Genomic DNA, 55045 nt, shown 5'->3' on the forward strand with positions numbered 1-55045 from the left:
GGACAGCAGCGCGAAGACACCGCTGTCGCCCTGGAGGGAGAGGGCGCGCTCGATGGAGTACTTCACGTCCTGCGCGGTGACAGGGTCACCGTCGGAGAACTTCAGGCCCTCGCGCAGGGTGCAGGTGTACCGCTCGTTGCCGGCGTCGGTGAAGCCGCACGACTCGGCGGCCTCGGGAACCGGCTCGCCGTCGCCGCGGGGCTGGACCATGAGGGTCTGGACGGTCTGCCGCAGGATGTTCCAGGTGCCGACGTCGTAGGCCCAGGCGGGGTCGAGGGGAGCGAGTCCCTCTTCCTCGGACGCGGTGAACCGGTCGGTGGTGCCCACGACGATCGCATCGCCGCCGCCGCTCCCGCCCTCGCTGTCACCACAGGCGGCGAGCACCGGCGCGAGCAGGCCCATTGCGGCCGCCAGCACCAAAGTCTTGCGGTTCATGCTCGAGTTTCTCCAGGACGTTGTCGGCTCCGTGTCATCCGCGGGCAGGGGTCACCACGGCGGAGGGCAAGGAGGGGTGTGGTTCTCGCGACGACATTAGTCCGCGTCCGCGGGAGCGTTCGCGGCGCCCGGAGCCGGGGCCTCATCACGCAGTGGAACCAGGTGTGAACGGACCGACAGAGATGACCGGGGAAGGATTGGTGCAGCTTCTCACCAACCGGGACACATGGGCGCGCCGGTGATCTCCTGAATCGGGCGGGATGCACGCCCGGACATCGTTGTCGATGAGTGAATTCGTGATCAAGATCACATGTGAAAAGGGGTCCGGCGGCTCTGCGGGATCGGCCGCCGGCGGCCGGAACGCGGGCGCGCGGCTCGGACGGAACGGCCCCTGGACGGAGCGCCGCGCACGCCCGGTTCCGGCGGCGGTGCACACCGCGTGAGCGGCTAGCGCAGGTCCGTCATCAGACCGCGCAGGAACGGCAGGTCCACCACGTCGAGCGAGGGGACGATCGTGCGCCGGGCGGCCGGGGTGATCGGGCCCACGGACGGCACCGCGACGACCTGGCAGCCGGCGGCCTCGGCGGCGGTGACGCCGGTGACCGTGTCCTCGACGACCGCGCAGCGCACGGGGTCGGCGCCGAGCCCGGCGGCCGCCGCGAGGTAGGGGTCGGGGTGCGGCTTGGTGCGCGGCACCTCGTCGCCGGCGACGGACAGGGCGAAGTGCTCGGGGCCCAGGACGGGCAGCACCCGGTCGATGATGCGCCGGTGGGAGGCGGAGACGAGCGCCGTCGGGATCTCGTGCTCGGCCAGCTCGGCGAGCAGGCGCGCGGCCCCCGGCATCAACGGCAGGTTGTGGTCGATGCGGCTCTCGAAGGCGTCGTTGAGCAGCACCGTGAGTTCGTCGAGGCCGATGTCGGCCCCGGTCGCCTCGATGAGGAACCCCGCGCTGCGGGTCATGGGGCCGCCGACCACGATGTGGCGCCAGGCGTCGTCGAGGGTGTGTCCGAGGGAGGCGAAGACCTCCGTCTCGACGTCCCACCAGAAGCCCTCGGTGTCCACCAGGGTGCCGTCCATGTCGAGGAGCACGGCCTGGAGGGCCGAGCCTTCGGCCGTAAGGGTTCCGAGCGCGGGGACCGTACTGGTCATCCACATACCTCCTGTAGGGACGATCAGGCCGGTTCCCACAAGGGAACCGGCCTGCAGTGGACCGACCAGTGTACGTCGTGCGCGCCGGAAGTGCCTGGTGCGGCCGCCGGGGCCGGCGGCCGGACCGGCTCAGCGGGCGTTGAAGTACTTCGCCTCCGGGTGGTGGATCACGATGGCGTCCGTGGACTGCTCGGGGTGGAGCTGGAACTCCTCGGAGAGCTGGACGCCGATGCGTTCCGGCTGGAGCAGGTCCGCGATCTTGGCGCGGTCCTCCAGGTCGGGGCAGGCGCCGTAGCCGAGGGAGAAGCGGGCGCCCCGGTACTTCAGGGCGAACATGTCCTCCATGGCGGCCGGGTCCTCGCCGGCGAAGCCGAGCTCGGAGCGGACGCGGGCGTGCCAGTACTCGGCCAGGGCTTCGGCGAGCTGGACGGACAGGCCGTGGAGTTCGAGGTAGTCGCGGTAGGCGTTGGCCTCGAACAGCCGGGCGGTCTCCTCGCCGATCCGGGAGCCGACGGTGACGACCTGGAAGCCGACGACGTCCTTCTCCCCGGACTCCTCCGGGCGGAAGAAGTCCGCCAGGCACAGCCGGCGGCCGCGGCGCTGGCGGGGGAAGGTGAAGCGGGTGCGCTCGTTGCCCTCCTCGTCCAGGACGATCAGGTCGTCGTCCTTGGAGACACAGGGGAAGTAGCCGTAGACCACGGCCGCCTCCAGCAGGTTCTCCGTCTGGAGCCGGTCCAGCAGACCGCGCAGCCGCGGCCGGCCCTCGGTCTCCACCAGCTCCTCGTAGGTGGGGCCCTCACCGGTGCGGGCCTGCTTCAGACCCCACTGGCCCTTGAACAGCGCGCCCTCGTCGAGCCAGGACGCGTACTCCTTGAGCTGGATGCCCTTGATGACACGGGTGCCCCAGAACGGCGGCTCCGGGACCGGGTTGTCGGTGGCCACGTCGGAGCGCACGCTGCCCTCTTCGGGCCGCTCGTCGATCTCGACGGTGGCCGCGCGGACCCGGCGCTGCCTCAGCTCGGGCAGCTTCGCGCCGGGCACGCCGCGCTTGATGCCGATGAGGGCGTCCATCAGGCGCAGGCCCTCGAAGGCGTCGCGGGCGTAGCGGACCTCGCCCTGGTAGATCTCGTGGAGGTCCTGCTCGACGTAGGCGCGGGTGAGGGCGGCGCCGCCCAGGATGACCGGGTAGTCGGCGGCCAGGCCGCGCTGGTTGAGCTCCTCCAGGTTCTCCTTCATGATCACCGTGGACTTCACCAGCAGACCCGACATGCCGATCACGTCGGCCTTGTGCTCGTCGGCGGCCTCCAGGATCGCGGAGACGGGCTGCTTGATGCCGAGGTTGACGACGTTGTAGCCGTTGTTCGACAGGATGATGTCGACGAGGTTCTTGCCGATGTCGTGGACGTCGCCGCGGACCGTGGCCAGCACGATCGTGCCCTTGCCGGCCTCGTCGGTCTTCTCCATGTGCGGCTCGAGGTGGGCGACCGCGTTCTTCATGACCTCGGCGGACTGCAGCACGAACGGCAGCTGCATCTGGCCGGAGCCGAACAGCTCGCCGACCACCTTCATGCCGTCCAGCAGGGTGTCGTTGACGATGTCGAGGGCCTTGCGCGTCCGCAGCGCCTCGTCCAGGTCCTGTTCGAGGCCGTTGCGTTCGCCGTCGATGATGCGGCGCTTGAGGCGCTCCTCCAGCGGCAGCGCGGCCAGTTCCTCGGCCTTGCCCGCCTTCAGCGACTTCGCCGTCGCGCCCTCGAAGAGCTGCATGAGCTTCTGCAGCGGGTCGTAGCCCTCACGGCGGCGGTCGTAGATCAGGTCCAGCGCGGTGGTCACCTCCTCCTCGCTGAACCGGGCGATGGGGAGGATCTTGCTCGCGTGCACGATCGCCGAGTCCAGGCCCGCCTTCACGCACTCGTCGAGGAAGACGGAGTTCAGCAGGATGCGGGCGGCCGGGTTCAGACCGAAGGAGATGTTCGACAGACCGAGGGTGGTCTGCACGTCCGGGTGGCGGCGCTTCAGCTCGCGGATGCCCTCGATCGTGGCCACGCCGTCCTTGCGGGACTCCTCCTGGCCCGTGCAGATCGTGAACGTCAGACAGTCGACGAGGATGTCCTCCTCACGGATGCCCCAGTTCCCGGTCAGGTCCGCGATCAGGCGTTCGGCGATCTCGACCTTCTTCTCCGCCGTGCGCGCCTGCCCCTCCTCGTCGATGGTCAGCGCGATCAGCGCCGCACCGTGCTCGCGCGCCAGCGCGGTGACGCGGGCGAAGCGGGACTCGGGGCCGTCGCCGTCCTCGTAGTTCACCGAGTTGATCACCGCGCGGCCGCCGAGCTTCTCCAGCCCGGCCCGGATCACGTCCACCTCGGTGGAGTCCAGCACGACCGGCAGCGTGGAGGCGGTCGCGAACCGGCCCGCCAGCTCCTCCATGTCGGCCACGCCGTCCCGGCCCACGTAGTCCACGCACAGGTCGAGCATGTGCGCGCCCTCGCGGATCTGGTCCCGGGCCATCTCCACGCAGTCGTCCCAGCGGCCCTCCAGCATGGCCTCGCGGAACTTCTTCGACCCGTTGGCGTTCGTCCGCTCGCCGATCGCCAGGTAGGAGGTGTCCTGACGGAACGGCACCGACTGGTACAGCGAGGCCGCACCCGGCTCGGGACGGGGATCGCGCTGCGCGGGGGCCAGGTCCCGCACGCGCTCCACCAACTGCCGCAGGTGCTCGGGGGTGGTGCCGCAGCAGCCGCCCACCAGCGACAGTCCGTACTCCTGCACGAACGTCTCCTGCGCGTCCGCCAGCTCGGGCGCCGTCAGCGGGTAGTGGGCACCGTCCTTGGTCAGCTCGGGCAGGCCCGCGTTCGGCATGCACGACAGCGGGACGCGGGAGTGACGGGCGAGGTAGCGCAGGTGCTCGCTCATCTCGGCGGGGCCGGTCGCGCAGTTCAGGCCGACCATGTCGATGCCGAGGGGCTCCAGCGCGGTCAGGGCCGCGCCGATCTCGGAGCCGAGCAGCATCGTGCCGGTGGTCTCCACCGTGACCGACACGATCAGCGGGACCTCGAGGCCGACGGCCTCCATGGCGCGGCGGGCGGCGATGACGGACGCCTTGGTCTGCAGCAGGTCCTGCGTCGTCTCCACCAGCAGCGCGTCGGCGCCGCCGGCGAGCAGGCCCTCGGCGTTCTGCTGGTAGGCGTCGCGGATGGCGCCGAAGGTGGTGTGGCCGAGGGTGGGCAGCTTGGTGCCCGGGCCCATGGAGCCCAGCACCCAGCGCGGCCGGCCGTCGCGGCCGGTGAACTCGTCCGCCGTCTCGCGGGCGATGCGGGCGCCCGCCTCGGACAGCTCGAGGACGCGCTCGGGGATGTCGTACTCGCCCAAAGCGGTGAGGTTGGCGCCGAACGTGTTGGTCTCCACGCAGTCCACGCCCGCGCCGAAGTACTCGGAATGGACCGAACGGACGATGTCGGGGCGGGTCAGGTTCAGGATCTCGTTGCAGCCCTCGAGGTTCTGGAAGTCCTCGAGAGTCGGGTCCTGGGCCTGGAGCATGGTGCCCATCGCTCCGTCGGCGACCACCACACGGGTGGCCAGCGCCTCACGGAGTGCGGACACGCGGGTCCGGCTGTCGGCGGAAGGGGTCAGCGGCAACGAGGCCATGAAAAGGGCTCCCTCAGGTGCGACGGCTGTCGGCTTTGCGGCTGCCCGGAAAAGTCACCTGTTCGAGCTTCCCCGGCAGGGCGCACGCCGTCAGGGTATCCGGGACCGCCCCCTGGCGTCGGGGGCGTCCACGGGCCGGACGAAGATGGCCGGAGAGCGACGGCCGGGGCGGGGAGAACCCGGCCGATCATGACCGACCATTAGCGAGAGGTCGGCATCGACCGGTAGTGTTCGGCATTGCCGAACAGCGGCAGCGACGTCGCGAGTCGGCGCTCGTAGGGGACGGAGGCAGTACGGCGATGGCACGGAACATCCAGTCGCTCGAACGGGCGGCAGCGATGCTGCGCCTGCTCGCGGGCGGCGAGCGACGGCTCGGCCTCTCGGACATCGCCTCCTCGCTGGGCCTGGCCAAGGGCACCGCCCACGGCATCCTGCGCACCCTCCAGCAGGAGGGATTCGTCGAGCAGGACGAGGCGTCCGGCCGCTACCAGCTGGGCGCCGAGCTGCTGCGCCTGGGCACCACCTACCTGGACGTCCACGAACTGCGGGCCCGCGCCCTGGTGTGGACGGACGACCTGGCCCGCTCCAGCGGCGAGAGCGTCTACCTCGGGGTGCTGCACCAGCAGGGCGTGCTCATCGTGCACCACGTCTTCCGGCCCGACGACAGCCGGCAGGTGCTGGAGATCGGCGCGATGCAGCCGCTGCACTCCACGGCCCTCGGCAAGGTCCTGTCCGCCTACGACCCGGTGGCGCGCAGCGAGGTCCTGGAGGCCGACCGCAAGGCGTTCACCGACCGCACGGTGTGCGACGTCGGAGCCTTCGAGCAGGCCCTCGACCTGATCCGCGCGCGGGGTTACGCCGCGGACGTGGAGGAGACCTGGGAGGGCGTGGCCTCGCTCGCCGCGCCCATCCACGACCGGCGGCGCATGCCGGTCGGGGCGGTCGGCATCACGGGGGCGGTGGAGCGGCTGCGCAAGGACGGCGAGCTGCGGCCCGAGCTGATCGCGGCGGTGCGCGACTGCGCCCGCGCGGTGTCGCGGGACCTGGGCGCCGGACGCTTCTGAGCGGGCGGGCGCGCACCGGACACGGAACCGCACAGCACCCGGACGCCCTGCGGGCGGGCCGGGGCACAGGCATGCGCGCGGACAGGAACACACAGCCGCCGGTCCACCCCGGCCGCCCCGGCGATCAGTAACGATCGCATTTTCGGCAACCGAGACTCTTGACGCATCTCCGGTGCCGGGCAAGACTCCCGTCCATCGGTCGGCATTGTCGAACACCTACCGGCAATACGCGCTAGAGTGGGACAACGCCAAGGGCCGGCAACGCTCTCACCCCTGAGGGCGCCCATCCCCGGAGGGACCCGGGGGTCGGCACCCTGGACGAAGGACAAAGGAGTCGCGGGTGTCCAGCTCCGACATCTTCATCGGCGAGACCATCGGTACCGCCATACTCATCCTGCTCGGCGGCGGTGTGTGCGCCGCCGTGACGCTCAAGGCCTCCAAGGCCCGTAACGCCGGCTGGCTCGCCATCGCCTTCGGCTGGGGCTTCGCCGTCATGACGGCGGTCTACATATCGAGTCCGCTCTCCGGCGCCCACCTGAATCCGGCCGTCACCCTGGCGCTCGCCATCAAGGACGGCACGTGGGCGGACGTCCCGAACTACTTCGCCGCGCAGGTGCTCGGCGCGATGATCGGCGCCACGCTGGTGTGGCTCGCCTACTACGGCCAGTTCCAGGCCCACCTCACCGACAAGGAGATCGTCGGCGGGCCGGGCGCCCAGACGACCGCCGCCAAGGCCGTCCAGGCCCAGGAGAAGGGCGCGGGCCCGGTGCTCGGCGTCTTCTCCACCGGCCCGGAGATCCGTCACACGGTGCAGAACCTCGCCACGGAGATCATCGGCACCTTCGTGCTGCTGCTCGCCATCCTCACCCAGGGCCTGAACGACGCGGGCAACGGCCTCGGCGTGCTCGGCGGTCTGATCACGGCGCTCGTGGTGGTCTCGATCGGCCTGTCGCTGGGCGGCCCGACCGGTTACGCCATCAACCCCGCCCGCGACCTCGGCCCCCGCATCGTCCACGCCCTGCTGCCGCTGCCCAACAAGGGCGGCTCCGACTGGTCGTACGCCTGGGTCCCGGTGGCCGGTCCGCTGATCGGCGGTGCCCTCGCGGCCGGCGTCTACAACATCGCCTTCGCATAGATGACCGATTCGCCTTCCTCCGCGATCGTTGTAGAAGCGCCGTACCCCTTGCCCCGTAACCAAGGAACTCCCAGGAGCACACCGTGACCGACGCCCACACCGCCGGCCCGTTCATCGCCGCCATCGACCAGGGCACCACGTCCTCCCGCTGCATCGTCTTCGACCGCGACGGGCGCATCGTCTCCGTCGACCAGAAGGAGCACGAGCAGATCTTCCCCAAGCCCGGCTGGGTGGAGCACGACGCCACCGAGATCTGGGCCAACGTCCAGGAGGTGGTCGCCGGCGCCGTCGCCAAGGCCGGCATCACCCGGGACGACATCAAGGCCATCGGCATCACCAACCAGCGCGAGACCACCGTGCTGTGGGACAGGAACACCGGTGAGCCCGTCCACAACGCCATCGTCTGGCAGGACACCCGCACCGACGCCCTGTGCAAGGAGCTCGGCCGCAACGTCGGCCAGGACCGCTTCCGCCGTGAGACCGGCCTTCCCCTGGCCTCCTACTTCGCCGGTCCGAAGGCGCGCTGGCTGCTCGACAACGTCGAAGGGCTGAAGGAGCGCGCGGAGGCGGGCGACATTCTTTTCGGCACCATGGACACATGGGTCATCTGGAACCTCACGGGCGGAGTGGACGGCGGCCGGCACGTCACCGACGTGACCAATGCCTCCCGCACCATGCTGATGAACCTGCACACCATGCAGTGGGACGAGCGGATCGCCGAGTCGATCGGCGTCCCGACCCCGATGCTGCCGGAGATCCGCTCCTCCGCCGAGGTGTACGGCGAGATCAAGGGCGGCAAGCTGGGCGAGCTGCTCGGCGGCATCCCGGTGGCCTCCGCCCTGGGCGACCAGCAGGCGGCGCTGTTCGGCCAGACCTGTTTCGCCGAGGGCGAGACCAAGTCGACGTACGGCACCGGCACCTTCATGGTGATGAACACCGGCGACAAGCTCATCAACTCCTACAGCGGCCTGCTGACCACGGTCGGCTACCAGATCGGCGACCAGAAGCCGGTCTACGCGCTGGAGGGCTCGATCGCCGTCACCGGTTCGCTGGTGCAGTGGATGCGCGACCAGATGGGCCTGATCTCCACCGCCGCCGAGATCGAGACCCTGGCGCTGTCCGTCGAGGACAACGGCGGCGCCTACTTCGTGCCGGCCTTCTCCGGCCTGTTCGCCCCGTACTGGCGCTCCGACGCCCGCGGTGTGATCGCCGGCCTCACCCGGTACGTGACCAAGGCGCACCTCGCGCGCGCCGTCCTGGAGGCCACCGCCTGGCAGACGCGGGAGATCGCCGACGCCATGACGAAGGACTCCGGCGTGGAGCTCACCGCCCTCAAGGTCGACGGCGGCATGACCTCCAACAACCTGCTGATGCAGACCCTCGCCGACTTCGTGGACGCCCCCGTGGTGCGCCCGATGGTCGCCGAGACCACCTGCCTCGGCGCCGCCTACGCCGCCGGCCTGGCCGTCGGCTTCTGGAACAGCACCGACGACCTGCGCGCCAACTGGCGGCGGGCCGCCGAGTGGACCCCCCGCATGGACGCGGACATCCGCGACCGTGAGTACAAGAGCTGGCTCAAGGCCGTCGAGCGGACCATGGGCTGGCTCGAGGACGAGGAGTAGAACCGCCATGACCACCCAAGCCACCCTGCAGTCCGTGCCTGCCCTGGGGACGCACCCGGCGTCCGGCCCGAACCCGAGCCGCGCCGAGACCCGGGAGCAGCTCTCCAAGGCGTCGTACGACCTCCTCGTCATCGGCGGCGGCATCCTGGGCATCTCCACCGCCTGGCACGCCGCGCAGTCCGGTCTCAGGGTGGCTCTGGTGGACGCCGGTGACTTCGCCGGGGCCACCTCCTCCGCCTCGTCCAAGCTGCTCCACGGCGGTCTGCGCTACCTGCAGACCGGCGCGGTGAAGCTGGTGGCGGAGAACCACTTCGAGCGCCGTGCGGTCTCCCGCCAGGTGGCCCCCCACCTGGCGAACCCGCTCACGTTCTACCTCCCCGTGTACAAGGGCGGGCCGCACGGCGCGGCGAAGCTCGGGGCCGGCGTGTTCGCCTACTCGGCGCTGTCGGCCTTCGGCGACGGCGTCGGCCACCTGCTGTCGCCGGCGAAGGCCGCGCAGGACGTGCCGGAGCTGCGCACCGAGAACCTGAAGGCCGTGGCCGTGTACGGCGACGACCAGATGAACGACGCGCGCATGGCGCTGATGACGGTCCGCGCGGCGGCCGACTCGGGCGCGGTCGTCCTCAACCACGCCGAGGTGACGGGCCTGCGCTTCACCAAGGGCCGGGTCACCGGCGCCGAGCTGCGCGACCGGCTCTCCGGCGAGGAGTTCGGCGTCAACGCCCGGCTGGTGCTGAACGCCACCGGCCCGTGGGTGGACCACCTGCGGCGCATGGAGGACCCGGACGCCGCCCCGTCGATCCGGCTGTCGAAGGGCGCGCACCTGGTCCTGAAGCGGACCTCCCCGTGGAAGGCGGCGCTGGCCACGCCGATCGACAAGTACCGGATCACCTTCGCCCTCCCCTGGGAGGACATGCTGCTGCTCGGCACCACCGACGAGGAGTACGAGGGCGACCCGGGGGACGTCGCGGTCAGCGAGAAGGACGTCGCGCAGATACTCGACGAGGCCGCGTTCTCCATCCGCGACCAGCAGCTCGACCGTGACCTGATCACGTACTCCTTCGCCGGTCTGCGGGTGCTGCCGGGCGGCCCCGGCGACACGGCCAAGGCCAAGCGGGAGACGGTGGTCACCGAGGGCCGGGGCGGGATGCTGTCCGTCGCGGGCGGCAAGTGGACGACGTTCCGCCACATCGGCCGCACGGTGATGCGCAAGCTGCAGGAGCTGCCCGGCCACCCGCTGGGCGAGGACTTCGAGCCGGTCGGCGCGCTGCCGAAGAAGGTGCCGCTGCCGGGCGTGGCCAACCCGCGTGCCGTCGCCCACCGCCTGCTGGTGGACGGTCCGGCGCCCGGCCCGCGCATGGCCGCGGACACCGCCCGGCACCTGGCCACCCACTACGGGTCGCTGGCGTTCGACATCGCCCGGCTGGCGAACGAGGATCCGGCGCTGGCCCGCCGGATCCACCCGGACGCCCCGGAGATCTGGGCGCAGGTCGTGTGGGCCCGGGACCACGAGTGGGCCGAGACGACGGACGACGTGCTGCGCCGCCGGACCACGCTGACGATCCGCGGCCTGGCCACGGACGAGGTCCGGGCGGACGTGCAGGAGCTGCTCGGCAGGAAGTGACCGCGCCCGCGCCGGCTTCCCCGCACGGAGGCCGACGCGCGGCGAGGGGCGGTCCCGCCTGCGGGGCCGCCCCTCGCCGCGTTCCGCGGTCCGCCGTACGGGTGTTTCCCGGCGCGGTGCGGGGCAGTGATGGGGCACTCCCCCTTGTACGGGGAGCTGCGGGCGCTCCCGTGGACACGCCGTAAGGTTGGTGCGTACATGAGGGCACGTCGGAAGGAGGCGCTGGGTGATCGAGCTCGAGGGGGTTCCCGAGCTGATCGACCCGGTCATGGTGGCCGCGTTCGAGGGCTGGAACGACGCCGGTGACGCCGCCTCCACCGCGGTCGCGCATCTGGACAGGGAGTGGAAGGGCGAGGTGTTCGCGGCGCTCGACGCCGAGGACTACTACGACTTCCAGGTCAACCGCCCCACGGTGTTCATGGAGAACGGCGTGCGGAAGATCACCTGGCCGACGACGCGGCTGTCGGTGGTGCGGGTGGGCGGTGAGAAACCGCGCGACCTGGTGCTGGTGCGCGGCATCGAACCGTCCATGCGCTGGCGCTCGTTCTGCAACGAGATCCTCGGCTTCGCGCACGAACTGGGCGTGGAGCTGGTGGTGGTGCTGGGCGCGCTGCTCGGTGACACCCCGCACACCCGTCCGGTCCCGATCAGCGGGACCACGTCCGACCCGGACCTGGCCCGCCGCATGGATCTCGAGGAGACCAAGTACGAGGGGCCCACGGGCATCGTCGGCATCCTCCAGGAGGCGTGCACGCACGCGGGCGTCCCCGCGGTGTCGCTGTGGGCGGCGGTCCCGCACTACGTGTCGCAGCCGCCCAACCCGAAGGCCACGCTGGCCCTGCTGAACCGGCTCGAGGACCTGATCGACGTGCGGATCCCGCTGGGCGAGCTGCCCGAGGACGCGCGTGCCTGGCAGGTGGGCGTGGACCAGCTGGCCGCGGAGGACAGCGAGGTCGCCGAGTACGTGCAGACGCTGGAGGAGGCGCGGGACACCGCCGAGCTGCCGGAGGCGTCCGGAGAGGCCATCGCCCGCGAGTTCGAGCGGTATCTGCGGCGGCGTGACGGTGCGTCGGGTCCGCCCGGCGGGCACGCCACCGCCGAGGGTCCGGACGGGCCGTCCTACCGGCGCGACGGGCCGGGCGGCCGGTCCCGTCCGCCGAAGCCGCCCCGGCAGGAGACCGACACCGATCAGGACGGCGACGAGTCGCCGGAGGACTGACGGACGGCGTGAAGGGGGCCCCGGACGGGGCCCCCTTCACGCCGTCCCGTGCCGGCCCGGACCTAGAGCGCGACGCCGAGCAGGGCGTCCACGGCGCGGGAGACCACGCCGGGCGCACCCGTGTCGGTGCCGCCGCTCCGCTCCTGGAGGACGGTCCAGCGGTCGACGGCGGCGAGCGCGGACGGTGCGTTCAGGTCGTCCGCGAGGGCGTCGCGGATCTCCTCGACGAGCGCCTCGGCGGGCGGGCCGTCGGGGCGGGAGACCGCGGCGCGCCAGTGGGCGAGGCGGGTCACGGCGTCCTGGAGGACCTGGTCGGTCCACTCCCAGTCGGAGCGGTAGTGGTGGGCGAGCAGCGCCAGCCGGATCGCCGCCGGGTCCACGCCGTCGCGCCGCAGCCGGGACACGAAGACCAGGTTGCCCTTGGACTTGGACATCTTCTCGCCGTCCAGGGCGACCATGCCGGCGTGCACGTAGGCCTTGGCCATCGGGTGCTCGCCGGTGAGCACCTGGGCGTGCGAGGCGCCCATCTCGTGGTGCGGGAAGACCAGGTCGGAGCCGCCGCCCTGGATGTCGAAGGTCATGCCCAGGTGGTCGAGGGCGATGGCCACGCACTCGATGTGCCAGCCGGGGCGGCCCCGGCCGAGCGATCCGCCGTCCCAGCTCGGTTCGCCCTCGCGGGCGGCCATCCAGAGCATCGGGTCGACGGGGTTCTTCTTGCCCGGGCGGTCCGGGTCGCCGCCGCGTTCGGCGGACAGCAGCCGCATGGCGGCGGCGTCCAGGTGCGAGACCTGGCCGAAGCGCGGGTCGGACTCGACGGAGAAGTAGATGTCGCCGTCGATCTCGTAGGTGGCGCCGAGTTCACGCAGCCGCTCGACGATCGGGACGATGCCGGGTATGGCCTCGACCGCGCCTATGTACTGCCGGGGCGGCAGCATCCGCAGGGCCGTCATGTCCTCGCGGAACAGGGCGGTCTCGCGCTCGGCGAGCGCGGTCCAGTCGACGCCGTCGCGTTCGGCCCGCTCCAGCAGCGGGTCGTCGACGTCGGTGACGTTCTGGACGTAGTGGACCTGCCGCTTGTTGTCGAGCCACACGCGCTGCACCAGGTCGAACGCGTTGTAGGTCGCCGCGTGTCCGATGTGGGTGGCGTCGTAGGGCGTGATGCCGCAGACGTAGAGACGGGCGACGGGACCGGGGTCGAGGGTGACGGGACCGCCGGTCGCGGTGTCGTGGATCCTCAGGTCGCGGCCCTGACCGGGCAGGGCGGGGACTTCGGAAGCGGGCCAGGCATGCATGCCACGAGCCTAACCGGACCCGAGTTCCGGATACGAACCGGAACGGACCGTATGGCCGGGAGGGCGTTCTTGCGCGTGGCCGCGCCGTGTGCCGCGCCGGCCACGCGCCCGGGTCAGACGGGGGGCCAGGGGATGGCCGGCCAGTCGGTGCCCGGTTCCGGGTGGGTGCCGGCGGTGAGCAGGGACTGCACGCGGGCGCGGGTCGCGTCGATCTCCGCGGGCGTGATCAGCGGGGTCAGGGCCGCGGTGAGGGGGCCGGAGGCGGCCAGGGCGTCCCGGAGGGTCTCGAGGACGTCCAGGGCCTCCTCGGGCAGCGGCTCCCCCGCCCAGCCCCACAGCAGCGTGCGCAGCTTGTTCTCGGTGTGGAAGGTGACCCCGTGGTCGATGCCGTGGAGCCGGCCGTCCGCGGTGGGCAGCAGGTGCCCGCCCTTGCGGTCGGCGTTGTTGATCACCGCGTCCAGCACGGAGAGGCGGCGCAGGCGGTCGTCGTCGGCGTGCACCAGCAGCGCGGTGCGGCCCTCGCCGGTCTCGGCGAACCCGATCGCCCTCCAGCCCGGCCCGGGCTCCTCGCCGTCCACCAGGGCGAGCAGCTCGGCGCCGGGCGCGGCCTCGATCCACAGCTGGCACATGCCCTCGCCGTAGGGGCCGTCGCGCAGCACGGTGGGCGGCACCAGGTCCCAGCCGGTCGCCCGGGACACCTCGTACGCGGCCGCCTCGCGGCCGGCCAGGGTGCCGTCGGGGAAGTCCCACAGCGGCCGCTCCCCCGCGACCGGTTTGTAGACGCAGGCGGCCTCCCGGCCCTCGTACGCGACGGTGCAGTACAGGGCGGCGTTCGACGCCTCACGGATGCGTCCGCGCACGGTCAGCTCGCCGCGGGCGAGCAGTTCGGCCGCGGCCGGGTCGGTGGCGGTCACGCTCCGCGGCGGTATCCGTTCTGGCGCGGACATACGTGTCCTTCCGGGTCGAGCGGGAGACTGCACAGCGGGCACGGCGGCCGGCCCGCGTTGACGACGTCCAGGGCGCGCTTGGCGAAGGCCCGCGCCTGTGCCCCGGTGAGCCGGACGCGCAGCATCGGGGGGCCGTTCTCCTCGTCCTGGAGCAGCCGCTCCTCCGCCTCGGCGAGGTCCTCGTCGGAGTCGGCGTCCAGTTCGACGAGCGCCTGCGCCTCCACGATCATGCGCTGCTCCTCGCCGTCCCAGGCGAGCGCCATGGTGCCGACGCGGAACTCCTCCTCCACGGGGGTGTCCAGCGGGGCCGTGTCGGTGATCTCGGCCGGCGCCATCGCGGGCACCGCCGCGCTGCCGCCGCTGCGGCGCACCACTTCGTCGAGCAGTTCGTCCATCCGCTCGGCGAGCGCCGCGACCTGGGTCTTCTCCAGGGCCACGCTGGTCACCCGGGAGCCGGCGGAGGCCTGGAGGAAGAACGTACGGCGCCCTGGCAGCCCGACCGTGCCGGCCACGAAACGTTCCGGTGGGTCGTAGAGGAACACCTGACGGGACACGTCCTGTCTCCATGGGAAGTCGGGGAACGGGCGGTGGGTGGATCGGCACGCGACGGTGCGGTCGCTTCACCCTACTGCGGGGAACGATCACGGTGCGCCCGCGTCGCCCCCCACCGTGGCGTCGCCGGCGGGCGGCTCCTCGCGCGGCGCCAGGGACGCGAAGTCGCCGGTGTCGCCGAGCCGGAGCAGAAAGGGGCGCAGCCGGGTGTAACGGATCGCGGTGATGGAACACGGTTCCACGGAGATCCGCTGGAAGAGGTCGAGATGAAGTCCGAGGGCGTCCGCCACCAGGGACTTGATGATGTCGCCGTGCGAGCACATCAGGTACACGGCGTCGGGTCCGTGGTCGCGCTCCACGCGCGCGTTCCATTCGCGCACCGCTTCGGCGGCGCGCGTCTGCATGGCGCGCATGGACTCCCCGCCGGGGAAGGCCGCGGCCGACGGGTGCGCCTGTACGACCTCCATGAGCGGCTCGTCCTTGAGTTCGGCGAGCTTGCGTCCGGTCCAGTCGCCGTAGTGGCACTCTCCTATGCGCTCGTCGGTGTGGTGGGTGAGGCCGGGGCGGGTCCGGAGCAGCGGTGCGACGGTCTCCCGGCAGCGGTCGAGCGGGCTGGTGACGACCTCGGCCAGCGGCAGCGGGGCGAGCCGTCCGGGCAGGGCGGCGGCCTGCGCGGTCCCGCGGTCGTCGAGGTGCACGCCGGGCGTCCGGCCGGCGAGCAGTCCCTCGGTGTTGGCGGTGGAGCGTCCGTGCCGGACCAGGAGCAACGTGGGCATGCCGCCCAGGGTAGGCGTACGGCAGTCCGGGGGAACCGGGACAGGAACACGACGGCGGGACGGGAACGGGACGGCGGACCGGCTGCCGGGACGGGAGGACATGCTTCGTGATCGTCGACTGTGGCGTCTACCGGGAGGGGCACCGGTCGGAGGGCCCCCAGGACTTCTCCGACGCACTGGACGAGGCGCGGTCGGCGGGAGGCTTCGTCTGGATCGGGCTGCACGAGCCGACGGCCGAGGAGTTCGACCTGGTCACGCGGGAGTTCGGACTGCACCCGCTGGCGGTGGAGGACGCCCTCAAGGCCCATCAGCGGCCCAAGCTGGAGGTGTACGACGACTCGGTCTTCGTGGTCCTCAAGCCGGTGGTGTACGAGCCGGACAGCGACACCGTCTCCTCCGGCGAGATCATGATCTTCCTCGGCGACTCGTTCGCGGTGAGCGTACGGCACGGCGGGGGCGCCCCGCTGGCCGCGGTGCGGGACCGGCTGGAGCGGGAGCCGGAGCTGCAGCGGGAAGGGGCGACGTCGGTGCTGTACGCGGTCGCCGACGCCGTGGTCGACCACTACCTGGAGGTGGCGACCGAGCTGCAGACGGACCTGGAGGAGCTGGAGACGCAGGTCTTCACCCCCGACGCGGGCGACTCGCGGCACACCGCGTCCCGGATCTACGGGTTCAAGCGGCAGATCCTGGAGTTCCGCCGGGCGACGGTGCCGTTGACCGCGCCCATGGCCCGGCTCGCCGGGACCGGCACGTCGGGGTCGGCGGTGCCGTTCGTGGAGGAGGGGGTGCGGCCGTACTTCCGCGACGTCCACGACCACCTCACGCGCGTCAACGAGTCGGTGGAGGGTCTGGACCGGCTGGTGTCGGACGTGCTGTCGGCGCACCTGGCGCAGGTCGGCGTGCAGCAGAACGACGACATGCGCAAGATCTCCGCGTGGGCGGCGATGGCCGTGGTCCCCACGATGATCGCGGGGATCTACGGCATGAACTTCGAGCACATGCCCGAGCTGCGGTGGACGTGGTCGTACCCGGTGGTGATCGCGATGATGGCCGCGCTGGAGGCGGTGCTGTTCGGCACGTTCAAACGCCGGGGCTGGCTGTAGCCGGCGGGGCGGTCAGGCCGCCTCGGGTTCCGGGGCCGCGGGGCCGCCCAGCGCGTCGCGCCGCTCGGGCATCCGCAGCGAGACCATCCGGCGCCAGCCGCCGAGGCGTTCGTACAGATGGACGGCGTGGATGCCGGCCGCGAGGAGCGCCGCCTTGGGCCTCGGCCAGCCGAGGATGCGGCCCATGTGGGCCATCACGGCGAGGCTGACGTCGCGGTGGACGCGGATCTCGGCGAGCGCGCACGCGCGCAGGGCGCGCTGGATGGCGCGGCCGTGTCCGGCGTGGGCGAGGCGCAGCAGTTCCTCGTGGCAGTAGGCGAGGTGGTTGTTCTCGTCCTCGGAGATCATCTTCACCGCGCGGCCCAGGTCGGGGTGGTCGGCGAAGTGCTTGCGCAGCAGCTCCATCTGCTCGGAGGCGCGCTGCTCGGTGACCCGGCTGTGGGCGAGGTAGGTGACGATGTCCTGGACGGTGAGCGGCTCGTCGCGCCTGAGCCTGTCGTGGGCCAGGCCGATGCCGTTGCGCTCCAGCAGCATCGTGTAGTCGGTCTCCGGGGGCACCGGGACGGGCTCCAGGCCGCGCTTCCTCAGCAGGGCGTCGAAGATCCGGCCGTGCTTGTCCTCGTCGGCGCCGTGGCGGGTGATCCTGGGGGCGAGGTCGCGCTGGGCGCCGGGCACGAGCGCCGCGATGCGGGCGTTCTCCCAGCCGCCCTGGGACTCCCCGCTCGCGGCGATCGAGCAGAACAGCGCGAAGGACTCGTCGTGGTCGAGGATCTCCTGGAACAGGCTCTTCGCCGACAGCATGGGGTCCACCTCTCCGCGGCGTCCGCCGTAGCGCGGTCCGCATGTCGACAGTTCGCAGAGAAGGAGTCAAGTGCGGCGGTGGGGGCGCGGCAACAGGTGGGGCGGACGACTCCGCCGATCGGCGTACGCGCCGGGCGGCGGGAGGGCGGGGGCGGACGCGCGGCGAGGCGGGCGGTCCGGGGCACGAGGACGCGTAACCCCCGGGAGCCGGGGGGCGTTGTCGTGGGTGACGGCCGCGGCGGGGTCGGCCCCCGAGCCCCCACCACGGCCGCGAGCCCCCACCACGGCCCCGAGCCCCCACCACGGCCGCGGGCCCCGGCCGCCGCCGCGGGGGACGCGGCGGCGGCCGGACGGGTCAGGCCAGGCCCGCGCGCTCCAGGGCCTCGACGCCGGCGCGCAGCGAGGCCAGCCGCTCGTCGAGGGTGAAGCCGGCCGGGGCGAGGGTGAGGGTGGTGACCCCGGCGGCCGCGTAGGCCTTCATGCGGTCGGCGATGCGGTCGACCGAGCCGAGCAGGGTGGTGCTGTCGATCAGGTCGTGCGGGACGGCGGCGGCCGCGCCCTGCTTGTCGCCGGACAGGTACAGGTCCTGGATCTCGGCGGCCTCCCGCTCGTAGCCCATCCGCCGGGCGAGCTGGTTGTAGAAGTTCTGCTTGCGGCTGCCCATGCCGCCGACGTACAGCGCCGTGTAGGGGCGGAAGGTGTCGGCGAGGGCGGCGACGTCCTTGTCGTCGCCCACGGCGAGCGGGACGGTCGGGCAGATGTCGAAGCCCTCGAGGGTCTTGCCGGCCTTCTCGCGGCCCGCGCGCAGATGGCGGACGGCGGTCTCCTCCAGGTGGTCGGCGGAGGGGAAGATCAGCAGGGCGCCGTCGGCGATCTCACCGGTCTGCTCGAGGTTCTTCGGGCCGATCGCGGCGATGTACAGCGGGATGTGCTCGCGCTGCGGGTGCACGGTGAGCTTGAGGGGCTTGCCCGGGCCGCCGGGGAGGGGCAGGGTCCAGTGCTCGCCCTCGAAGGACAGGCGCTCGCGGGTCATCGCCTTGCGGATGATCCCGACGTACTCGCGGGTGCGGGCGAGCGGCTTGTCGAACTTGACGCCGTACCAGCCCTCGGAGACCTGGGGGCCGGAGACGCCCAGGCCCAGGCGGAAGCGGCCCTCGGACAGCGAGTCGAGGGTGGCCGCGGTCATCGCGGTCATGGCCGGCTGGCGGGCCGGGATCTGGAAGATGGCGGATCCGACGTCGATGCGCTCGGTGCGGGCGGCGACATAGGCGAGGACGGTGGCGGCGTCGGAGCCGTAGGCCTCGGCGGCCCAGCAGACCGCGTATCCGAGGCGGTCCGCCTCCTGGGCCACGGCGAGGTTGTCCGCGTCCATTCCGGCGCCCCAGTAGCCGAGGTTGATCCCTAGCTGCATGGCCGTCTCCCCTTACCGATCAGTAACGTGACTTGCGCAGACCTTATACCTCCGCGCCCGCGAGGGAGGGGCGCGCGGGGCCCGCGACACGGGTCCGGCGGGCCGCCGGCGCCGTCGCGCGACGCCCGGAGAACGGTCGTCCACAGGCCCCCACGCGCACGGCTCCGGCCAGTAATCTCGGCGTTCATGGAGCAGAGGCATCTCGGCCGTACCGGCCTGCGCGTGTCCCGGATCGGGCTCGGGACCCTCACCTGGGGCCGTGACACCGACGAGCACGACGCGGCGGAGCTCTTGAAGACGTTCTGGAACGCGGGCGGCACGCTGGTCGACACGGCGGACGTGTACGGCGACGGGGAGGCCGAGTACCTGCTCGGACGGCTGATGGACGGGCTGGTGCCGCGCCGGGACCTGGTGATCTCGACGAAGGCCGGCAGCGTGCCCGACCCGGACCGCCGGTTCGACGGCTCACGCGGCCATCTGCTGTCCGCCCTGGACGCCTCCCTGGCCCGCCTCGGTACCGACCACGTGGACGTGTGGCACGTCCACGCCTACGACCCGGCCACGCCGCTGGAGGAGACGCTCCAGGCGCTGGACATCGCTGTCACCAGCGGCCGGGCGCGGTACGCGGGCGTGTCCAACTTCTGCGGCTGGCAGCTCGCCAAGGCCGCGACCTGGCAGCTCGCCGCGCCGGGCGCCCGCACCCGGCTGGCGAGCACCCAGATGGAGTACTCGTTGCTGCAGCGCGGGGTGGAGCGGGAGGTGCTGCCCGCCGCGATCGACCTCGGGATCGGCATGCTGCCGTCCTCCCCGCTCGGGCGGGGCGTCCTCACCGGCAAGTACCGCGGGGACGCCACCCCGGCGGGATCGCGCGGCGCCTCGGAGCATCTCGCGCCGTTCGTCGCCCCGTACCTGGACGACACGGCGAGCCGGATCGTGGACGCGGTGACGACCGCGGCGGACGGGCTGGCGGTGACCGCGCTCCAGGTGGCGCTGGCCTGGGTCCGCGACCGGCCCGGGGTGACCGCGCCGGTCGTCGGCGCGCGCACGGCGCAGCAGCTCACGGCGGCCTTGTCAGTGGAGGCGCTTAGTCTTCCTGACGAGATCTGCCGGGCGCTCGACGACGTGTCGGCTCCCGTGCACCGCTATCCCGATCACGACTGGAGCACGCTGTGAGCACGCCCGAGACCCCTGAGGAGCCGAGGAGCGCGGACGACGGCACGCCCGCCGAGGGCGCGCAGGTGTCCGAGGCCGAGGCGGAGCTGGCCGCGCAGCGTCTGGAGCGGGAGCGGATCGAGCGGCGCAAGGCGGAGCGGCAGGGCCCGGTCGAGGCGGGTGCCAAGCTGAGCGGCACGGCGGCCGAACTGCTCGCCGCCGTGCGGGCCGTGGAGAGCGGCGAGAGGCCGCCGGCCACCGTGTCCGAGGAGGTGCGGCCCGCCCCGCGGCGCCCCGCGCCCGAGCCGGTGCGGCGGGCCCCGGTGGTCCCCGAGGGGCCGACCGCGCCCGCCGAGGGCACCGTGGGCGAGGTGCGGGAGGTGCTGACGCGGGGTGGTGCGCCCGCCGCGCTCGCCGCGCCGGCCGCCGCGGCCCTGGGCGAGGACGCGGCGCGCGTGCTGCGGGAGGACCCCTGGCAGCTCCTGCGCGTGCCGGGCGTACGGCCCGAGCAGGCGGACGGGTTCGCCCGCGCGCTGCTCGGCGGGGGGGCCGGGCCGGACGACGAGCGGCGGGGACGCGCGGTCACCGTCTGGCTGCTGGAGCAGGCCGCGACGGCCGGGCACACGGTGCTGGAGATGGCCGCGCTGACCGAGGCGCTGGGCCGCCAGGGCGTGCCCGCCCCCGAGGACGCGGTGCAGGGCGCCCTCGCCGAGGGGGACGTCCTCGTGTTCCAGGACGCCCTCGGTGAGGCCGGCGAGGACGGCGAGCAGCCGGTCCGTGTCCTGGTCGGGCTGGAGCGCTGCGCCCTGGCCGAGGAGAGCCTCGCCGACGGACTGGCCCGGCTGGTCAACGCGGCGCCCGAGCAGGACGGGACGGCCGAGGAGTGGGAGCGGGCGGCCGCCGCGGCGGAGGGCTCGGCGGGCGACCTGATCCGGGCGACCGCACGGCACGGACTGGTGCTGCACACCGGTGGGGAGGCCGCGCTGGCCGAGCCGGCGGCGCTGCTGGACGCGGCGCACGGCATGGGGCTGCGCGCATGGGCCGCCGCGCACAGCCCCGTCGGGCGCGAGCGGTTCGCGGCGCGCGTCGACGGCCCGGGGGTCGCCACGGTCGCCGGGCTGCTGTCCGGCGCCGAGGGCCCGGAACGGGACGCGGAGGGCGCGCTGGCCGTGGACCTGCTGGTGGTGCTGGACGCGCCGCAGCTGGACGTGGAGGCCGCCGCGCTGCTCACGGAGTCGCTGCCGGACGGGGCGCGGCTGGTGCTGTCCGGCGACCCCGGGGTGCTCTGGTCGGTCGGCCCCGGGAGGGTCTTCGCGGACCTGCTGGCGGTGCGGGCCTGCCCGCAGGTCGCCTCCCGACGGCCGGATCCGGGGCCGCTGGGCGAGCTGGTCTCGGGGATCGGCGCCGGCGAGCTGCTCCAGGTGGAGGCCCCCGGCAAGGAGGTCGTCATCGTGCCCGTGCGGGACGCGGGCGAGGCGGTGCACCGGACCGTGCAGCTGGTGGTGGACTCGGTGCCGCGCGCCATCGGGGTGCCCGCCGGACAGACGCAGGTGATCACCCCGGGCCACGGTGGCACGGTCGGCACACGCGTGCTCAACGCGGCGCTGAAGGAGCGGCTGAATCCGGGCCCGGGCCGCTTCGCGGGCTTCGACCCCGGCGACCGGGTGGCGTACTCCCCCGCCCCGGGGCACACCCTGCCGGGCCGCGTACTCGGAGCGGACGGCGAGGGCCTCCGCCTGGACTGCGCGGGCGAGACGGTCGTCGTGCCTCGGGACCGCGTGGAGCAGTCGGTCCGGCACGGCTGGGCGCTGACCGCGCACCAGGCGGTGGGCTGCCGCTGGCCGGCGGCGGTCGTGGTCCTCCCCGGCGACGCGGTCCCCGCCCTGAGCCGCCCCTGGGTCTACACGGCCTTCAGCCGCGCCGACCGCCACCTGTCGGTGGTCCACGGAGTGGACCAGGCCCTCCCGCGAGCGGTCGCCGAGATCCCGGCGAAGCCGCGCACGACCCGGCTGCCGGTGCTGTTGGCACCGCAGGTGCCCGCGGGGGGTTGAGCGAAGGGCAGGGCCTCACATCGAGGCGCTCTTGAGCCGCACCCGGTGCTGTCGGCACCGCAGCCGTCTGCTGCGGTCGGCTGACGCGGTGGCCCGCAGCCGGAAGGCGACGGTGCGGGCAGCCGGTGAGCGGTGAGCGGTGGCTGAAGGAACTCCGCGAGCGCCGCACGAAGGCTGCCGGTTCGCCGGCGGCGCGGCTCCGCGGCCGGCTGAGAGGGACGTCGTGCTGCCCGTCGCATCCGTGCCCGCGCTGAAGGGCGCTGGTCGGCACGACGTGCGGTCTCGCCGACCAGCACCTGTCGGCGGAGCAGGCACTGGCCCACGTGGTGGCCGAAGGGGCGGCGAAGCCGCGCATTCCGGCGTCCGCTGCCGCTGGTGGTGCAGGTGCATGCGGCGAACCGCCGGCCGGGCCACGTCCAAGGGCTGCACGGCGTGCCGTGGGCGTCGCCGCGCGTGGCGTGCCTCTGACGGGGACGCCCGGTGTCGCGGTGACCGCGGTGGGGCGCCGCTGGGGCCGCGTGCGACGGCGGCGGCACCCAGGGAAGGTGTCGCCGCCGTCGCCGTGAGGTCAGCGGTCCGCGTCCAGCGGCTCCAGGTCCTCGTCCGCGTGGGGGTCCAGGACGACCTCCAGGTCGTCGTCCTCGTCGTCCCCGTCGTCGTCGAAGACGGCGCTGACGTCGAAGCGGCACACCACGGCCTCGGGATCCACCTGCTCGAAGGGCGCCTCGAGCCACTCACCGGGGTCCGGGATCTCGTCCGATGCCGTCACCCAGAGCGTGGAGTCGCCCTCCTCCAGACCGAACTCCTTGTGCCGGGAGGCGATCTCGTCCGGCTCGTACTCGCCGAACAACAGGCCCAGCGCGCCGTGGACGGTGCTGGAAACCTCCGGACTCTCGTCGTCCGCCTCTTCGATCCGCTGGGCGTGCGTGAGCAGCCGCTGCGGCTCGACGACGGCGTAGTCACGGCGGATCAGCACGCTGAGGGCGTTCGGTTCCTCGGGTCCGGCGTACGGCGGCAGGGCCTCCTCGGAACCGGGAATCTCGAAGGGGGTGACCTCGTCGTAGCGGTCGTAGAGCAGTTCGTCGTACGTCTCCGCGGCCGCGGCCAACTGGTTGAAGGCCTCGTAGACGGCCGGGTCGTCGTCCCCGGACCGGCCCTCGACCGCGGCCAGGTGGCGGTCGAGGGCGGTCTTCACCGCCTCGGCGGCGGCGCGTACCTCGGCAGCAGTGGGCTGCGCAGCATCAGACATAGTGCAGACGCTATCCGTACCGGGGCCCGGCCCGCACAATAGATGCGATGCCGGAATACGAATTTGTCGACGTGTACGTGCCTCGCGGGGTCTCCCGTAAGGAGACGGCGCGTCTGCTGACGGACCATGCCGAGTACGGTCACTGGGAGTTGCACCGCCTGACGCTGATGCGTGACGGCAGCCGCAGAGTGCGGCTGCGGCGGCGGATCATCCGCCAGGTGCGCGCCACCTGGTGAGCCGGTCGCGCCCGACCCGAGTCAACAGGCGGAGCGGACCCCGCGTCGGTCGCGGGGTCCGCTCCGTGTGTCCGAGATCACGCCGCGGCGCGTGCCCTGCGGTACAGGATGCCGCCGGCGAGCAGCGCACCGGCGCCGGCCGGCAGCACCAGGCCCAGCGGCAGCTCGCTGCCGGTCTCGGCGAGCTCCCCTTCGGCCTGCGGGCCGGAGTGGGGGCCCGGCTGGTTGCCGGTGGACGGGGTGTCCGGGGTGACGGGCGTGTCCGGCGTGCCGGGCTCGCCCGGATTCCCCGGCTCATCGGGGGTACCGGGCCGGCCCGGGGTGCCGGGCTCACCCGGGTCGCCGGGGTTCCCCGGCCCCCCGCCGTCGCCCTCCGTGGTGGCGCAGCCGTTGCCGGCCGCCCCGTTGCCCACGCCGATGACGTCGACGCTGTTGCCGCAGACGTTCACCGGCACGTGCACCGGCGCCTCCACGACGTTGCCGGAGGCCACGCCGGGCGAGTCGCTCGCCTTGCCGTGGGCGTGCGCGCCGCCGTGGTGGCCGGAGCCTCCCTCGTTGACGCAGGCGTTGCCGACCGCCGGGTTGAGGATCCCGACGACGTTGACCGTGTTGCCGCACGCGTTGACCGGCACGTGCACCGGGGCCTGCACGACGTTGCCGGAGAGCACGCCCGGCGAGCCCTTGGCTCCGCCCGTCGCCCCGGAGTCGGCGTGGGCGGCGGCCCCGCCCGCGGCGGCGAGCACGCCGGTGGCGGCGGCCATGGTCATCAAGCCCTTGCGGGTGACCTGTCGCATTGCTGAATTCCCTGTCCTCGGACCTGCTGCCGGGAGGCGGCGCCCGCCGCGTCCCGGATTCTCGACGAATGAGGAACCGGTCGGCCCCGGAGCGCATGGCGCGCGCTCCGGGGCCGACGGGCTCGAGCCCTCAGCGGGCGTTGCCTAGAGGGCGAGACACGACATCACGCGTTGACGCAGGTGTTGCCGAAGGCGGGGTTCAGCAGCCCGATCACGGAGATCGTGTTGCCGCAGACGTTCACGGGGACGTGAACCGGCACCTGCACGACGTTGCCGGACGCGACGCCCGGGGAGTGCACGGCGGCACCCTGGGCGCCCGAGTCGGCGGCGGCCATGCCCGCGCCCGCGAGAACCAGACCACCCGTGGCGGCCGCGACGGCGACGACCTTCTTCAGCATGTATTCCTCCTTGTTGGCAAGGTGATCCAAAGTCGCGGATCACATCACGGGTAACGAGGAGGAAGTAATGAGGCTACGAGCTTATGGTCGCATTCACCCTTCCCGGTCAATTCCGCACATCTGCCCGATTCTTCAGGACGCGTCCAGGAACCGGTCGAGCACGCGGACGCCGAACGTGAGACCGTCCACCGGCACCCGCTCGTCGACGCCGTGGAACATGCCCGCGAAGTCCAGCTCCGGGGGCAGCCTGAGCGGCGCGAAGCCGAAGCAGCGGATGCCGAGGTCGTCGAAGGACTTGGCGTCGGTGCCGCCGGAGAGCATGTAGGGCACGGCGCGCGCGATCGGGTCCTCGGCGGCGAGCGCGGTCTGCATGGCGTCGACGAGCCGGCCGTCGAAGCCGGTCTCCAGCGCCTTGTCGGCGTGCACGTCCTCACGCCGCACGCGCGGGCCGAGGATGCGGTCCAGGTCGGCGAGGAACTCCTCCTCGTAGCCGGGCAGGAAGCGGCCGTCGACGTGCGCGGTGGCCTGGCCGGGGATGACGTTGACCTTGTAGCCGGCGCCGAGCTGGGTGGGGGCCGCCGAGTTGCGCAGCGTGGTGCCGATCATGCGGGCGATGCCGCCGAGCTTGGCGAGGGTCTCGTCCATGTTCTCCGGGTCGAGCTCGGTGCCGAGCGCGTCGGAGAGCTCGTCCAGGAAGGCGCGGACGGTCTTGGTGACCCTGACCGGCCACGTGTGGCGGCCGAGGCGGGCGACGGCCTCGCACAGCTCGGTGATGGCGTTGTCGTCGTTGGTCATCGAGCCGTGCCCGGCGGTGCCGTCGACGGTGAGCCGCATCCAGTGCATGCCCTTCTCGGCGGTCTCCACGAGGTAGAGGCGCAGCTTCTCGTTGACGGTGAAGGAGAAGCCGCCGACCTCACCGATCGCCTCGGTGACGCCCTCGAACAGCTCGGGGTGCCGGTGCACCAGGTGCTTGGCGCCGTACGTGCCGCCGGCCTCCTCGTCGGCGAGGAAGGCGAGGACGACGTCCCGCGGGGGCTTGCGGCCGCTGCGCATGCGCTCGCGGACGACCGCCAGGGTCATGGCGTCCATGTCCTTCATGTCGACGGCCCCGCGTCCCCAGACGCAGCCGTCGGCGATCTCGCCGGAGAACGGGTGGTGGGTCCAGTCGTCGGCGTTGGCGGGCACGACGTCGGTGTGGCCGTGGATGAGCAGGGCGGGCCGCGACGGGTCCTCGCCCTCGATCCGGGCGATGGTGGAGGCGCGTCCGGGGTGGGACTCGAAGATCCGCGGTTCCAGGCCGACTTCGGCGAGCTTCTCGGCGACGTACTCGGCCGCCTTGCGCTCGCCGGGGCCCGAGTGGTCGCCGTAGTTGCTGGTGTCGATCCGGATCAGCTCGCGGCAGAGGTCCACGACCTCGTCCTCACCGGTGACGCCCTTGGCCGGGTCCGTCTCGCTCACGTGCTACCTCCCGCTGCTGGTGTTCCCGCTGGTGGGTTCCCCCTCATCCTCCCTCCCCGGGGGGCCGGCCCCAAGCCCCAGCCCGGTCCGTCGCACGCCGTTCCCGCGACGGCGCGGCGGGGGTGATCGGTCACCCCGGAACACCTGGTAATGTTTATGTCGTCGCCGCGGGGGGAAACCCGCGCGACAGACACCTTGTCCGGGTGGCGGAATGGCAGACGCGCTAGCTTGAGGTGCTAGTGCCCTTTATCGGGCGTGGGGGTTCAAGTCCCCCCTCGGACACTTGGAACGCGAGGGCCGCGACCGCGAGGTCGCGGCCCTCGGGCGTTGTCACGGAAGGTACCCCCATGACGTCTCCCACGCCCTGTCCCTGCGGCCTCCCCGAGGCCTTCGAGGCGTGCTGCGGCCGCTACCACTCGGGCTCCGCCGCCGCGCCCACCGCCGAGCGGCTGATGCGGTCGCGGTACGCGGCGTTCGTCCTGCGGGACGGGGCGTACCTGCTGCGGACCTGGCACCCGCGGACCCGGCCGGCCCGGCTCGACCTCGATCCGGCGATGCGGTGGACCGGTCTGGAGATCCTGGCCGCGGAGGACGGCTCCGCCTTCCACTCCACCGGCACGGTGACCTTCCGCGCCTCCTACCAGGGCGGCTCCCTGCACGAACGCAGCCGCTTCGAGCGGCTCGACGGCGCCTGGGTGTACGTCGACGGGGACTTCCTGGGCTGAGGGCCGGCAGGGGGCCGGCTCAGGCGGGCAGGCGGGTGTCGGCGACGAAGGCGATCTCCACGAGCTGGCCCGGCAGCGTCAGTTCGGTGACGCCGAGCACCGTGGCGGCCGGGCGGTGGTCGCCGAAGTACGCCAGGTTCGCCTCGGCCGTCGCCGCGGCGCGGCGTCCGAGGTCCACCACGTAGAGGGTCTGCGAGACGATCTGGTTGCGGGTCACCCCGTAGTGGGCGAGCACCCGGTCCATGTTCGCGTGGGTCCGCCGCAGCTGGGCGGCGAAGTCGCCGGGGTGCGGGAAGCCGCCCGTCTCGTCGAACGCGAGCTGTCCGGAGACGTGGATCAGGTCGCCCGACCGGATCGCCTGCGCGTACCCGAAGCCGCTCTCGGCCGGGATCCCGTAGGCGAAGACATCACTGGTGGCCATGGTGGGGCCGCCTTTCCTGGTTGGTCTCTTGTGGTTCCTCGGTAACCGTAGGAGAGTGAGCTTCGACCTGGAAGAACGCACTTTTCAGTAACCGAGGAACCTGATGGTGACCAAGCGTGTGCTCGCGGGACTGCCGGAGGACGCCGATCTGCGGCGCGCGGACTCCCTGGCGCGGGAGATCTTCTCGGACGTCGCCAACAAGTGGGCGCTGCTGATCATCGAGGCGCTCGGCGAGGGCACTCTGCGGTTCAGCGAGCTGCGGGACGAGGTGGAGGGCGTGAGCCACAAGATGCTCACCCAGAACCTGCGCATGCTGGAGCGCAACGGCCTGGTCGAGCGGACGGCGCATCCCACCGTGCCGCCGCGGGTCGAGTACGCCCTCACCGGTCCGGGCCGGGCCCTGCGCACCGCGGTCGACGCGATCTGCGGCTGGACGCACGAGCACCTGGGACACATCGAGCGGGCGCGGGAGCGCTTCGGCGGCTGAGGGACGGCCGGCGGGCGGGTCAGGGCGCCAGGATGTCCAGTTCCTGGAGGGCGCCCTCGGTGATCTCGCGGGTGAGTCTCTCCGCGCGGGCCGCGTCGCGGGCGCGGACGGCCTCGGCGAGCTGGACGTGGAGGGTGACGGCGGCCGGGTCGGGATCCTCGAACATCACGTCGTGGTGGGTGCGCCCGGCCAGCACCTCGGCGACGACGTCGCCGAGTCGGGCGAACATCTCGTTGCCGGAGGCGGTCAGGATCACGCGGTGGAACGCCACGTCGTGGAAGAGGTAGCCCTCCAGCTTGTGGCCGCGCGAGTGGGCGACCATCCCGAGGGCGCACTCGGTGAGTTCGGCGCACTGCTCGGCCGTGGCGTTGCGCGCGGCCAGGCCCGCCGCGACCGGTTCGATCGCGGAGCGCAGCACGGTGAGGGAGCGCAGTTGGCGGGGGCGGTCGGCGCCGGCCAGGCGCCAGCGGATGACCTGCGGGTCGTAGACGTTCCACTCGCGGGACGGCAGGACGGTGACGCCGACGCGGCGCCGGGACTCCACCAGGCGCATGGACTCCAGGACCCGGACCACCTCGCGCATCACGGAGCGCGACACGTCGAAACGCTGGGCGAGCTCGTCGGTGCGCAGGACACTGCCGGGCGGGTACTCGCCCGCCGTGATCTCGGGGCCGAGGGTGTCCAGTACGCGGCCGTACAGCCCCCGGCCCGTGGTGCTCATGCACTCAGAGTACGGGGCGCATCACTCCGATAAAAAGTCAGATTTATTCGTCACAGACTCTTGAAGTCGTCTTACTTATGAGTTTCAGTTGCCGTCGACATCATCGGCAAGGTGTCGACGAGGACATCAGACAGTGAGGCAGCGATGAACACCCCCCGTGTGCTCGTGGTCATGGGCGTCGCCGGAACGGGCAAGACCACCATCGGTCCCCTGCTCGCGGCCCGCCTCGGCGTTCCGTACGCCGAGGGCGACGACTTCCACCCGCAGAGCAACATCGCCAAGATGTCGGCCGGCACCCCGCTCACCGACGACGACCGGTGGCCCTGGCTGGACGCCATCGGCGACTGGGCTCAGGGGCGCGCGGGTCTGGGCGGCGTGGTGAGCTGCTCGGCGCTGAAGCGGTCGTACCGCGACCGGCTGCGGGCCGCCGCGCCCGGCGTGGTCTTCGTGCACCTCGCCGGCGACCGCGCGCTCGTCGAGGACCGGATGTCGCAGCGGCAGGGGCACTTCATGCCCACGGCGCTGCTCGACTCCCAGTTCGCCACGCTCCAGCCGCTGGAGCCGGACGAGGCCGGGGTCGCCGTGGACGTGACGGGCAGCCCCGAGGAGATCACCGAACGGGCGGCCGCCGCCCTGACGTCGCTCTCCGAGCCCACCCCGTAGGTCCCCCACCGGCTCCTGTCCCCCTGGGGCCGCCCTCCCTCCCCCACCCCCGTACTCCCTAGGATCCCCGTGACCAGACTCAGCGTAGAGATGCTGGCAGCGGACGCACCCGAGCCGATCACCTCGGCCGGCCACGCTCAGCTGGGCATCGCCGTCCTGGCCGGCATAGCCGTCATCGTCCTGCTCATCACCAAGTTCAAGCTGCACGCCTTCCTGTCGCTGACCATCGGGTCACTGGCGCTCGGCGCCTTCGCCGGGGCGCCGCTGGACGAGGTCATCACCAGCTTCAGCTCCGGGCTCGGCTCCACCGTCGCCGGTGTGGGCGTCCTGATCGCCCTCGGCGCGATCCTCGGCAAGATGCTCGCCGACTCCGGCGGCGCCGACCAGATCGTCGACACCATCCTCGCGAGGGCCAAGGGCCGCACCATGCCGTGGGCGATGGTGCTGATCGCCTCGGTCATCGGGCTGCCGCTGTTCTTCGAGGTCGGCGTGGTGCTGCTGATCCCGGTGGTGCTGATGGTCGCCAAGCGCGGCAACTACTCGCTCATGCGCATCGGCATCCCGGCGCTCGCCGGTCTGTCCGTGATGCACGGTCTGGTCCCGCCGCACCCCGGCCCGCTGGTCGCCATCGACGCCGTCGGCGCCAACCTGGGCGTGACGCTGGCCCTCGGCGTGCTCATCGCCGTCCCGACCGTGGTGATCGCCGGCCCGGTGTTCTCCAGGTACGCCGCCCGCTGGGTGGACGTCCCGGCCCCCGAGCGGATGATCCCGCAGCGTCCCTCCGAGGACCTGGAGCGGCGCCCCGGCTTCGGCGCGACGCTGGCCACGATCCTGCTGCCGGTCGTGCTGATGCTGGCCAAGGCGCTGGTCGACATCGTGATCGACGACCCCGAGCACGACGTGCAGCGCGTCTTCGACGTGATCGGCTCCCCGCTGATCGCGCTGCTCGCGGCCGTGCTGGTCGGCATCTTCACGCTCGGCGTGCCCGCCGGCTTCAGCCGGGAGCGGATCTCCTCCCTGGTGGAGAAGAGCCTGGCGCCGATCGCGGGCATCCTGCTGATCGTCGGCGCGGGCGGCGGCTTCAAGCAGACCCTGATCGACACCGGTGTGGGCCGGATGATCCTGGACATCTCCGAGGACTGGTCGATCCCGGCGCTGCTGCTGGCCTGGCTGATCGCGGTGGCGATCCGGCTGGCGACGGGCTCGGCGACCGTGGCGACCGTCTCGGCGGCCGGTCTGGTCGCGCCGCTCGCGGCCGACATGTCGACGACGCACGCCGCACTGCTGGTGCTGGCCATCGGCGCCGGTTCGCTGTTCTTCAGCCACGTCAACGACGCCGGCTTCTGGCTGGTGAAGGAGTACTTCGGGCTGAACGTCGGTCAGACGATCAAGACCTGGTCGATCATGGAGACGATCATCTCGGTGGTCGCGGGGGCGCTGGTGCTCCTGCTGTCCCTGATCATCTAGCCGGGCCCGGCCCCACGGAGGCCCGTCCGCGCCCTCGCAGGAGGGACGGACGGGCCTTTGCCGTGCCGTGCGCGGCCTACGGGGTGCGCTCGGCCTCCTTCTCCAGTTGGAACGCCTCGTTGCCCAGGCCGATGCGGGCGTGGGCCTCGGGGGCGCGGGCGCGCAGGATCGCGCCCTGGACCAGCCCGACGACGAGGGCGAGTCCGATGACGCCGGGCAGGATCCAGCGCAGGGCGGAGTCGGGGCCGGCCCCGACCAGCACGTCGAAGTCCTTGACCGTGTAGCCGGCGATCACCACGAGGGCGAGTCCGGCCACCGCCGAGGTGAGCAGGCGCCAGGCCTGCGCGCCCGCGGCGCCGCGCCGTACGAAGAAGACCACGACGGACAGCGAGGCGATGGCCATCAGGACGATGACGCCGAGCGCGCCGATGTTGCCGCCCCAGGTGAACAGGCGCAGCACGGGCGCGGTCGGGTCGCCGGCCGGTTTGTCGTCGGTGAGCGCGAAGGCCAGCACCAGCACGACGGCGATGCCGGTCTGCAGCAGGGAGCCGGTGCCGGGGGCGCCGCTGGCGCCCGTGGTGCGGCCGAAGGCGGCGGGCAGCAGGCCCTCGCGGCCCATGGCGAAGGCGTACCGGGCGACGACGTTGTGGAAGCTGAGCATGGCCGCGAACATGCCGGTCACGAACAGCACGTGCAGGACGTCCGTGAAGGTGGAGCCGAGACGGTCCTCGGTGAGGAAGAACAGCAGGCCCGCGCTCTGCTCCTGCGAGGTGGGGACGATCGAGGCGGGGCCGGTGGCCACGGTGAGCGCCCAGCTGCTGAGGGCGAAGAAGACGGCGACGCCGGTGACGGCGAGGAACATCACGCGCGGCACCAGCACGTGCGGCCTGCTGGTCTCCTCCGCGTACACCGGCGCCTGCTCGAAGCCGAGGAAGGCCGCGATGCAGAAGCACAGGGCGGTGCCGACGCCGGCGCCGGTCAGGGTCTCCGGGTTGAAGGCGTGCAGCGACAGGCCCTCGTCGCCGGGGTCGGCGACGGCGGCGATGTCGAAGACGACGACCAGCAGCACCTCGATGAGCAGCAGGACGCCGAGCACCTTCGCGTTGACGTCGATCTTCAGCAGGCCCAGCACGCCCACGGCGACGGCGGCGGCGAGCGCCGGTATCCACCAGGCGACCTCGAGGTCGGCGTAGGTGGCGAGGAGGCCGGAGACCTCGAAGCCGAAGATGCCGTAGATGCCGACCTGGAGGGAGTTGTAGGCGACGAGCGCGACCAGGGCGGCGCCCGCGCCGGCGGTTCCGCCGAGTCCGCGGGAGATGTACGCGTAGAAGGCGCCCGCGTTGTGCACGTGCCGGCTCATCTCGGCGTAGCCGAGGCTGAACAGCACCAGTACGGTGCCGAGGAGCACGAAGAGCAGCGGCTGGCCGACGATGCCCATCACCGCGAATGTGGTGGGCATGACACCCGCGACGACCATGAGCGGGGCGGTCGCGGCCAGCACGGAGAGCAGCAGGCCTCCCGTGCCGAGGCGGTCGGCCCGCAGGGCGCGATCCTGCCCCTTGAAGGTGCTGATCCCGTCGGCCGGGGCTCTGTTGGCGCTCGAACTGTCCGTCGTCATCTCGAGACCGTCCTTGGTCGGTGGTGGGTGCGGGGGGGAGGATCAGGCCGTGCCCAGGGCGGCGGCGCGGGCGGTACGGAAGGCGGTGAGCCCGTCCCGGTCGGGATAGGACCAGGGGGCGGGCGTGGCGTGGTCGCCGATGCGGTGGAACAGCGCGGCGGCCTCGGCTCCCCGGCCCTCGCAGACCTTGGCGTGGGCGAGGAAGTTCAGATCGACCAGTCGGCGGGGGTGGTCCTCGTGCTCCCACTCCAGCCACCAGTCGAAGGCCGCCTTCATCACCTGCCGGGCGCGCCGTCCGACCCAGTGGCCGGAGGCGACCGGGTCGGCGGGTTCGTGCCCGGCGGCGGCGAGGGAGCGGTAGCGCTCGGCGTGCGCGATGACCGGCAGGATGGCCAGCGGCGAGTCGGCGGGGGCCTGTTCGGCGGCCCAGTTGGCGAAGTCGTACACCTCGTGCAGCGGGTCCGGGCCCGCCTCGACGCGGCGCTCCGCGAGCCAGCCGACGACCAGGTGGTGGGCGTGGTGGTGGTCGGCGTAGCGGGTGCGGACCTGCTCGAAGACGCGGATCACGTCGCCCTCCGCGCCCAGGGAGCACTCCAGCATCAGTGACCCGAGCCAGGGTGTCGGGTCGTGGGGCACCAGTTCGGCGGCCGTGCGGCAGGCCTCGCGGACCCGGGCCGGCTTCTCCTTGCCGCGCAGGGCGCGCCGCACCGCGGCCAGCGCCAGGAGCACGCTCGCGTCACCGGAGTCGGGCTCGGCGAGCAGCCACTCGCGGGCCCACGCGGCGCAGTACGGCTCCCTCGCGAGCACCGTGATCCGGTGCCCGCGGCGGTCCCAGTCCTCCCCCGTCCTGACCAGCAGCGAGCGGGTGCTCTGCCATCGTCCCTGTGCCAGTGCGGCCCGCGCGGCGACGAGTTCGGCGTCGTCGAGGGCCTCGTCGAAGGCCTGTGCCGCTCGTCTGCGGGCACGGCCGAGGGGAGGCGGGGGTGGGGACACCGCGGAACTTCCTCACGCGCATCTCTTGTCAACGGCTCACGGCGGGTGGTCGGTGGCAGTGGTCGGCTGCCGAGTGCCATGAGCTGATCACGGACAGCAAATCGTCAGCCAACCGATCACGTCAAGGGCATTCGAGGTGTTACACGCGTCAACTGCGTTCACAACTGGGCAACTTGTGGCCTCGTAGGGCGGTGGAGGGCGGTGTGCGTGCCGTAGCCCTCCGGGTGCCGGAGAGGCGCGTTTGGCCGGCGGGACGAGCCGGGGTTTCATGACGGTATGAACGAGAGCGGCAGGAGCGCCGACGAGGTCCTCGACGTCGTCGACGAGAACGACCGGGTGATCGGGCGGGCCCCGCGCGGCGAGGTGTACGCACGGGGGCTGCGCCACCGCTGCGTCTTCGTCCTGGCGCGGGACGCGGAGGGCCGGATCTTCGTCCACCGGCGCACGCCGGTGAAGCTCGTCTTCCCGTCGCTGTACGACATGTTCGTCGGCGGGGTGGTCGGCGCGGGCGAGGCGTACGACGAGGCGGCCCTGCGGGAGGCCGAGGAGGAACTGGGGGTGAGCGGCCTGCCGCGCCCCTCGCACCTGTTCACCTTCCTGTACGACGACGGCGCGGACCGGACCTGGTGGTCGGCGGTGTACGAGGTGCGCTGCGAGCTGCCGGTGCGGCCGCAGGCCGAGGAGGTGGCCTGGCACGCCTTCCTGACGGAGGAGGAGGTGGGGCGGCGGCTCGGGGAGTGGGAGTGGGTGCCGGACGGACTCGCGGCGTACGAGCGGCTGCGGGCGTACCGGGCGGGGATCACCGGCCGGGCGTGACCGGTAGGGTCACCCAGGTGATCGACTTCGTGCGGAACGTCCGGTTGTGGTTCGCCCCCACCGAGGTGCGGGAGGACGGGCAGACGCCCGACTACCGCTTCTCGCTGGCGAACGAGCGGACGTTCCTCGCCTGGCTGCGGACCGCTCTCGCGCTGATCGGCGGCGGGTTCGCGGTGGACCAGTTCCTGCCCGATCTGCGGTGGGGGTGGCGGGTCGGGCTGGCCCTGGCGCTGCTGGCGGCCGGTGCGCTGTGCGCGCTGCGGGCGGTCAACCACTGGGTGCGGTGCGAGCGGGCGATGCGGCGGGGGGAGGACCTGCCGGTGTCGCGGTTCCCGGCGCTGCTGAGCGTGGTGGTGGCCGGGGTGGCCGCCGTGATGGTCGTGGTGGTGCTGGTGGGGTGGGAGGCGTGAGGCCCGGGGGACCGTCGCGGGCGCGGGGCGAGCGGGATCCGGGGTTGCAGCCCGAGCGGACCCGGCTGGCGTGGCGGCGGACGACCTTGGCCGGCACGGTGGCGGCCGTGCTGGCGGGGAAGGCCGGGCTGACGGGCGGGGCGTCGGCGGGGGTGCTGGCGGCGGGGGTCGTGTGCTGCGCGGGGTGGGCCGGGGTGTTGCTGGTCGCCCACCGCCGGATCCGGGGGCTGGCGGCGGGCGGGGAGCCCGAGCGGCTGGCGCCTCGGTACGCCGCGGGGGCCGTGGTGTGCGTGCTGGTGACGGTGGGGGGCGGGGTGGGGGTGGTGCTGGGGTGAGGTTCTCCTCCCCCAGCACCACCCCGTTCCGGCCCTCCGGACCTCGTCCTCAGGCGCCGGACGGACCGACGGTGATCACGACCTTGCCGCGGATGTGGCCCTCCTCGCTGCGGCGGTGGGCGTCCGCCGTCCTGTCGAGGGGGAAGGTCTCCTCGACGTGGACGGCGAGGACGCCCTGGTCGGCCAGGTCGGAGAGGGTGCGCAGGTCCGTGGGGTCGGGGCGGACGAACCAGTAGGCGCCGCCGTAGTCGGTCACGCCGGGATCGACGACCGACGCCAGGCGGCCCTCCGGGACCAGGAGGTTCGCGGAGACCCTGAGGGTGTCTCCGCCGACCGTGTCGACGACGGCGTCCACGCCTTCGGGCGCGAGGCCGCGGACGCGTTCGGCCAGGCCCTCGCCGTAGCTCACCGGCTCGGCGCCCAGTGCCCGGACGAAGTCGTGGTTGCGTTCGCTCGCGGTGCCGATGACCCGGGCGCCGAGGTGGGCGGCGAGCTGGACGGCGACGGAGCCGACCCCGCCGGCCGCCGCGTGCACCAGCACGGTCTCGCCCCGCCGCACGCCGAGGACGCGGTGCAGCACCTGGTACGCGGTGAGTCCGGCGAGGGGGATGCCGGCCGCCTGCTCGAAGGTGAGGCTGCGCGGCTTGGGCGCGAGGGCGCGTACGGGGGCGGCCACGTACTCGGCACAGGTGCCGAAGGAGAGGACGTCCTCGCGGACGTAGCCGATCACCTCGTCGCCCTCGGCGAACTCGGGGACCGCAGGCCCCGGCCGGACGACCACGCCCGCGAGGTCCCAGCCGGGGATCACCGGGAAGACGGCCGGGAGGATCGCGTCGAGGTGACCCTGGCGGGCCTTCCAGTCGACCGGGTTGACCGACACCGCCCGGACCTGGACGAGCACCGAGTCGGGGCCGAGCTTGGGTTCGTCGGCCTCGCCGTACTCGAGGACCTCGGGGCCGCCGTACCGCGCGTAGCTGATCGCCTTCATGCGTCGACCCTCCGGGATCGGCCCGCGTCCCGCAAGCCGAACGGTCCGGCGGACGCCGTTCGCGCCGTCGGCGGGGCCGACGGCCCCGGGGCGCTCCCCTATCGTGGACCCGATCACGTTTCGCTCCCGGTCTGGACGGCATACCGACCGGTCGGCATCATGGGCGGGTACTGTCCGTCTGCCCACAGGAGCGACGATGAGCCCCGACCACCCGCCAGGACTGGATCTCGACCGGCTGCGTGAGCTGCTCGAACGTGAGCGGCCCGGGCTGCTCGGCGGCCCGCTCTCCGGCGGGCTGATCGAGGGCGGCAGGTCGAACCTCACCTACACGGTCACCGACGGCGCGGCGACCTGGGTGGTGCGGCGCCCGCCGCTCGGCCATGTCCTGGCCACCGCGCACGACATGAAGCGCGAGCACCGGGTGATCAGCGCGCTGCACCCGACCGAGGTGCCGGTGCCGCGTCCGGTGCTGCTGTGCGAGGACGAGGAGGTGCTCGGCGCGCCGTTCTACGTCATGGAGTACGTCGAGGGCACCCCGTACCGCACGGCCGAGCAGCTCGCGCCCCTGGGCCCCGAACGCACCCGCGAGGCCGTGCTGAACCTGGTGGACACGCTGGTCGACCTGCACGCCGTCGACCCCGCCGGGGCCGGGCTCGCGGACTTCGGCCGCCCCGAGGGCTTCCTGGACCGGCAGCTGCGGCGCTGGGGCAAGCAGTTGGACGCCTCCCGCAGCCGGGAGCTGGCCGGCGTCGACGAGCTGCACGCCGCGCTCGGCCGTGAGCTGCCCGTCTCCCCCGCGCCGACGGTGGTGCACGGCGACTACCGCCTCGACAACGTGCTGATCAGCGACGACGAGTCGGTCCGCGCCGTCCTGGACTGGGAGATGTCCACGCTGGGCGACCCGCTGACGGACCTCGGGCTGCTGGTGATGTACAGCAGCCCGCTGGGGATGCCGGACTCCCCCGTCTCCACCACCGCGGAGGCCCCCGGCCATCCGACGCCGGCCGAGCTGATCGAGCGGTACGCCGCGCGGTCGGGCCGCGACGTGTCGGCGGTGTCCTGGTACACGGCGTTCGCCTGGTTCAAGCTCGCCGTGATCCTGGAGGGCATCCACTACCGGTACACGCTGGGCCAGACGGTCGGGGCCGGGTTCGACCGCATCGGCGCTCTGGTCCCGGTCTTCATCGAGCACGGTCTGACCACCCTCCAGGAAGGCTGACAAGACATGGACTTCGCGTTCGACGCGCGCACCGAGGAGCTGCGTGCCCGGCTCCTCGCCTTCATGGACGAGCACGTGTACCCCGCCGAGCGGGTCGTGGACGAGCAGCGTGAGCGGCTGTCCTCGCCGTGGGAGAGCCCGCCGGTGGTGGAGGAGCTGAAGGCGGAGGCGCGCAGGCAGGGCCTGTGGAACCTGTTCCTGCCCGACGCCGAGTACGGCGCGGGACTCACCAACCTGCAGTACGCCCCGCTCGCCGAGATCACCGGCCGGTCCCCGCAGCTCGCCCCGACCGCCACCAACTGCGCCGCGCCCGACACCGGGAACATGGAGGTGCTGGCGCAGTTCGGCGACGAGCGGCAGAAGAAGCAGTGGCTGGAGCCGCTGCTCGCGGGCGAGATCCGGTCGGCGTTCGCGATGACCGAGCCGGACGTGGCCTCCTCGGACGCCACCAACATCACCACCCGCATCCGGCGGGAGGGCGACGAGTACGTCGTCTCCGGCCGCAAGTGGTACATCTCCGGGGCGATGCACCCGGACTGCAGGATCTTCATCGTGATGGGCAAGACCGACCCGGACGGGCCGGACATCCGCCGCCAGCAGTCCATGGTCCTGGTCCCGCGCGACACCCCGGGCGTCACCGTGCGGCGGGCGATGCGGGTCTTCGGCTACGAGGACCACTACCACGGCGGCCACGCCGAGGTGGTCTTCGACGAGGCGCGCGTGCCGGTGTCGAACCTGATCGGTGAGGAGGGCGGCGGGTTCGCCATCGCCCAGGCCCGGCTCGGTCCGGGCCGGATCCACCACTGCATGCGGCTGATCGGCATGGCCGAACGGGCCATCGAGCTGATGTGCCGGCGGGCGGTGTCCCGGGACGCCTTCGGCAAGGCGCTCGCCCAGCAGGGCGTGGTGCAGAACTGGATCGCGGACGCGCGGGTCGCGGTCGAGCAGCTGCGGCTGCTGGTGCTGAAGACCGCCTGGATGATGGACACCGTCGGCAACCGCGGCGCCCACACCGAGATCCAGGCCATCAAGATCGCCACACCGCGCACGGTCGTCGGCATCCTCGACCGGGCGATCCAGCTCTACGGCGCGGGCGGGGTGAGCCAGGACTTCCCGCTGGCCGAGCTGTACGCGGCCGCCCGCACGCTGATGATCGCGGACGGTCCGGACGAGGTGCACCAGCGGTCGCTGGCCCGCCGGGAGATCAAGAAGTACCTGTAGGCGGGGACCGGCTCGTCGGGTGGGCCCGGCGAGCCGGTGGCCGCTACGGGCGCAGGGCGCGCAGCAGGAGGTCGGCGAGGTGGTCGGCGACCTCCTGGGGGCTGAGCGGTCCGTCGGGGCGGTACCAGGTGGACAGGTGGTGCACCGAGCCGAAGTGGTAGTCGACGACCAGGTCGGCCGGGGTCGCCGTGGAGAAGACCCCCTCGCGCTGGCCCTCCTCGATCAGCGCGCGGAACCGCTCGTGGTAGCGGCGGCGCTCGGCGCGGACCTGCTTGTTCTTCTCCGCACCGAGGTGGTGCATGGAGCGGAAGAAGATCGACGCGTCGTCGAGGTTCTCGATGGTGGTGACGACGACGTCCGCCGCCGCGCCGCGCAGTCGTTTCTCGACGGGCTCGTCGGCGTCGGCGAACCGGTCCAGGCGCTCCTGCTGGAGGCGCAGCACGCGCGCGTACACCTCGTGCAGCAGGTCGTCCTTGGACCCGAAGTAGTGGTACAGCGCCCCCTTGGTGACGCCGGCCGCCTCGACGATCTCCTGCACCGAGGTGCGGTCGTACCCCTGCTCGGCGAAGAGCCGGGTGGCGGCGGCCAGCAGCCGCTGCGGCACGGGGGTCCCGTCACCGTCCGTCGTTCTGGGCACTGCCGCCACCCGCCTTTCCGTGTCGCTGTCGGTCGTCGTGCGTCGTGCGTCGTGCGTCGGGGAACGCCGTCCCCGCCGGAGGATCTTCCCACTTCGCGGCCCCTTCTCCGCGGGCGCCACCTCCCCGCACAGTTTCTCCTCCGGTGCGGTGGAGGGTGCGGGCGGGTCCGCGCCGGGACCCGCCCGGTGGGCGGGCGGGCGGGTGACGGGGCGTCGGTCAGCGGGTGGCTTCCCACTGCTGCTGGACCCGGTTCATGCCGGAGAGCCAGCGTTCGGGGTCGCCGGCGCGGGCGCGGTAGTACTCGGCCACCTCGGGGTGCGGCAGGATCAGGAAGCGGTCCTGCTCGATGCCGTCGAACAGGGCGTCGGCCACGTCCTCCGGCTCGATCGCGGTCGGCTTCAGCACCAGGTCGCCGGCGCTGCCGCTCGCGTCGAGCATGTCGGTGCGCACGCCCTGCGGGCAGATCGCGTGCACCTTGATCCCGCGGTGCCGGTAGGTCAGCGACAGCCACTCGGCGAAGGCGTAGGCGCCGTGCTTGGTGACGCTGTACGGAGCCGTGCCGATCATGGTGAGCAGTCCGGCGGCGGAGACGGTGGAGACGAAACGCCCGCTGCCGCGCTCCAGCCACCCGGGGAGCAGCGCGTGCGCCGCGCGGACGTGCGCCATCACGTTGACGTCCCAGGACAGGGCCCAGTCCGCCTCGCGCAGCGGCTCGCCCGGCTCCCCGCCGTCGCGGCCGACGCCGGCGTTGGCGCAGTAGACGTCGACCGTCCCGCCGAGCGCGTCGCGGGCCTCCGCGACGACCGAGGAGGCGTCGCCCGCCACCGCGAGGCCGCCGATCTCCTCGGCGACGGCCTCGGCGCGGCCGGCGTCCAGGTCGTTGACCACGACGTGCGCCCCCTGCGCCGCGAAACGGCGGGCCAGCGCCGCTCCGATGCCGCCCCCGGCTCCCGTGACGACCACCTTCGCACCCTGCACGGCTTGCACCATCGGTCTCCTCCGACGCGGCTGGCAAACGGCTGACCGCGCCAGACTAACCGGTCGGTATGCCGGGAGGAAGAGGCGTTGCGCGGAGCCTCGGTCCGGCGCGTTCCCCGGGGCGGTCCGGCGCGCTAGCGTGCGTGGGCATGACACGTACCCCGATCACGGAGGTCACCGCATGAGGCTGTCCCGACGGAGCCTGCTCGCCACCACCACGGCCGCGGTCGCGGCCTCCGCCGCGCCGGCCGCCGCCTCCGGTCCGGGGTCCGCGCACGGTGGCGGCCGCACCCTGCGCACCGGGTTCGAACGGCTCGCGGCGGACGGCTACGCGCTGCTCGACGGCCGCCGGGTGGGCGTGGTCACCAACCCCACCGGCATCACCCGCGACGTGCGGCACATCGTCGACGTCATGCACGCCGACGACCGGGTGAACCTGACCGCGGTCTTCGGCCCCGAGCACGGCTTCCGGGGGACCGCGCAGGCGGGCGGCTCCGAGGGCCGCCACGACGACCCGGCGACCGGCCTGCCCGTCTACGACACGTACCTGAAGAGCGGTCAGGAGCTCGCCGGCATCTTCACGGCGTCCGGCGTGGACACGGTGGTCTTCGACATCCAGGATGTCGGAGCCCGCTTCTACACGTACATCTGGACGCTCTTCGACTGCATGGAGGCGGCGCGGCTCGCGGGTCTGTCGTTCGTGGTCCTGGACCGGCCGAACCCGGTGACCGGGCGGGCGGCGCTGGGTCCGGTGCTGCACAAGGAGTTCGCGACCTTCGTGGGCCGACAGCCGATCTCGCAGGCGCACGGGATGACGGTGGCGGAGCTGGCGCTGCTGTTCAACGAGGAGTTCCTGACGGCGCCCGTCGCCCTGGAGACCGTGACGATGTCGGGCTGGAAGCGGTCGGACTTCTACGACGCGTCCGGGATGCCGTGGGTGCCGCCGAGCCCGAACATGCCGACGCCGGAGACGGCGCTGGTGTACTCGGGGACCTGCCTCTTCGAGGGCACGAACCTGTCGGAGGGACGCGGCACCACCCGGCCGTTCGAGCTGCTGGGCGCGGAGGGCGTCGACGGGCGCTGGGCGGCCGCGGCGAACGAGCTGGACCTGCCGGGCGTGCGCTTCCGCGAGGCGTACTTCGCGCCGACCTTCTCCAAGTTCCAGGGCAGGACCATCGGGGGCGTGCAGCTGCATGTGCACGACCGCGAGCGGTTCGACCCGGTGCGGACGGGCATCGGCCTGCTGATCACGGCGAAGCGGTCGTGGGACGGCTTCGCCTGGCGCGCGGACAACTGGATCGACAAGCTCACCGGTTCGGCCCGGGTCCGCACGATGATCGACGCGGGCGCGGACACGGACGAGGTGGTGGGCGGCTGGCAGCGGGAGCTGGCGGCGTTCCGCCGGAAGCGGCGGGACCACCTGCTCTACCGCTAGGGGCTACCGGGCGGGCACGGAACGGCGGCGGGTCGCGGACGGCGATCCGCCGCCGTCGTGTTCGCGCCCGCGTCCCCCGCGCGTCCACCCCCGGTGAGCAGCGGTTCCACTCCCCCGCGTGCCGGTGCGCCGCGTCCCCCGGCCGACGGGCCGGCGATCGGTGTGCATATCGGCGTGGGGTTCAGGAACCCGTGGAAGCCGCGGGGAGTTCTCAAAGTGCCGGGGAAAGGCTGTTCCCCTGCCGGGAGGAGCGACGGGGCCCGTTACCGCCGGCACCCCGCGGACGGCGACAACTGAACTACGGACCAAGGGAGTTGGTTCGGCGCTCCCGCGGCCGGCCGAGGGGCCGCCGGAAAGAGGATGGAGCCGGATCGCGTGCCGGCACGTCTATTCGGCGACGTCCGATCGCGACGCCGGAGTGACCGGATTACAGGTGCAGGTGTGACGGAGGTGCAGGACGATGGCCGGTTTCCGAAGTCTGGCGAGACAGGTCCGAGATCCCCGGTGCGATCTGGCGCTGCGGCGCTACTCGCTGCGCAAGTGCCTGGAGCGGTTCGCCCCGTACGGGCACCGGGCGACCTGGGACCATCTGTGCGCGCGGGCCGGGTTCGATCCCGAGGACCGCTCCGTCGACCCGGCGCGGCTCGTGGCCGCACTGGACGAGCTGGAGGAGGCCCGGGCGGTCTGGCTGGCCTACGAGGTGGAGTTCGCCGAGCGCCGCAGGAAGGAGAAGCACGACGGGCTGCGCAGGCCGGGCAGTGTGGACGACTGGCACCGGATGACCTGGGGAGGTTTCGGGGTCGCCTGGTGCGACGACCCGCGGGTGCACCCGACGGAGCCCCTGGCCGAGGTGCTGCGGCGGCTGATCGCCGCGCTGGAGCGTGAGCCGGGCTCGTCCTGCCCCGTGTGCCGGGGGGAACGGCTCGTGTGGCGCCACGACCTGGACCACGAGCCCTCGGCGGGCCCGGTGTGCACGGACTGCGGCATCCTGGTCCCGCGCCCCGTGCTCACCCCGGCGGCCCTCGCGGAGTCCCGGCGCGCGAGGCTGCTGGTCTCCGCCTGACCCGGCAAGGACGGCGAGACCGACGAGAGCGGCGGAAGCGACGACGGCGGGGGAGGGCGTGGTGATCCGGCCGGTGACCGGGGCCGTGCCCCCGCCAAGGCCGTGAGCCCGGGGTACCCGACCCGCAAGGGCGGCGCGGAGCACGAGTGAACGACGGGGGCGGGGGTCGGAGCCCTCCGCCCTCAGTCGCCGGACGGCTTCCTGCGGTTCTCCGCCATCAGACGGGAGCCGGTGAGACGCTCGCCGAAGACGTCGTCGGGGTTGGACAGCACGCAGCCGTCCAGCGACAGACAGCCGCAGCCGATGCAGTCGGTGAGGTGGTCACGCAGCCGGTTGAGCTGCCGGATGCGTTCGTCCAGTTCGAAGCGCCACGCCTCGGAGAGCCGGGCCCAGTCGTCGCGGGTGGGCGTGCGCTCCTCGGGCAGCTCGGCGAGCGCCTCGCGGATCGTGGCGAGCGGGATGCCGACGCGCTGGGCGGCGCGGATGAAGGCGACCCGGCGCAGGGTGTCACGGGTGTAGCGGCGCTGGTTGCCGGGGGTGCGCCGGCTGCTGATCAGCCCCTTGGACTCGTAGAAGTGCAGGGCCGACACGGCGGCCCCGCTACGGGCGGAGAGCTGGCCGACCGTGAGTTCGTGGATCTTCTCTGGAATCCGGTGCACCCCTCGGAGCCTACCCACTCCGTACGGCCGCCGGTCCGTTGACAGGGGCCGCGCGGCCGACCATGCTAAGCAGTTGCTTAGGCATGCGCACGCGGATGCGCCTGCGACTACGTGACGCGAGAGGCCGGGACATGGCAGAGCCGAGGATCTTCACGTCCGTCGACGACCTGAAGGCGGCGGTGGGCGAGCAGCTGGGATACACCGACTGGCTGGAGATCGACCAGAAGCGGATCGACCTGTTCGCCGAGGCCACCGGTGACCACCAGTGGATCCACGTGGACCCGGAGAAGGCCGCGGCGGGACCGTTCGGCACGACCATCGCGCACGGCTATCTGACGCTGTCGCTGCTGCCCCTGTTCGGCCCGCAGCTGCTGTCCGTCGAGGGCGTGAAGATGGGCGTCAACTACGGCACCAACAAGGTGCGCTTCCCCGCCCCCGTCCCGGTCGGCTCGCGACTGCGCGCCACCGCGACGATCAGCGCCGTGGACGAGGTGCCGGGCGGGGTGCAGGTGGCCACCGCCTTCACCGTGGAGCGCGAGGGCGGCGACAAGCCGGTGTGCGTGGCCGAGTCGGTGGCCCGCTACTACCTCTAGGCCGGCCCGGCGCCCTCGGCCCCCACCATCCGGAGCACGAGGTCGGCGTAGAGCGCGCCGACCTGCTCCGGGGTGCGGGGCCCGTCGACGTTGAACCAGCGGGCCACGTCGATGCACAGCGAGAGCACGGCGAGGGTGGTGCCGGGCACGTCCGGGACGTCGAACTCGCCGGAGCGGACACCGTCCTCGATGATGCCGCGCACCTCGGCGTCCACCTGACGGCGCAGGCCGACGATCTCCGCGCGGGCGTCGGGGCCCAGCGAGTCCAGTTCGTACTGCACGACCCTGGCGGTGGTGCGGCCGCGTGCGTGCCAGCGGACGAAGGAGCTGACCGCGTCGGCGAGCCGCTCGGTCGCGGTGCCCTCCGCGCGGGCCGCGGTGCGCAGGATGTCCAGCGCCTTCTCGTGCCCGATGCGGCTGATGCGGTGGAGCAGCTCTTCCTTGGTCTTGTAGTGGATGTAGAGCGCGGCCGGGCTCATGCCGGCGCGGCCCGCGATGTCGCGGGTCGTCGTGGCGTGGTAGCCGCGCTCCGCGAAGGCCTCCACGGCGGCGAGCAGCAGTCGCCGGGCCGCGTCGGGCGTGACCTCACCCCACGGCCGCGCCTCACCGCCGGCCGTCTCCTCCGCCGTACTCATCGCTCACCCCATTCGCTGACAGGGTCGCCATCCTACCGGCAAGGGTGAGCGGGCGCTTAGACGCGTCCGCCGGGCGGGAGGTGCTGCTCCTGGGCGCCTCTTGGCGACGCGCCCCCGGTGCGGCGGGGCGGGGGTGTTCGCGCAGCCCGGTGCCTACGGGGCGCCTCCCCGGAGAGGGCACCCCCAGCGCCCACCCCCCGGCAGGCACGACCGGCCGACCGCGGCCTCAGAGCTTCTGCAGCGGGTCGTGCTCGGCCAGCAGCTTCTCCAGGCGGGCCTGGTCGACCCGGTTGACGATCTGCCCGGCCTCCTGGCGGTCGCGGATCACCTTGGCGAGGGTGAAGGCGGAGGTGACCAGGTAGAGGACCGCGATGCCGAGGAAGGCGCGGACCCAGACGTCGGTCTCCAGGTTGAAGATCCCGACCGCCGTGGCCCCCAGGGCCACTCCGAAGGACGCGACGGCCTGACCGTAGAAGGCGGCCGTGCTCTGCTGCTTGACCGGTGTCTCGCTCATGCGGAACAGGATCGGCGGATGCGGCCGCGGCCGCATCCGCCCGCGTACTCAGGCCGTACTCAGTTCGACGGCCCCGCCCTCAGAACGCCGAGATCCCCGTCAGCGCACGCCCGATGACCAGCTTCTGTATCTGGCTGGTGCCCTCGTACAGCGTCATCACCCGCGCGTCGCGCAGGAGTTTGCCCGCCGGGTACTCGTCGATGTAGCCGTACCCGCCGAACACCTGGAGCGCGTTGTTCGCGGCGCGGACGGCCGCCTCCGAGGCGAACAGCTTCGCCTTGGAGGACTCCACGGCGAACGGCTTCCCCCGGTCGATCAGATCGGCGACCCGCCAGGTCAGCAACCGGGCCGCGTCCACGTCGACGGCGATGTCGCTGATCAGCTCCTGGACCAGCTGATGGCCCGCGATCGGCTTGCCGAACTGTTCCCGCTCCCCCGCGTAGCCCACGGCCGCGTCCAGCGCGGCCTGGGCGATGCCGACGCAGCCGGCCGCGACCGACATCCGCCCCTTGGCCAGGGCGGACATGGCGACCGAGAAACCCTTGCCCTCCTCGCCGAGCATCGCGGACGCGGGCACCCGCACCCCGTCGAGGAGCAGCTCGGCCGTGGCCTGCCCGCGCAGCCCCAGCTTGCCGTGCACGGCCCGGCGGGTCAGGCCGGGGGTGTCGGCGGGGACCAGGAAGGCGGAGACGCCCCTGTGGCCGGGGGCGTCGGTGGAGCGCGCGAAGAGCAGCACCACGTCCGCCCAGGTGCCGTTGGTGATGAACATCTTGGCGCCGTCGATGACGTACTCGTCGCCCTCCCGCACCGCCCGCGTGGCGAGGCCGCCGGCGTCGGAGCCGGTGCCCGGCTCGGTCAGGCCGAAGCAGCCGACGTACGCACCGGAGGTCAGGCCCGGCAGCCAGGTCCGCTTCTGCTCCTCGGTGCCGTGCGCGGCGATCGTCTTGGCGACCAGGCCGAGGGAGACGGAGACGATGCCGCGCACGGAGGAGTCGCCGCGTCCCAGCTCCTCGGTGACCAGGCAGTACGCGAGGTGGTCGCCGCCCGAGCCGCCGTACTCCTCGTCGATCGTCAGTCCGAGGAAGCCGACCTCGCCGAGCTTCTTCACGATGCCCCGGTCGACCTCCTCCGCGCGGTCCCAGGCGGCGGCGTGCGGCGCGACCTCGCGCCGCACGAAGTCCCGGGCGAGCCGGCGCACGGCCTCCTGCTCGTCACTCAGCTCCAGGTTCATCCCGAGTCACCCCATGTGAGACGCGCGTGATCGTGCACAAGTAAATTAGCACTGCTAGTTTAGTGCCGCAGCCCTACTATGTGCGCCATGGCCCGACCGCGCAAGCCCTTGCTCAGCACCGACCGGATCGTCGAGACGGCGCGCGCGCTGGTGGACGCGGAGGGGCTGGCCGCGGTCTCCACCCGCCGCCTGGCCGCCGAACTGGGGGTGAGCGGGCCGTCGCTCTACAACCACTTCCGCACCAAGGACGAGATCCTGGAGGCGGTGGCGGACTCGGTGAGCGCGCAGGTCGACCTGTCGATGTTCGAGGACGGCCGGGACTGGCGGACGGCGCTGCACGACTGGGCGGTGTCCTACCGCGGCGCGCTGCGCGACCACCCCAACATCGTCCCGGTGCTGGCCCGCGGCCCCGGCCGCCGCCCGGCGGCGCTGCGGCTGGCCGACGCGGCCTACGGCGCGATGGTCGAGGCGGGCTGGCCGCCCGCGCAGGCCACGTCCATCGGCGCGCTGATGCGGTACTTCATCATGGGCTCGGCGCTCGGCTCGTTCGCCGGCGGCTTCGTGGACGACGCGAGCGCCTACGACCCCGCCGACTACCCGCACCTCGGACAGGCGCACCTGCTGGCCGAGCAGCAGGAGAAGATCGACGAACGCGCCTTCGAAACGGGCCTGACGGCCCTGCTGGACGGCCTGGCCCTCCAGTACGAGCAGGTACGGCAACGCACCTGACGGTACCGCCCGGACACGTCGGTGAGCGCCGAACCGTCCCTGCCGCATGCTGGAGGGCATGACCTCCAAGGACCCCAGGGCGGGCGCGCTGGCACGGCTCGCCGCGCTGGTCGCGGACGAGACGCGGGCCGCGTGCCTGCTGGCGCTGCTGGACGGGCGGGCCTGGACGGCGGGCGAGCTCGCCCGGCACTGCGGGGTCGCCGCGTCCACGATCAGCGAGCACCTGGGCAAGCTGGTCGGCGGCGGGCTGCTGGCCGAGGAGCGGCAGGGACGGCACCGGTACGTGCGGCTGGCCGACGCCCGGGTCGCGCAGCTCGTGGAGGACCTCACCGCGCAGCTCGCCCCGGACGCCGCCGAACCGCCGCGCGGTCTGCGGCAGGCGGGCGCGGACTTCGCGACGGCGCGCGGCCGCACCTGCTACGACCATCTCGCCGGGCGCCTCGGCGTCACCGTCACCGACGCCCTCACCGCACGCGGACTGCTGCGCCAGGACACGGGGTTCGCGCTCACCGACGCGGGGCTGCACTGGTTCGGCGCGCTGGGCGTGGACCTCGGCCGGCGGGGACGGCGCCCGCCGGCCCGCGCCTGCCTGGACTGGACGGAGCGGCGCCCCCACCTCGCGGGAGCGGCGGGCGCGGCCCTGTGCCGGCACGCCCTGGACCAGGGCTGGTGCGTACGGATCGGCTCCGGGCGCGCCGTGAAGGTGACCGGGGCCGGGGAACGGGCGCTCGCCGGCCTGCTCGGGATCGACGCGGACGCGCTCCGCTGAGGCGGAGGCCGACGCCGGGGCATGCCGACTCGTCGCCGGTCCCTCGGCCGGCGCACCGGCGTCCACGGCGACGCCGGCCGGCGGGCGCGGTTCCTCCCGGACGCGGGGGACGCCGTGAGCGAGGCGCGGGGCGCCTGCCGGGCCGGTGTGAGGCTCTCCGGGTACCGGCGCGGCACGAACGCCCTCGCCGCGGACGCCGAACCGCCGGCCGGGTGCTGGGGCGGCTCGGTGACGGCGGGCCGGCGTGTCTCCGTCCGGCCGGCCCGGAAGCCGGTGCGGGCGCCGACGGCGCCCTCGCGGGCTCCTTCGTCGCCGGTTTCGGGCCCGCGCGGGAGAGCCGTGACGACCTGATCGAGCGCGGGCCGGCCGGCGCGGGGGCCTTCGGGGCGCCCCGCACCGCCGGCCCGGACCTGGGGGAGCGGTCCGCCCACGCCCCCCCGCCCGCCGGGGGCGACCGTGCCGCATGCCGCACGGGCGGAGGGACGGGGGCGCCGGCCACCCCGCCGCCTCCCGTCCGTGGCGCGTCAGAAGATCACCAGGGCGCGGCCCCCCTTGCCGGCGAGCATGGTGTCGAAGGCGGCCGGGATGCCGTCCAGGGTGATCCGCTCGGTGACCAGGGCGCCCAGGTCGAAGGCGCCGGAGCGGATGTGCCCGGCGAGGACCGGGAGGTCGCGGGCGGGGTCGGAGTTGCCGTAGACGCAGCCGGCGAGGGTGCGGCCCCAGTGGAAGATCTCCAGGGCGTGGAAGGAGACCTTCTCCTCCTTGCCGCCGATGCCGACGACCGTGGTGCGTCCGCCGCGCCGGGTGGACTCCCAGGCGGTGCGGATGGTGGTCGCCCGGCCGACGCACTCCACCGCCACGTCGACGCCCTGCTTCCCGGTGAGGGCGCGGATCTGCCGGGCGGTGGTGTCGGAGGCGACGACGTACTCGGTGGCGCCCGCCGCGCGGGCCAGTTCCTCCTTCTCGGGGGAGACGTCCACGGCGACGATCGTCCCGGCGCCCGCGATCCTGGCCGCCTGGAGCGCGGCGAGGCCCACTCCCCCGACGCCGAACACGGCGACGGTCTCGCCGGCGCGGACCCGGGCGGCGTGGTGGACCGCGCCGTAGCCGGTGAGGACGGCGCAGCCCAGCAGGGCGGCGTCGGCGAGGGGGACGCCGTCCGGGGCGGGCAGCACGCAGGGACCGGGCACCACGGTCTCCTCGGCGAACGCGGCCACGTTCAGGCCCGGGTGCAGGTCGGTGCCGTCGTCGGCGCGGCGGGCGTGCACCCGGGCGGCGCCGTCCAGGGCGTGCGCGCACAGCCACACCTCGCCGCGCCCGCAGGCGGGGCAGGTGCCGCAGGAGGGCGCCCAGTTGAGGACGACGCCGTCTCCGGGCGCGACATGGGTGACGCCCTCGCCGACGGCGACGACGGTGCCGGCGCCCTCGTGGCCGAGGACGGCCGGGACGGGCAGGCGCATGGTGCCGTCGGACAGGGACAGGTCGGAGTGGCACACCCCGGCGGCGGCGAGGCGGACGCGCACCTCGCCGGGTCCGGGGTCGGGCAGGACGACGCCGGTGATCTCCAGCGGGGCGCCGACGGCGGGCAGAACGGCGGCTCGTACGGCCATGGCGGTCACGACTCCCCTAGAACTGGAGGGACTTGGTCTGCAGGTACTCGGTCAGGCCGTGGACGCCGAGTTCGCGGCCCACGCCCGACTGCTTGTATCCCCCGAAGGGGGCCAGCGGGTTGAACCGGCCGCCGTTGATGTCGACCTGGCCGGTGTCCATGCGGCGGGCGAAGGCGACGGCCTCCGCCTCGTCGCCGGCCCAGACGGCTCCGGCCAGGCCGTAGACGGTGCCGTTGGCGATGCGCAGGGCGTCCTCCTCGTCCTCGTAGCGCAGCACGCACAGCACGGGGCCGAAGATCTCCTCCTGGGCGATCGTCATCTCCGGGGTGACGTCCGCGAAGACGGTGGGGCTGACGTAGTAGCCCTGCGGGCGCGGCGCCTCGGGACCGCCCGCGGCCAGGCGGGCGCCCTCGGCGACGCCCTTCTCGATGTAGCCGCGCACCCGGTCCCGCTGCCGGGCGCTGACCAGGGGGCCGATGCGGTCGCCGTATTTGGCGGCGGCCGCCGCGGCCAGCTCCACGGCCTCGTCGTACCGGTCGCGGTGGACCAGCATGCGGGTCCACGCGCTGCACGTCTGGCCGGAGTTGGACATCACGTTGGCGACGCCGACGTTGACCGCGCGGGCCAGGTCGGCGCCGGGCAGGATGACGTTGGCGGACTTGCCGCCGAGCTCCAGGGCGACCCGCTTCACCATGCCGGTGGCGATCGCGCCGATCCGGCGGCCGACGGCGGTGGAGCCGGTGAAGGAGAGCAGGTCGACGTCCGGGTGCTCGGCGAGCGCCTGCCCTGCCACCGGTCCCAGGCCGGTGACCAGGTTGAACACGCCCGCCGGGATCCCGGCCTCGTGCACGCACTCGGCGAAGAGCCGGGCGACCAGCGGGGTGTTCTCGGCGGGCTTGACCACGAGGGTGCAGCCGGCCGCGAGGGCGGGGGCGGCCTTGGCGACGATCTGGTGCAGCGGGTAGTTCCACGGGGTGATCGCGCCGACCACGCCGACCGGTTCGTGGAACACGGTCGAGTTGCCGGTCCGCTCCTCGAAGGAGTACGTCGCGGCCAGTTCGGCGTACGAGCCGGCGACCGCGACCGGCACGCCGGCGTGGACGGTCCGGGCGACCCTCTCGGGCGCGCCGAGTTCGGCGGTGACCGTCGCGGCGATCTCGTCCTGGCGGGCGTGCAGCTGGTCCCGCAGCGCGGTGAGGCGGGCCGCGCGCTCGGCGGGCGGGGTGGCCGCCCAGCCGGGGAGGGCGGCGCGGGCGGCGCGCACGGCGGCGTCCACGTCCTCCACGGTGCCCGCGGGGACGGTGGCGATCACCTGTTCGTCGGCCGGGTCGACGACCTCGATCACGTCGGGGCCGGCGGCGGAGCGCCAGGCGCCGTCGATGTACATGCCGTCGTATGCCTTCATCGCGCTTCCTCCGGGGCGGGGGCGTCCTGTGCGGACACCTAAACTAGCGATGTTAGTTTTTCCGCGCCAGGGGGTCGCCCGCGCGCCGCGCTCACTCCTCCAGGTCGGGCAGCCGGTCCGGGCTGGGGCAGATCCGCTGACCGTGCTGGTCGAAGACGAACAGGTGGGCGAGATCGACCAGGAGCGGCACCTGCATGCCGTGCCGCAACCGGATGTCGGGGGTGGTGCGGACGACGAGGTCGCCGGGGACCCGGGGCTCGGCCGAGGCGGGGGCGGGCGGCACCGCGGCCGGGTCCGTCCGTCCGGGCCCGTCCGGCGTCGCCACGGTGCTTGTGCGCTCGGCGCCCGCCCGGCGGAGGCCGCCGGCGCGCCCCCGGAGGCGCTCCAGCACCGTGCCTCCCTCCCGGCGGCGGCGCCGGGAGGGGCGGTCGGGGCCCGGCCGCGGGGCCTCCAGTTCGGGGATGACGGCGGGGCGGGAGCCGGTGTCGAAGTGCACCAGCACCTCGTGCCCCTGGAACTCCAGGTGCTCCACCAGGCCGGTGAGCGCCACCTCGCCGCGGCGCGCGGCGGACGGCTTGGCGATCCGCACGGCCTCGGAACGCAGGCCCACGATCACCTCGCGGCCCTGCTGCACCCGCAGCAACTGGTGATCCGGGGACAGCGGTTCGGGCAGCCGCAGGAACTGCTTGCCGAGGCGGACGGTCATCGCCCCGTCCAGCGGGGCGCGGACCAGCCCGCGCAGCAGGTTGATGCGCGGGGTGCCGATGAACGCGGCGACGAAGACGTTCTCGGGCAACGAGTACACCGCGCGGGGCGTGCCGACCTGCTGGAGGACGCCGCCGCGCAGCACGGCGACCCGGTCGCCGAGCGACATCGCCTCGGACTGGTCGTGGGTGACGTAGACGGTGGTGACGCCCAGCCGCCGGGTGAGCCGGGAGATCTCCGCGCGCACGTGGTTGCGGAGCTTGGCGTCGAGGTTGGACAGCGGCTCGTCCATCAGGAACGCGGAGGGGCGGCGGGCGATGGCCCGGCCCATCGCGACCCGTTGGCGCTCACCGCCGGACAGCTGGGCGGGGAAGCGGTCGAGGAGGTCCTCGATGCCCAGCATCCGGGCGGTGGCGTCCACCCTGGGCGCCGGGTCGTCGCCGGGCGCCTCGACGCGCAGGGGGAAGCCGATGTTGTCCCGGCTGGTCATGCTCGGGTAGAGGGCGAAGTTCTGGAACACCATCGCCATGTCCCGCTCGGACGGGGGCCGGTCGTTGGCGTACTCGCCGTCGAGGAACAGGCCGCCCTCGTCGATCTCCTCCAGCCCCGCGATCATCCGCAGCACGGTGGACTTCCCGCAGCCGGACGGGCCGAGCAGCACCAGGAACTCGCCGGGGGTGACGGCCAGGGACAACCGGTCCACCACGCGAACACCTCGCGTGTAGGACTTGCTCACGTCGTGCAGGGTGATGGCGCGTGTCATGAAGGTGCCCCCGGGGGCTCATCAGGGCGCTGCTGCTCCGCGGTCGGACGCCTCGTGCGGGCCGTACGGGGCGTGTGAGTCACGGAAGTTAACGGAAAGTAGGCGACCGGGGAAGACGACGGACGCGATCGGGACGTTCCGTCCGCGGAGAGAGAAAGCGGACGGAAGCATTCGGCACGGGGTGCCGGGGCGGCGGGGGTGGGATGCGCTCCGACGCCGGGGGCGGTCGCGTGCGCCGGGGCCGGTCGCGTGCGGCGGGGTCGGTCGCGTGCGGTTGGGCGGATCGCGTGCCCCGAAGCCGGTCGCGTGCGGCGGGGTGTACGGCTTCGACGCCGGGTGCGCCTGCGGGGTGGCCGCGCTCCGGCGCGGGCAGGGGGGACGTCCGCGACACGGGGCGCGGCGTGGACCCGGGCGCGTCGGCGCGGAGGTGGACAGGTCCCCCCTCAGGGCCCGCCCCCTCAGGGCCCGCCCCCTCAGTCCGGTCCGCCGCCGTCGGTGTCCGCGCCGCCCTGGGTGGCCGAGCGGCGGGAACGGGAAAGCGCGGTCGTCACGTGGCCGGCGGCCAGGGTCGCCCTCGCCACTCCGTGGGTCCAGCGGGGGCCGCCCCTGGCCGCCCAGACGACGCAGGCGCAGCCGCCGACGGTGAGGATCAGGACGACGGACAGGACGGTCAGGATCATGCGGGCCCCCTCGTATGCGCGGGACCGTGCGGGGCCCGGCTGCGACGGGGGCCATCCTGCCAGAGCCGGCCCGCGCGTCCCGCCGCGGTCGCCGGGCCCCGCACCGACCGCGTTCGTGCGCGCCGCACCGCCCGGCCGCGTTCGTGCGCGCCGCACCGCCCGGCCGTCGGAGGGCCCGGCGCGGCTCCCGCCGGCGTCGGCAGCAGTGAGGGCGGTGCACCGGGCGGCGGGCGCGACCTGGACGGCCGTCGTCATGGGCAGCGGCGGTCCGGGGCCCGGGCAGAGGCCGAGTGCGGCGAGGACGCCCCCTGACCACGGACCGGGTGTCGCCCCGGCTCAGGCGTCCGCTCAGGTCAGCGCGGTGAGCGTCTCCGGCTCGCCGGCCCGTTCCGGGGACACCTCGACGGGGACGCCGTTGAGCACCGCGTTGCCCGACAGCGGGTCGAGGAGGCTGCCGTCGAGGAGCTGGTTGACGTTGGCGCCGGGGTGGGCGGAGGCGTGCCGGGTGCGGGTGCCGGGCCGGTCGTGGCCCCAGCCGTGCGGCAGGCTCACCACCCCGCGGCGCACGGTGTCGGTGACCTCGGTGGGGGCGGTCACCTCTCCCCCGGCGCCCTTGATCCGCACCGGCTGCCCGTCCCGTACGCCGAGGCGTTCGGCGTCGTCGGGGTGCAGGTGCAGGGTGCAGCGGTTGGAGCCGCCGGTGAGGGCGGGCACGTTGTGCAGCCAGCTGTTGTTGGAACGCAGGTGGCGGCGGCCGACCAGGACGAGACCGGCGGGGCGTTCGCGCAGGGCGGCCCGCAGCCGGGGCAGGTCGGCGGCGATCGGGGCGGGCAGCAGTTCCACCTTGCCGCTGCGGGTCTTCAGCGGCTGGGGCAGGCGGGGGCGCAGCGGTCCGAGGTCGATGCCGTGCGGGTGGGCGAGCAGCTTCTCCAGGGTGAGCCCGTCCGGGTCGGCGCCGAAGCCGTCGCCGTAGGGGCCGAGGCGCAGCATCATGTCGAGGCGTCGCTCGGGGCCGTCGTCGCCGGTGAGCAGCCCGGCGAGCTCCTTCGGGTCGCGGCCGTGCACCGGGGAGTGCGGCTCGCGGACGGCCTTGCCGAGGGTCTGCCGGATCACCAGGTCGTCCACGGCGGAGGGGTCGGCGCCATGGGTGCCGGTGGCGGCGAGGACGAGCCGGGCGAGGATCTCGGTCTCGGCCATGCGGCCGGGTTCGAGGGGCACGGCGGGGCGGGTGTAGCGGACCTGGTTGCGCACGGCGAGGGTGTTGAACGCGAAGTCGTGGTGCGGGCTCTGGGCCGGCGGGGGCGGCGGCAGGACGACGTGGGCGTGCCGGGAGGTCTCGTTGAGGTACGGGTCGACGCTCACCATGAAGTCGAGGGAGGCGAGCGCCCGGTCCAGCCGGTCGCCGTCGGGGGCGGAGAGCACCGGGTTGGCGCCGACGGCGACGACGGCGCGGACCGGCGCCCCCTCCTCGGTGGGGGTGTCGATCTCCTCGGCGAGGGCGGACAGCGGCAGTTCGCCCTTGGCCTCGGGGTGGCGGCTCACCCGCGAGTGCCAGCGGCCGAGGGTGAAGCCGTGACCGGGTCCGGCGGGGCGCGGGGTCCTGTCGGTGGCGGCCTGGGGGAAGAGCGCGCCGCCCGGCCGGTCCAGGTTGCCGGTGAGGGCGTTGAGGACGTCGACGAGCCAGCTGGCGAGGGTGCCGTGCGGGACGGTGCAGCTGCCGATGCGGGCGTAGACGGCGGCGGTGGGGGCGGCGGCGAGTTCCCGGGCGACGCCGCGGATGGCGGAGGCGTCGACGTCGCAGGCGCCGGCGACCGCCTCGGGGGTGAAGTCGGCGAGGGCGTCGGAGAGTTCGGCGACGCCCTGGAGGTGCGGGGCGGTGTCGCCCAGGTCGACGAGGTCCTCGTCGAACAGGGTGCGGGCGATCGCGGCGAGCAGCAGCGCGTCGGTGCCGGGGCGGACGGCGAGGTGCCGGTCGGCGAGGCGGGCGGTGCGGGTGCGGCGCGGGTCGACGACGGTGAGGGTGCCGCCGCGTGCCCGCAGCGCCCTGAGCCGTCCGGGGAAGTCGGGCGCGGTGCACAGGCTGCCGTTGGACTCGAGCGGGTTGGCGCCGATCAGGAGCAGGTGGTCGGTGCGGTCCAGGTCGGGTACGGGGATGCGGTTGGCGTCGCCGAAGAGGAGCCCGCTGGAGACGTGCTTGGGCATCTGGTCGACGGTGGAGGCGGTGAACACGCTGTGGGTGCCGAGCCCGCCGATGAGCAGCGGCGGGTAGAGGGCGCCGGCCATCGTGTGCACGTTGGGGTTGCCGAGGACGACGCCGACGGCGTGCGGGCCGTACCGTTCGACGGCCGTGCGCAGTCCGGCGGCGACGGCGTCGAAGGCCTCCTCCCAGGTGGCTTCGCGCAGTGCGCCGTCCACCCGGACGAGCGGGGTGCGCAGCCGGTCGG

At 73.2% G+C, this 55045-nt stretch carries 52 protein-coding genes and 1 tRNA gene (2 of these 53 only partly in view); 24 read left to right on the forward strand and 29 right to left on the reverse strand.

Annotation, left to right across the window (positions count from 1 at the left end; all coding sequences use genetic code 11):
• The 3 genes from ACWH4W_RS27635 to metH all read right to left on the reverse strand — a co-directional run.
• Positions 1 to 435 carry the 5' end (the start) of an ABC transporter substrate-binding protein gene (locus tag ACWH4W_RS27635; RefSeq protein WP_473078533.1) on the reverse strand. The gene continues 1173 nt to the left of window position 1, outside the view, so 435 of the gene's 1608 nt are visible here — the first part of the coding sequence; the start codon lies at positions 433 to 435; the stop codon falls past the left edge of the window.
• Positions 436 to 882: 447 nt separating this feature from the next.
• Positions 883 to 1584 carry an HAD family hydrolase gene (locus tag ACWH4W_RS27640; protein WP_473078534.1) on the reverse strand — a complete coding sequence of 234 codons (702 nt, stop codon included), beginning with the start codon at positions 1582 to 1584 and terminating at the stop codon, positions 883 to 885.
• A 129-nt stretch (positions 1585 to 1713) separates the two neighbouring features.
• On the reverse strand, positions 1714 to 5226 hold the full coding sequence (gene metH, locus ACWH4W_RS27645) for a methionine synthase (RefSeq protein ID WP_473078535.1): 3513 nt from the start codon (positions 5224 to 5226) through the stop codon (positions 1714 to 1716).
• A 299-nt stretch (positions 5227 to 5525) separates the two neighbouring features.
• Here metH and ACWH4W_RS27650 point away from each other — a divergent pair, with 299 nt between their 5' ends.
• From ACWH4W_RS27650 to ACWH4W_RS27670, 5 genes are all read left to right on the forward strand, one after another.
• The gene (locus ACWH4W_RS27650; protein WP_473078536.1) at positions 5526 to 6290 is read left to right on the forward strand and encodes an IclR family transcriptional regulator; all 765 of its coding nucleotides are present in this window, start codon (positions 5526 to 5528) and stop codon (positions 6288 to 6290) included.
• Between the two features lie 340 nt (positions 6291 to 6630).
• Positions 6631 to 7425 (forward strand): MIP/aquaporin family protein, encoded by a 795-nt coding sequence (locus tag ACWH4W_RS27655; protein ID WP_473078537.1) that lies wholly within the window; start codon positions 6631 to 6633, stop codon positions 7423 to 7425.
• An 83-nt stretch (positions 7426 to 7508) separates the two neighbouring features.
• Positions 7509 to 9047 (forward strand): glycerol kinase GlpK, encoded by a 1539-nt coding sequence (glpK, locus tag ACWH4W_RS27660; protein ID WP_473078538.1) that lies wholly within the window; start codon positions 7509 to 7511, stop codon positions 9045 to 9047.
• Positions 9048 to 9054: 7 nt separating this feature from the next.
• Positions 9055 to 10671, forward strand: coding sequence for a glycerol-3-phosphate dehydrogenase/oxidase (locus ACWH4W_RS27665; RefSeq protein ID WP_473078539.1), 1617 nt, complete (start codon positions 9055 to 9057; stop codon positions 10669 to 10671).
• A gap of 226 nt (positions 10672 to 10897) precedes the next feature.
• Positions 10898 to 11890, forward strand: coding sequence for a PAC2 family protein (locus tag ACWH4W_RS27670; protein WP_473078540.1), 993 nt, complete (start codon positions 10898 to 10900; stop codon positions 11888 to 11890).
• A gap of 62 nt (positions 11891 to 11952) precedes the next feature.
• Here ACWH4W_RS27670 and mshC read toward each other — a convergent pair whose 3' ends face one another.
• The 4 genes from mshC to ACWH4W_RS27690 form a co-directional block, all read right to left on the reverse strand.
• Positions 11953 to 13182 (reverse strand): cysteine--1-D-myo-inosityl 2-amino-2-deoxy-alpha-D-glucopyranoside ligase, encoded by a 1230-nt coding sequence (gene mshC, locus ACWH4W_RS27675; RefSeq protein WP_473078541.1) that lies wholly within the window; start codon positions 13180 to 13182, stop codon positions 11953 to 11955.
• Between the two features lie 113 nt (positions 13183 to 13295).
• Complete coding sequence (locus ACWH4W_RS27680) at positions 13296 to 14129, reverse strand: SCO1664 family protein (protein WP_473078542.1); 834 nt, start codon at positions 14127 to 14129, stop codon at positions 13296 to 13298.
• Positions 14093 to 14683: a DUF3090 domain-containing protein gene (locus tag ACWH4W_RS27685; RefSeq protein WP_473078543.1), complete on the reverse strand. Its 591-nt coding sequence runs from the start codon at positions 14681 to 14683 to the stop codon at positions 14093 to 14095. The genes ACWH4W_RS27680 and ACWH4W_RS27685 overlap by 37 nt, the downstream gene beginning before the upstream one ends.
• An 87-nt stretch (positions 14684 to 14770) precedes the next feature.
• Positions 14771 to 15457 carry a histidine phosphatase family protein gene (locus ACWH4W_RS27690; protein ID WP_473078544.1) on the reverse strand — a complete coding sequence of 229 codons (687 nt, stop codon included), beginning with the start codon at positions 15455 to 15457 and terminating at the stop codon, positions 14771 to 14773.
• Between the two features lie 107 nt (positions 15458 to 15564).
• Between ACWH4W_RS27690 and ACWH4W_RS27695 the strand changes: the two genes are divergently transcribed.
• Positions 15565 to 16560 (forward strand): magnesium and cobalt transport protein CorA, encoded by a 996-nt coding sequence (locus ACWH4W_RS27695; RefSeq protein WP_473078545.1) that lies wholly within the window; start codon positions 15565 to 15567, stop codon positions 16558 to 16560.
• Between the two features lie 12 nt (positions 16561 to 16572).
• Here ACWH4W_RS27695 and ACWH4W_RS27700 read toward each other — a convergent pair whose 3' ends face one another.
• Both ACWH4W_RS27700 and ACWH4W_RS27705 read right to left on the reverse strand, forming a co-directional pair.
• Positions 16573 to 17361: a ferritin-like domain-containing protein gene (locus tag ACWH4W_RS27700; RefSeq protein WP_473078546.1), complete on the reverse strand. Its 789-nt coding sequence runs from the start codon at positions 17359 to 17361 to the stop codon at positions 16573 to 16575.
• Between the two features lie 355 nt (positions 17362 to 17716).
• Entirely contained in the window at positions 17717 to 18772 is a 1056-nt protein-coding gene (locus ACWH4W_RS27705; RefSeq protein WP_473078547.1) for an LLM class F420-dependent oxidoreductase, read from the reverse strand.
• A gap of 186 nt (positions 18773 to 18958) precedes the next feature.
• On the opposite strand from ACWH4W_RS27705, the gene ACWH4W_RS27710 reads away from it, so the two are divergent.
• The gene (locus ACWH4W_RS27710) at positions 18959 to 19945 is read left to right on the forward strand and encodes an aldo/keto reductase (protein WP_473078548.1); all 987 of its coding nucleotides are present in this window, start codon (positions 18959 to 18961) and stop codon (positions 19943 to 19945) included.
• Entirely contained in the window at positions 19942 to 21975 is a 2034-nt protein-coding gene (locus ACWH4W_RS27715) for a helix-hairpin-helix domain-containing protein (protein WP_473078549.1), read from the forward strand. Before ACWH4W_RS27710 ends, ACWH4W_RS27715 begins: the two co-directional genes overlap by 4 nt.
• A gap of 568 nt (positions 21976 to 22543) precedes the next feature.
• Here ACWH4W_RS27715 and ACWH4W_RS27720 read toward each other — a convergent pair.
• Positions 22544 to 23224 carry a hypothetical protein gene (locus tag ACWH4W_RS27720; protein ID WP_473078550.1) on the reverse strand — a complete coding sequence of 227 codons (681 nt, stop codon included), beginning with the start codon at positions 23222 to 23224 and terminating at the stop codon, positions 22544 to 22546.
• A gap of 47 nt (positions 23225 to 23271) precedes the next feature.
• Between ACWH4W_RS27720 and ACWH4W_RS27725 the strand changes: the two genes are divergently transcribed.
• Complete coding sequence (locus tag ACWH4W_RS27725) at positions 23272 to 23460, forward strand: DUF5703 family protein (protein WP_387796655.1); 189 nt, start codon at positions 23272 to 23274, stop codon at positions 23458 to 23460.
• Positions 23461 to 23537: 77 nt separating this feature from the next.
• Here the strand turns inward: ACWH4W_RS27725 and ACWH4W_RS27730 are convergent, their stop codons facing one another.
• The 3 genes from ACWH4W_RS27730 to ACWH4W_RS27740 form a co-directional block, all read right to left on the reverse strand.
• Positions 23538 to 24254 carry a chaplin gene (locus tag ACWH4W_RS27730; protein WP_473078551.1) on the reverse strand — a complete coding sequence of 239 codons (717 nt, stop codon included), beginning with the start codon at positions 24252 to 24254 and terminating at the stop codon, positions 23538 to 23540.
• Between the two features lie 164 nt (positions 24255 to 24418).
• The gene (gene chpH / locus ACWH4W_RS27735; RefSeq protein ID WP_106414974.1) at positions 24419 to 24652 is read right to left on the reverse strand and encodes a chaplin ChpH; all 234 of its coding nucleotides are present in this window, start codon (positions 24650 to 24652) and stop codon (positions 24419 to 24421) included.
• 132 nt (positions 24653 to 24784) lie between these two features.
• Positions 24785 to 26110, reverse strand: coding sequence for a M20/M25/M40 family metallo-hydrolase (locus ACWH4W_RS27740; RefSeq protein WP_473078552.1), 1326 nt, complete (start codon positions 26108 to 26110; stop codon positions 24785 to 24787).
• A gap of 197 nt (positions 26111 to 26307) precedes the next feature.
• Between ACWH4W_RS27740 and ACWH4W_RS27745 the strand changes: the two genes are divergently transcribed.
• Positions 26308 to 26392: transfer RNA gene (locus tag ACWH4W_RS27745), tRNA-Leu, on the forward strand.
• A 65-nt stretch (positions 26393 to 26457) separates the two neighbouring features.
• Positions 26458 to 26835 carry a YchJ family protein gene (locus ACWH4W_RS27750; protein WP_473078553.1) on the forward strand — a complete coding sequence of 126 codons (378 nt, stop codon included), beginning with the start codon at positions 26458 to 26460 and terminating at the stop codon, positions 26833 to 26835.
• A 19-nt stretch (positions 26836 to 26854) separates the two neighbouring features.
• Here the strand turns inward: ACWH4W_RS27750 and ACWH4W_RS27755 are convergent, their stop codons facing one another.
• Positions 26855 to 27256 (reverse strand): RidA family protein, encoded by a 402-nt coding sequence (locus ACWH4W_RS27755; protein WP_473078554.1) that lies wholly within the window; start codon positions 27254 to 27256, stop codon positions 26855 to 26857.
• A gap of 103 nt (positions 27257 to 27359) precedes the next feature.
• Here ACWH4W_RS27755 and ACWH4W_RS27760 point away from each other — a divergent pair, with 103 nt between their 5' ends.
• Positions 27360 to 27743, forward strand: a complete 384-nt coding sequence (locus ACWH4W_RS27760; RefSeq protein WP_473078555.1) for a winged helix-turn-helix transcriptional regulator — start codon at positions 27360 to 27362, stop codon at positions 27741 to 27743.
• Positions 27744 to 27762: 19 nt separating this feature from the next.
• Here ACWH4W_RS27760 and ACWH4W_RS27765 read toward each other — a convergent pair whose 3' ends face one another.
• Complete coding sequence (locus tag ACWH4W_RS27765; protein WP_473078556.1) at positions 27763 to 28464, reverse strand: FadR/GntR family transcriptional regulator; 702 nt, start codon at positions 28462 to 28464, stop codon at positions 27763 to 27765.
• A gap of 144 nt (positions 28465 to 28608) precedes the next feature.
• Between ACWH4W_RS27765 and ACWH4W_RS27770 the strand changes: the two genes are divergently transcribed.
• A complete protein-coding gene (locus ACWH4W_RS27770) occupies positions 28609 to 29127 on the forward strand; it encodes a gluconokinase (protein WP_473078557.1) in 519 nt (172 codons plus the stop codon).
• Between the two features lie 69 nt (positions 29128 to 29196).
• Positions 29197 to 30594 carry a GntP family permease gene (locus ACWH4W_RS27775; protein WP_473078558.1) on the forward strand — a complete coding sequence of 466 codons (1398 nt, stop codon included), beginning with the start codon at positions 29197 to 29199 and terminating at the stop codon, positions 30592 to 30594.
• Positions 30595 to 30670: 76 nt separating this feature from the next.
• Here ACWH4W_RS27775 and ACWH4W_RS27780 read toward each other — a convergent pair whose 3' ends face one another.
• A complete protein-coding gene (locus tag ACWH4W_RS27780; protein WP_473078559.1) occupies positions 30671 to 32212 on the reverse strand; it encodes an APC family permease in 1542 nt (513 codons plus the stop codon).
• A gap of 42 nt (positions 32213 to 32254) precedes the next feature.
• Positions 32255 to 33205 (reverse strand): hypothetical protein, encoded by a 951-nt coding sequence (locus tag ACWH4W_RS27785; protein WP_473078560.1) that lies wholly within the window; start codon positions 33203 to 33205, stop codon positions 32255 to 32257.
• A gap of 276 nt (positions 33206 to 33481) precedes the next feature.
• On the opposite strand from ACWH4W_RS27785, the gene ACWH4W_RS27790 reads away from it, so the two are divergent.
• From ACWH4W_RS27790 to ACWH4W_RS27800, 3 genes are read left to right on the forward strand one after another with little or no spacing between them, the layout of a single operon-like run.
• Complete coding sequence (locus ACWH4W_RS27790; RefSeq protein WP_473078561.1) at positions 33482 to 34021, forward strand: NUDIX domain-containing protein; 540 nt, start codon at positions 33482 to 33484, stop codon at positions 34019 to 34021.
• A 17-nt stretch (positions 34022 to 34038) separates the two neighbouring features.
• Positions 34039 to 34431, forward strand: coding sequence for a YidH family protein (locus ACWH4W_RS27795; protein ID WP_473079278.1), 393 nt, complete (start codon positions 34039 to 34041; stop codon positions 34429 to 34431).
• A 44-nt stretch (positions 34432 to 34475) separates the two neighbouring features.
• Positions 34476 to 34766: a DUF202 domain-containing protein gene (locus ACWH4W_RS27800; protein WP_473078562.1), complete on the forward strand. Its 291-nt coding sequence runs from the start codon at positions 34476 to 34478 to the stop codon at positions 34764 to 34766.
• A 49-nt stretch (positions 34767 to 34815) separates the two neighbouring features.
• On the opposite strand, the gene ACWH4W_RS27805 is transcribed toward ACWH4W_RS27800, so the two are convergent.
• A complete protein-coding gene (locus tag ACWH4W_RS27805; protein WP_473078563.1) occupies positions 34816 to 35754 on the reverse strand; it encodes an NADP-dependent oxidoreductase in 939 nt (312 codons plus the stop codon).
• A gap of 196 nt (positions 35755 to 35950) precedes the next feature.
• Between ACWH4W_RS27805 and ACWH4W_RS27810 the strand changes: the two genes are divergently transcribed.
• Positions 35951 to 36973, forward strand: a complete 1023-nt coding sequence (locus tag ACWH4W_RS27810; RefSeq protein ID WP_473078564.1) for a phosphotransferase family protein — start codon at positions 35951 to 35953, stop codon at positions 36971 to 36973.
• Positions 36974 to 36979: 6 nt separating this feature from the next.
• The gene (locus tag ACWH4W_RS27815) at positions 36980 to 38194 is read left to right on the forward strand and encodes an acyl-CoA dehydrogenase family protein (protein WP_473078565.1); all 1215 of its coding nucleotides are present in this window, start codon (positions 36980 to 36982) and stop codon (positions 38192 to 38194) included.
• A gap of 43 nt (positions 38195 to 38237) precedes the next feature.
• Here ACWH4W_RS27815 and ACWH4W_RS27820 read toward each other — a convergent pair whose 3' ends face one another.
• Both ACWH4W_RS27820 and ACWH4W_RS27825 read right to left on the reverse strand, forming a co-directional pair.
• Positions 38238 to 38831, reverse strand: a complete 594-nt coding sequence (locus ACWH4W_RS27820) for a TetR/AcrR family transcriptional regulator (RefSeq protein ID WP_473078566.1) — start codon at positions 38829 to 38831, stop codon at positions 38238 to 38240.
• A 217-nt stretch (positions 38832 to 39048) separates the two neighbouring features.
• Positions 39049 to 39822 (reverse strand): SDR family oxidoreductase, encoded by a 774-nt coding sequence (locus ACWH4W_RS27825; protein ID WP_473078567.1) that lies wholly within the window; start codon positions 39820 to 39822, stop codon positions 39049 to 39051.
• Between the two features lie 169 nt (positions 39823 to 39991).
• Between ACWH4W_RS27825 and ACWH4W_RS27830 the strand changes: the two genes are divergently transcribed.
• On the forward strand, positions 39992 to 41245 hold the full coding sequence (locus ACWH4W_RS27830) for an exo-beta-N-acetylmuramidase NamZ family protein (RefSeq protein ID WP_473078568.1): 1254 nt from the start codon (positions 39992 to 39994) through the stop codon (positions 41243 to 41245).
• A 460-nt stretch (positions 41246 to 41705) separates the two neighbouring features.
• Positions 41706 to 42308: a hypothetical protein gene (locus ACWH4W_RS27835; RefSeq protein WP_473078569.1), complete on the forward strand. Its 603-nt coding sequence runs from the start codon at positions 41706 to 41708 to the stop codon at positions 42306 to 42308.
• Positions 42309 to 42490: 182 nt separating this feature from the next.
• Here the strand turns inward: ACWH4W_RS27835 and soxR are convergent, their stop codons facing one another.
• Entirely contained in the window at positions 42491 to 42967 is a 477-nt protein-coding gene (gene soxR, locus ACWH4W_RS27840) for a redox-sensitive transcriptional activator SoxR (protein ID WP_473078570.1), read from the reverse strand.
• A 131-nt stretch (positions 42968 to 43098) separates the two neighbouring features.
• Between soxR and ACWH4W_RS27845 the strand changes: the two genes are divergently transcribed.
• Positions 43099 to 43560, forward strand: a complete 462-nt coding sequence (locus ACWH4W_RS27845; RefSeq protein WP_290008303.1) for a MaoC family dehydratase — start codon at positions 43099 to 43101, stop codon at positions 43558 to 43560.
• On the opposite strand, the gene ACWH4W_RS27850 is transcribed toward ACWH4W_RS27845, so the two are convergent.
• From ACWH4W_RS27850 to ACWH4W_RS27860, 3 genes are all read right to left on the reverse strand, one after another.
• Complete coding sequence (locus ACWH4W_RS27850; RefSeq protein WP_473078571.1) at positions 43557 to 44195, reverse strand: TetR/AcrR family transcriptional regulator; 639 nt, start codon at positions 44193 to 44195, stop codon at positions 43557 to 43559. The two genes, ACWH4W_RS27845 and ACWH4W_RS27850, sit on opposite strands and share 4 nt — an antisense overlap.
• 226 nt (positions 44196 to 44421) lie before the next feature.
• Positions 44422 to 44709, reverse strand: a complete 288-nt coding sequence (locus ACWH4W_RS27855) for a YiaA/YiaB family inner membrane protein (protein WP_473078572.1) — start codon at positions 44707 to 44709, stop codon at positions 44422 to 44424.
• A gap of 79 nt (positions 44710 to 44788) precedes the next feature.
• Positions 44789 to 45940, reverse strand: a complete 1152-nt coding sequence (locus ACWH4W_RS27860) for an acyl-CoA dehydrogenase family protein (protein WP_473078573.1) — start codon at positions 45938 to 45940, stop codon at positions 44789 to 44791.
• A gap of 87 nt (positions 45941 to 46027) precedes the next feature.
• Here ACWH4W_RS27860 and ACWH4W_RS27865 point away from each other — a divergent pair, with 87 nt between their 5' ends.
• Both ACWH4W_RS27865 and ACWH4W_RS27870 read left to right on the forward strand, forming a co-directional pair.
• The gene (locus tag ACWH4W_RS27865; RefSeq protein WP_473078574.1) at positions 46028 to 46669 is read left to right on the forward strand and encodes a TetR/AcrR family transcriptional regulator; all 642 of its coding nucleotides are present in this window, start codon (positions 46028 to 46030) and stop codon (positions 46667 to 46669) included.
• 58 nt (positions 46670 to 46727) lie between these two features.
• Positions 46728 to 47438, forward strand: a complete 711-nt coding sequence (locus ACWH4W_RS27870; RefSeq protein ID WP_473078575.1) for an ArsR/SmtB family transcription factor — start codon at positions 46728 to 46730, stop codon at positions 47436 to 47438.
• Between the two features lie 524 nt (positions 47439 to 47962).
• Here ACWH4W_RS27870 and ACWH4W_RS27875 read toward each other — a convergent pair.
• From ACWH4W_RS27875 to ACWH4W_RS27895, 5 genes are all read right to left on the reverse strand, one after another.
• Positions 47963 to 49048: a Zn-dependent alcohol dehydrogenase gene (locus tag ACWH4W_RS27875; RefSeq protein WP_473078576.1), complete on the reverse strand. Its 1086-nt coding sequence runs from the start codon at positions 49046 to 49048 to the stop codon at positions 47963 to 47965.
• A gap of 16 nt (positions 49049 to 49064) precedes the next feature.
• Positions 49065 to 50453, reverse strand: coding sequence for an aldehyde dehydrogenase family protein (locus ACWH4W_RS27880; RefSeq protein WP_473078577.1), 1389 nt, complete (start codon positions 50451 to 50453; stop codon positions 49065 to 49067).
• A gap of 91 nt (positions 50454 to 50544) precedes the next feature.
• Complete coding sequence (locus tag ACWH4W_RS27885) at positions 50545 to 51921, reverse strand: ABC transporter ATP-binding protein (RefSeq protein ID WP_473078578.1); 1377 nt, start codon at positions 51919 to 51921, stop codon at positions 50545 to 50547.
• Between the two features lie 473 nt (positions 51922 to 52394).
• Positions 52395 to 52601 (reverse strand): hypothetical protein, encoded by a 207-nt coding sequence (locus tag ACWH4W_RS27890; protein ID WP_473078579.1) that lies wholly within the window; start codon positions 52599 to 52601, stop codon positions 52395 to 52397.
• A gap of 348 nt (positions 52602 to 52949) precedes the next feature.
• Positions 52950 to 55045: the 3' portion of a molybdopterin oxidoreductase family protein gene (locus ACWH4W_RS27895; RefSeq protein WP_473078580.1), read on the reverse strand. Its footprint extends 169 nt past the window's final position; the window shows 2096 of its 2265 coding nt (coding positions 170-2265); its start codon lies off the right edge, out of view; the stop codon is at positions 52950 to 52952.

This window comes from Streptomyces sp. DSM 120436, from assembly GCF_055778765.1.

Bases quoted from the DNA above. Each gene is read 5' to 3' on its own strand.
- ACWH4W_RS27825 (WP_473078567.1), bottom strand. From the start codon at position 39,822: ATGGTGCAAGCCGTGCAGGGTGCGAAGGTGGTCGTCACGGGAGCCGGG.
- ACWH4W_RS27885 (WP_473078578.1), bottom strand. From the start codon at position 51,921: ATGACACGCGCCATCACCCTGCACGACGTGAGCAAGTCCTACACGCGA.
- metH (WP_473078535.1), bottom strand. From the start codon at position 5,226: ATGGCCTCGTTGCCGCTGACCCCTTCCGCCGACAGCCGGACCCGCGTG.
- ACWH4W_RS27855 (WP_473078572.1), bottom strand. From the start codon at position 44,709: ATGAGCGAGACACCGGTCAAGCAGCAGAGCACGGCCGCCTTCTACGGT.
- ACWH4W_RS27815 (WP_473078565.1), top strand. From the start codon at position 36,980: ATGGACTTCGCGTTCGACGCGCGCACCGAGGAGCTGCGTGCCCGGCTC.
- ACWH4W_RS27805 (WP_473078563.1), bottom strand. From the start codon at position 35,754: ATGAAGGCGATCAGCTACGCGCGGTACGGCGGCCCCGAGGTCCTCGAG.
- ACWH4W_RS27870 (WP_473078575.1), top strand. From the start codon at position 46,728: ATGACCTCCAAGGACCCCAGGGCGGGCGCGCTGGCACGGCTCGCCGCG.
- ACWH4W_RS27810 (WP_473078564.1), top strand. From the start codon at position 35,951: ATGAGCCCCGACCACCCGCCAGGACTGGATCTCGACCGGCTGCGTGAG.
- ACWH4W_RS27725 (WP_387796655.1), top strand. From the start codon at position 23,272: ATGCCGGAATACGAATTTGTCGACGTGTACGTGCCTCGCGGGGTCTCC.
- ACWH4W_RS27770 (WP_473078557.1), top strand. From the start codon at position 28,609: ATGAACACCCCCCGTGTGCTCGTGGTCATGGGCGTCGCCGGAACGGGC.
- ACWH4W_RS27835 (WP_473078569.1), top strand. From the start codon at position 41,706: ATGGCCGGTTTCCGAAGTCTGGCGAGACAGGTCCGAGATCCCCGGTGC.
- ACWH4W_RS27765 (WP_473078556.1), bottom strand. From the start codon at position 28,464: ATGAGCACCACGGGCCGGGGGCTGTACGGCCGCGTACTGGACACCCTC.
- mshC (WP_473078541.1), bottom strand. From the start codon at position 13,182: ATGCATGCCTGGCCCGCTTCCGAAGTCCCCGCCCTGCCCGGTCAGGGC.
- ACWH4W_RS27790 (WP_473078561.1), top strand. From the start codon at position 33,482: ATGAACGAGAGCGGCAGGAGCGCCGACGAGGTCCTCGACGTCGTCGAC.
- ACWH4W_RS27705 (WP_473078547.1), bottom strand. From the start codon at position 18,772: ATGCAGCTAGGGATCAACCTCGGCTACTGGGGCGCCGGAATGGACGCG.
- ACWH4W_RS27865 (WP_473078574.1), top strand. From the start codon at position 46,028: ATGGCCCGACCGCGCAAGCCCTTGCTCAGCACCGACCGGATCGTCGAG.
- chpH (WP_106414974.1), bottom strand. From the start codon at position 24,652: ATGCTGAAGAAGGTCGTCGCCGTCGCGGCCGCCACGGGTGGTCTGGTT.
- ACWH4W_RS27720 (WP_473078550.1), bottom strand. From the start codon at position 23,224: ATGTCTGATGCTGCGCAGCCCACTGCTGCCGAGGTACGCGCCGCCGCC.
- ACWH4W_RS27850 (WP_473078571.1), bottom strand. From the start codon at position 44,195: ATGAGTACGGCGGAGGAGACGGCCGGCGGTGAGGCGCGGCCGTGGGGT.
- ACWH4W_RS27710 (WP_473078548.1), top strand. From the start codon at position 18,959: ATGGAGCAGAGGCATCTCGGCCGTACCGGCCTGCGCGTGTCCCGGATC.
- ACWH4W_RS27860 (WP_473078573.1), bottom strand. From the start codon at position 45,940: ATGAACCTGGAGCTGAGTGACGAGCAGGAGGCCGTGCGCCGGCTCGCC.
- ACWH4W_RS27760 (WP_473078555.1), top strand. From the start codon at position 27,360: ATGGTGACCAAGCGTGTGCTCGCGGGACTGCCGGAGGACGCCGATCTG.
- ACWH4W_RS27700 (WP_473078546.1), bottom strand. From the start codon at position 17,361: ATGCTGTCGGCGAAGAGCCTGTTCCAGGAGATCCTCGACCACGACGAG.
- ACWH4W_RS27730 (WP_473078551.1), bottom strand. From the start codon at position 24,254: ATGCGACAGGTCACCCGCAAGGGCTTGATGACCATGGCCGCCGCCACC.
- ACWH4W_RS27640 (WP_473078534.1), bottom strand. From the start codon at position 1,584: ATGACCAGTACGGTCCCCGCGCTCGGAACCCTTACGGCCGAAGGCTCG.
- ACWH4W_RS27665 (WP_473078539.1), top strand. From the start codon at position 9,055: ATGACCACCCAAGCCACCCTGCAGTCCGTGCCTGCCCTGGGGACGCAC.
- ACWH4W_RS27650 (WP_473078536.1), top strand. From the start codon at position 5,526: ATGGCACGGAACATCCAGTCGCTCGAACGGGCGGCAGCGATGCTGCGC.
- ACWH4W_RS27680 (WP_473078542.1), bottom strand. From the start codon at position 14,129: ATGTCCGCGCCAGAACGGATACCGCCGCGGAGCGTGACCGCCACCGAC.
- ACWH4W_RS27690 (WP_473078544.1), bottom strand. From the start codon at position 15,457: ATGCCCACGTTGCTCCTGGTCCGGCACGGACGCTCCACCGCCAACACC.
- ACWH4W_RS27890 (WP_473078579.1), bottom strand. From the start codon at position 52,601: ATGATCCTGACCGTCCTGTCCGTCGTCCTGATCCTCACCGTCGGCGGC.
- ACWH4W_RS27875 (WP_473078576.1), bottom strand. From the start codon at position 49,048: ATGGCCGTACGAGCCGCCGTTCTGCCCGCCGTCGGCGCCCCGCTGGAG.
- ACWH4W_RS27845 (WP_290008303.1), top strand. From the start codon at position 43,099: ATGGCAGAGCCGAGGATCTTCACGTCCGTCGACGACCTGAAGGCGGCG.
- ACWH4W_RS27830 (WP_473078568.1), top strand. From the start codon at position 39,992: ATGAGGCTGTCCCGACGGAGCCTGCTCGCCACCACCACGGCCGCGGTC.
- ACWH4W_RS27750 (WP_473078553.1), top strand. From the start codon at position 26,458: ATGACGTCTCCCACGCCCTGTCCCTGCGGCCTCCCCGAGGCCTTCGAG.
- ACWH4W_RS27880 (WP_473078577.1), bottom strand. From the start codon at position 50,453: ATGAAGGCATACGACGGCATGTACATCGACGGCGCCTGGCGCTCCGCC.
- ACWH4W_RS27780 (WP_473078559.1), bottom strand. From the start codon at position 32,212: ATGACGACGGACAGTTCGAGCGCCAACAGAGCCCCGGCCGACGGGATC.
- ACWH4W_RS27755 (WP_473078554.1), bottom strand. From the start codon at position 27,256: ATGGCCACCAGTGATGTCTTCGCCTACGGGATCCCGGCCGAGAGCGGC.